General features: G+C 73.0%; 54 protein-coding genes and 1 pseudogene (1 of these 55 only partly in view). 33 read left to right on the plus strand and 22 right to left on the minus strand.

From position 1 onward, the window contains the following. From IE185_RS16970 to IE185_RS16980, 3 genes are all read right to left on the minus strand, one after another. A partial coding sequence (locus IE185_RS16970) for an alcohol dehydrogenase catalytic domain-containing protein (RefSeq protein WP_189715436.1) occupies positions 1–601 on the minus strand: 601 nt, incomplete at its 3' end. Positions 602–1,050: 449 nt separating this feature from the next. Then, entirely contained in the window at positions 1,051–1,911 is an 861-nt protein-coding gene (locus IE185_RS16975) for a TetR family transcriptional regulator (protein ID WP_189715506.1), read from the minus strand. Between the two features lie 79 nt (positions 1,912–1,990). Further along, entirely contained in the window at positions 1,991–3,772 is a 1,782-nt protein-coding gene (locus IE185_RS16980) for a 3-hydroxyacyl-CoA dehydrogenase family protein (RefSeq protein ID WP_138894872.1), read from the minus strand. A gap of 347 nt (positions 3,773–4,119) precedes the next feature. Here IE185_RS16980 and IE185_RS16985 point away from each other — a divergent pair, with 347 nt between their 5' ends. Continuing rightward, complete coding sequence (locus IE185_RS16985) at positions 4,120–4,698, plus strand: HEAT repeat domain-containing protein (RefSeq protein WP_138894873.1); 579 nt, start codon at positions 4,120–4,122, stop codon at positions 4,696–4,698. On the opposite strand, the gene IE185_RS16990 is transcribed toward IE185_RS16985, so the two are convergent. From IE185_RS16990 to IE185_RS17000, 3 genes are all read right to left on the minus strand, one after another. Continuing rightward, on the minus strand, positions 4,647–5,207 hold the full coding sequence (locus tag IE185_RS16990; protein ID WP_138894874.1) for a GNAT family N-acetyltransferase: 561 nt from the start codon (positions 5,205–5,207) through the stop codon (positions 4,647–4,649). The two genes, IE185_RS16985 and IE185_RS16990, sit on opposite strands and share 52 nt — an antisense overlap. A 140-nt stretch (positions 5,208–5,347) precedes the next feature. After that, positions 5,348–6,940: an alpha/beta hydrolase gene (locus IE185_RS16995; protein ID WP_189715438.1), complete on the minus strand. Its 1,593-nt coding sequence runs from the start codon at positions 6,938–6,940 to the stop codon at positions 5,348–5,350. Positions 6,941–7,050: 110 nt separating this feature from the next. Continuing rightward, positions 7,051–8,076, minus strand: a complete 1,026-nt coding sequence (locus IE185_RS17000) for an Rv2578c family radical SAM protein (RefSeq protein WP_138894876.1) — start codon at positions 8,074–8,076, stop codon at positions 7,051–7,053. Positions 8,077–8,229: 153 nt separating this feature from the next. Here IE185_RS17000 and IE185_RS17005 point away from each other — a divergent pair, with 153 nt between their 5' ends. The 7 genes from IE185_RS17005 (at position 8,230) to IE185_RS17035 (ending at position 17,325) form a co-directional block, all read left to right on the plus strand. Then, positions 8,230–8,673, plus strand: a complete 444-nt coding sequence (locus tag IE185_RS17005; protein ID WP_138894877.1) for an SRPBCC family protein — start codon at positions 8,230–8,232, stop codon at positions 8,671–8,673. Positions 8,674–8,808: 135 nt separating this feature from the next. Beyond that, on the plus strand, positions 8,809–11,238 hold the full coding sequence (locus IE185_RS17010; protein ID WP_138894878.1) for an MFS transporter: 2,430 nt from the start codon (positions 8,809–8,811) through the stop codon (positions 11,236–11,238). A 159-nt stretch (positions 11,239–11,397) separates the two neighbouring features. Then, positions 11,398–12,090, plus strand: coding sequence for a class I SAM-dependent methyltransferase (locus IE185_RS17015; protein WP_138894879.1), 693 nt, complete (start codon positions 11,398–11,400; stop codon positions 12,088–12,090). A 92-nt stretch (positions 12,091–12,182) separates the two neighbouring features. Beyond that, entirely contained in the window at positions 12,183–13,016 is an 834-nt protein-coding gene (locus tag IE185_RS17020; protein WP_138894880.1) for a M55 family metallopeptidase, read from the plus strand. Next, entirely contained in the window at positions 13,009–14,373 is a 1,365-nt protein-coding gene (locus IE185_RS17025; RefSeq protein WP_138894881.1) for a M20/M25/M40 family metallo-hydrolase, read from the plus strand. The genes IE185_RS17020 and IE185_RS17025 overlap by 8 nt, the downstream gene beginning before the upstream one ends. Positions 14,374–14,401: 28 nt before the next feature. Next, on the plus strand, positions 14,402–16,393 hold the full coding sequence (locus tag IE185_RS17030) for a dipeptidyl-peptidase 5 (RefSeq protein ID WP_138894882.1): 1,992 nt from the start codon (positions 14,402–14,404) through the stop codon (positions 16,391–16,393). Next, positions 16,390–17,325, plus strand: coding sequence for a S66 peptidase family protein (locus IE185_RS17035; RefSeq protein ID WP_138894883.1), 936 nt, complete (start codon positions 16,390–16,392; stop codon positions 17,323–17,325). The genes IE185_RS17030 and IE185_RS17035 overlap by 4 nt, the downstream gene beginning before the upstream one ends. 22 nt (positions 17,326–17,347) lie before the next feature. Here the strand turns inward: IE185_RS17035 and IE185_RS17040 are convergent, their stop codons facing one another. Then, positions 17,348–17,848: a DinB family protein gene (locus IE185_RS17040; protein WP_138894884.1), complete on the minus strand. Its 501-nt coding sequence runs from the start codon at positions 17,846–17,848 to the stop codon at positions 17,348–17,350. Positions 17,849–18,037: 189 nt separating this feature from the next. On the opposite strand from IE185_RS17040, the gene IE185_RS17045 reads away from it, so the two are divergent. Continuing rightward, entirely contained in the window at positions 18,038–19,846 is a 1,809-nt protein-coding gene (locus tag IE185_RS17045) for a CocE/NonD family hydrolase (protein WP_138894885.1), read from the plus strand. A gap of 81 nt (positions 19,847–19,927) precedes the next feature. Beyond that, the gene (locus IE185_RS17050) at positions 19,928–20,470 is read left to right on the plus strand and encodes a GNAT family N-acetyltransferase (RefSeq protein WP_138894886.1); all 543 of its coding nucleotides are present in this window, start codon (positions 19,928–19,930) and stop codon (positions 20,468–20,470) included. Between the two features lie 39 nt (positions 20,471–20,509). On the opposite strand, the gene IE185_RS17055 is transcribed toward IE185_RS17050, so the two are convergent. Further along, a complete protein-coding gene (locus tag IE185_RS17055; RefSeq protein ID WP_138894887.1) occupies positions 20,510–20,845 on the minus strand; it encodes a DUF6204 family protein in 336 nt (111 codons plus the stop codon). A gap of 137 nt (positions 20,846–20,982) precedes the next feature. Between IE185_RS17055 and IE185_RS17060 the strand changes: the two genes are divergently transcribed. Continuing rightward, positions 20,983–22,956, plus strand: a complete 1,974-nt coding sequence (locus IE185_RS17060; RefSeq protein WP_189715440.1) for a DUF5107 domain-containing protein — start codon at positions 20,983–20,985, stop codon at positions 22,954–22,956. 7 nt (positions 22,957–22,963) lie between these two features. Here the strand turns inward: IE185_RS17060 and IE185_RS17065 are convergent, their stop codons facing one another. Beyond that, complete coding sequence (locus IE185_RS17065) at positions 22,964–23,317, minus strand: VOC family protein (RefSeq protein ID WP_138894834.1); 354 nt, start codon at positions 23,315–23,317, stop codon at positions 22,964–22,966. Between the two features lie 49 nt (positions 23,318–23,366). Continuing rightward, positions 23,367–24,176, minus strand: a complete 810-nt coding sequence (locus IE185_RS17070) for a class I SAM-dependent methyltransferase (protein ID WP_138894833.1) — start codon at positions 24,174–24,176, stop codon at positions 23,367–23,369. Between the two features lie 241 nt (positions 24,177–24,417). Between IE185_RS17070 and IE185_RS17075 the strand changes: the two genes are divergently transcribed. The 3 genes and pseudogenes from IE185_RS17075 to ligD all read left to right on the plus strand — a co-directional run. Next, positions 24,418–25,770, plus strand: a complete 1,353-nt coding sequence (locus IE185_RS17075; protein WP_229843557.1) for an NAD(P)/FAD-dependent oxidoreductase — start codon at positions 24,418–24,420, stop codon at positions 25,768–25,770. Positions 25,771–25,798: 28 nt separating this feature from the next. Beyond that, positions 25,799–27,664 carry a transketolase gene (locus IE185_RS17080; RefSeq protein ID WP_138894831.1) on the plus strand — a complete coding sequence of 622 codons (1,866 nt, stop codon included), beginning with the start codon at positions 25,799–25,801 and terminating at the stop codon, positions 27,662–27,664. A gap of 137 nt (positions 27,665–27,801) precedes the next feature. Next, positions 27,802–28,569: pseudogene (gene ligD / locus IE185_RS17085) on the plus strand (non-homologous end-joining DNA ligase); the annotation flags it as partial. On the opposite strand, the gene IE185_RS17090 reads toward ligD, so the two are convergent. Continuing rightward, on the minus strand, positions 28,485–29,462 hold the full coding sequence (locus IE185_RS17090; protein ID WP_229843558.1) for an MFS transporter: 978 nt from the start codon (positions 29,460–29,462) through the stop codon (positions 28,485–28,487). The pseudogene ligD and the gene IE185_RS17090 sit on opposite strands and share 85 nt — an antisense overlap. 91 nt (positions 29,463–29,553) lie before the next feature. Between IE185_RS17090 and IE185_RS17095 the strand changes: the two genes are divergently transcribed. Genes IE185_RS17095 through IE185_RS17130 form a run of 8 tightly spaced genes read left to right on the plus strand, consistent with a single transcriptional unit; the run spans position 29,554 to position 33,044 of the window. Then, on the plus strand, positions 29,554–29,925 hold the full coding sequence (locus IE185_RS17095) for a gas vesicle protein GvpO (RefSeq protein ID WP_167518855.1): 372 nt from the start codon (positions 29,554–29,556) through the stop codon (positions 29,923–29,925). Between the two features lie 29 nt (positions 29,926–29,954). Beyond that, on the plus strand, positions 29,955–30,386 hold the full coding sequence (locus IE185_RS17100) for a gas vesicle structural protein GvpA (protein ID WP_138894828.1): 432 nt from the start codon (positions 29,955–29,957) through the stop codon (positions 30,384–30,386). Further along, positions 30,383–31,099: a GvpL/GvpF family gas vesicle protein gene (locus tag IE185_RS17105; protein ID WP_138894827.1), complete on the plus strand. Its 717-nt coding sequence runs from the start codon at positions 30,383–30,385 to the stop codon at positions 31,097–31,099. Before IE185_RS17100 ends, IE185_RS17105 begins: the two co-directional genes overlap by 4 nt. A 6-nt stretch (positions 31,100–31,105) precedes the next feature. Further along, complete coding sequence (locus tag IE185_RS17110) at positions 31,106–31,342, plus strand: gas vesicle protein GvpG (protein ID WP_138894826.1); 237 nt, start codon at positions 31,106–31,108, stop codon at positions 31,340–31,342. Between the two features lie 40 nt (positions 31,343–31,382). Beyond that, positions 31,383–31,724: a gas vesicle protein gene (locus IE185_RS17115; RefSeq protein WP_138894825.1), complete on the plus strand. Its 342-nt coding sequence runs from the start codon at positions 31,383–31,385 to the stop codon at positions 31,722–31,724. Next, entirely contained in the window at positions 31,721–32,536 is an 816-nt protein-coding gene (locus IE185_RS17120) for a GvpL/GvpF family gas vesicle protein (protein ID WP_138894824.1), read from the plus strand. Before IE185_RS17115 ends, IE185_RS17120 begins: the two co-directional genes overlap by 4 nt. Beyond that, positions 32,533–32,748: a gas vesicle protein gene (locus IE185_RS17125; RefSeq protein WP_138894823.1), complete on the plus strand. Its 216-nt coding sequence runs from the start codon at positions 32,533–32,535 to the stop codon at positions 32,746–32,748. The genes IE185_RS17120 and IE185_RS17125 overlap by 4 nt, the downstream gene beginning before the upstream one ends. Then, the gene (locus tag IE185_RS17130; RefSeq protein WP_138894822.1) at positions 32,745–33,044 is read left to right on the plus strand and encodes a gas vesicle protein K; all 300 of its coding nucleotides are present in this window, start codon (positions 32,745–32,747) and stop codon (positions 33,042–33,044) included. Before IE185_RS17125 ends, IE185_RS17130 begins: the two co-directional genes overlap by 4 nt. A gap of 74 nt (positions 33,045–33,118) precedes the next feature. On the opposite strand, the gene IE185_RS17135 is transcribed toward IE185_RS17130, so the two are convergent. After that, a complete protein-coding gene (locus IE185_RS17135; protein ID WP_138894821.1) occupies positions 33,119–33,289 on the minus strand; it encodes a hydrophobic protein in 171 nt (56 codons plus the stop codon). A gap of 69 nt (positions 33,290–33,358) precedes the next feature. On the opposite strand from IE185_RS17135, the gene IE185_RS17140 reads away from it, so the two are divergent. Continuing rightward, entirely contained in the window at positions 33,359–34,339 is a 981-nt protein-coding gene (locus tag IE185_RS17140; protein WP_138894820.1) for a cation diffusion facilitator family transporter, read from the plus strand. On the opposite strand, the gene IE185_RS17145 is transcribed toward IE185_RS17140, so the two are convergent. Further along, positions 34,311–35,831 (minus strand): bifunctional phosphatase PAP2/diacylglycerol kinase family protein, encoded by a 1,521-nt coding sequence (locus tag IE185_RS17145; RefSeq protein ID WP_138894819.1) that lies wholly within the window; start codon positions 35,829–35,831, stop codon positions 34,311–34,313. The two genes, IE185_RS17140 and IE185_RS17145, sit on opposite strands and share 29 nt — an antisense overlap. A 216-nt stretch (positions 35,832–36,047) precedes the next feature. On the opposite strand from IE185_RS17145, the gene IE185_RS17150 reads away from it, so the two are divergent. Then, positions 36,048–36,647, plus strand: a complete 600-nt coding sequence (locus tag IE185_RS17150; RefSeq protein WP_138894818.1) for a TIGR03086 family metal-binding protein — start codon at positions 36,048–36,050, stop codon at positions 36,645–36,647. 63 nt (positions 36,648–36,710) lie between these two features. Here the strand turns inward: IE185_RS17150 and IE185_RS17155 are convergent, their stop codons facing one another. Both IE185_RS17155 and IE185_RS17160 read right to left on the minus strand, forming a co-directional pair. Continuing rightward, positions 36,711–37,256, minus strand: a complete 546-nt coding sequence (locus IE185_RS17155) for a type 1 glutamine amidotransferase domain-containing protein (protein WP_138894835.1) — start codon at positions 37,254–37,256, stop codon at positions 36,711–36,713. A gap of 58 nt (positions 37,257–37,314) precedes the next feature. After that, positions 37,315–37,752, minus strand: a complete 438-nt coding sequence (locus tag IE185_RS17160) for a CBS domain-containing protein (RefSeq protein WP_138894817.1) — start codon at positions 37,750–37,752, stop codon at positions 37,315–37,317. A 362-nt stretch (positions 37,753–38,114) separates the two neighbouring features. On the opposite strand from IE185_RS17160, the gene IE185_RS17165 reads away from it, so the two are divergent. Then, on the plus strand, positions 38,115–38,276 hold the full coding sequence (locus IE185_RS17165) for a hypothetical protein (protein ID WP_167518854.1): 162 nt from the start codon (positions 38,115–38,117) through the stop codon (positions 38,274–38,276). Positions 38,277–38,315: 39 nt separating this feature from the next. Here the strand turns inward: IE185_RS17165 and IE185_RS17170 are convergent, their stop codons facing one another. After that, entirely contained in the window at positions 38,316–40,121 is a 1,806-nt protein-coding gene (locus IE185_RS17170; protein WP_138894816.1) for a thiamine pyrophosphate-requiring protein, read from the minus strand. A 265-nt stretch (positions 40,122–40,386) separates the two neighbouring features. Here IE185_RS17170 and IE185_RS17175 point away from each other — a divergent pair, with 265 nt between their 5' ends. Then, positions 40,387–41,181: an RNA polymerase sigma factor SigF gene (locus tag IE185_RS17175; protein ID WP_138894815.1), complete on the plus strand. Its 795-nt coding sequence runs from the start codon at positions 40,387–40,389 to the stop codon at positions 41,179–41,181. Here IE185_RS17175 and IE185_RS17180 read toward each other — a convergent pair. Continuing rightward, positions 41,129–42,358, minus strand: coding sequence for a PAS domain-containing protein (locus IE185_RS17180; RefSeq protein ID WP_138894814.1), 1,230 nt, complete (start codon positions 42,356–42,358; stop codon positions 41,129–41,131). The genes IE185_RS17175 and IE185_RS17180 overlap by 53 nt on opposite strands. Positions 42,359–42,433: 75 nt before the next feature. Between IE185_RS17180 and IE185_RS17185 the strand changes: the two genes are divergently transcribed. The 4 genes from IE185_RS17185 (at position 42,434) to IE185_RS17200 (ending at position 46,994) form a co-directional block, all read left to right on the plus strand. Beyond that, a complete protein-coding gene (locus IE185_RS17185; protein WP_138894813.1) occupies positions 42,434–43,150 on the plus strand; it encodes an ANTAR domain-containing response regulator in 717 nt (238 codons plus the stop codon). 42 nt (positions 43,151–43,192) lie between these two features. Beyond that, on the plus strand, positions 43,193–44,431 hold the full coding sequence (locus tag IE185_RS17190; RefSeq protein ID WP_189715442.1) for a sulfite oxidase: 1,239 nt from the start codon (positions 43,193–43,195) through the stop codon (positions 44,429–44,431). Positions 44,432–44,692: 261 nt separating this feature from the next. After that, positions 44,693–45,910, plus strand: a complete 1,218-nt coding sequence (locus tag IE185_RS17195) for an aminotransferase class I/II-fold pyridoxal phosphate-dependent enzyme (RefSeq protein WP_189715444.1) — start codon at positions 44,693–44,695, stop codon at positions 45,908–45,910. A gap of 37 nt (positions 45,911–45,947) precedes the next feature. Then, the gene (locus IE185_RS17200) at positions 45,948–46,994 is read left to right on the plus strand and encodes an MBL fold metallo-hydrolase (protein WP_138899265.1); all 1,047 of its coding nucleotides are present in this window, start codon (positions 45,948–45,950) and stop codon (positions 46,992–46,994) included. Positions 46,995–47,015: 21 nt separating this feature from the next. On the opposite strand, the gene IE185_RS17205 is transcribed toward IE185_RS17200, so the two are convergent. Together IE185_RS17205 and IE185_RS17210 are read right to left on the minus strand one after the other, a co-directional pair. After that, positions 47,016–47,651: a DedA family protein gene (locus IE185_RS17205; RefSeq protein ID WP_229843559.1), complete on the minus strand. Its 636-nt coding sequence runs from the start codon at positions 47,649–47,651 to the stop codon at positions 47,016–47,018. Between the two features lie 11 nt (positions 47,652–47,662). Beyond that, entirely contained in the window at positions 47,663–48,442 is a 780-nt protein-coding gene (locus tag IE185_RS17210; protein ID WP_189715446.1) for an MBL fold metallo-hydrolase, read from the minus strand. Between the two features lie 283 nt (positions 48,443–48,725). On the opposite strand from IE185_RS17210, the gene IE185_RS17215 reads away from it, so the two are divergent. The 3 genes from IE185_RS17215 (at position 48,726) to IE185_RS17225 (ending at position 52,923) form a co-directional block, all read left to right on the plus strand. After that, a complete protein-coding gene (locus IE185_RS17215) occupies positions 48,726–50,858 on the plus strand; it encodes a phage holin family protein (RefSeq protein ID WP_189715448.1) in 2,133 nt (710 codons plus the stop codon). 75 nt (positions 50,859–50,933) lie between these two features. Then, positions 50,934–52,346 carry an amino acid permease gene (locus tag IE185_RS17220; protein ID WP_189715450.1) on the plus strand — a complete coding sequence of 471 codons (1,413 nt, stop codon included), beginning with the start codon at positions 50,934–50,936 and terminating at the stop codon, positions 52,344–52,346. Positions 52,347–52,449: 103 nt separating this feature from the next. Next, the gene (locus IE185_RS17225) at positions 52,450–52,923 is read left to right on the plus strand and encodes a nucleotide triphosphate diphosphatase NUDT15 (protein WP_138894234.1); all 474 of its coding nucleotides are present in this window, start codon (positions 52,450–52,452) and stop codon (positions 52,921–52,923) included. Positions 52,924–52,945: 22 nt separating this feature from the next. On the opposite strand, the gene IE185_RS17230 is transcribed toward IE185_RS17225, so the two are convergent. The 3 genes in view from IE185_RS17230 to IE185_RS17240 are tightly spaced (at most 10 nt apart) and all read right to left on the minus strand, a layout consistent with a single transcriptional unit that may run on beyond the window. Beyond that, positions 52,946–53,734: an amino acid ABC transporter ATP-binding protein gene (locus tag IE185_RS17230; RefSeq protein WP_138894233.1), complete on the minus strand. Its 789-nt coding sequence runs from the start codon at positions 53,732–53,734 to the stop codon at positions 52,946–52,948. 10 nt (positions 53,735–53,744) lie between these two features. Next, on the minus strand, positions 53,745–54,575 hold the full coding sequence (locus IE185_RS17235; protein WP_189715452.1) for an amino acid ABC transporter permease: 831 nt from the start codon (positions 54,573–54,575) through the stop codon (positions 53,745–53,747). Next, positions 54,542–55,254, minus strand: the 3' portion of a protein-coding gene (locus IE185_RS17240) for an ABC transporter substrate-binding protein (protein WP_170198256.1). Its footprint extends 130 nt past the window's final position; the window shows 713 of its 843 coding nt (coding positions 131–843); its start codon lies beyond the right edge, outside the window — the gene reads right to left on this strand; it ends in the stop codon at positions 54,542–54,544. The genes IE185_RS17235 and IE185_RS17240 overlap by 34 nt, the downstream gene beginning before the upstream one ends.

A 55,254-nucleotide genomic window follows, 5' to 3' on the forward strand; every position in this document is an offset into this window, starting at 1 on the left:
CCGCCTCCTCCCAGCTGAGGTGGTCGGGCTTGGGCATCAGCTGGTTGGACTTCACCAGTGCGATCTCCGCCAGACCGCCGAAGTTCGTCTCGAAGCCCCAGATGCGCTGCTCGGGGTCGAGCATCGTGTCGTTGTGGCCGTCGGACGACTCCAGCTCGACGGACAGGCAGTGCGCGACGACCTCGTCACCGGGCTTCCAGGCGTTCACGCCGGGGCCGGTGCGCAGGACGACGCCCGCGAGGTCGGAGCCGATGACGTGGTACGGGAGGTCGTGGCGCTTGCTGAGGTCGCTGAGCTTGCCGTACCGCTCCAGGAAGCCGAACGTCGAGACCGGCTCGAAGATCGAGGTCCAGACGGAGTTGTAGTTGACCGAGCTGGCCATGACCGCGACCAGGGCCTCGCCCGGCCCGAGCTCGGGCACCGGCACGTCCTCGACGTGCAGCGACTTGCGGGGGTCCTTGTCCCGGCTGGCGACGCCGGCGAACATCTCGGCCTCGTCCTTGTGCACGGTCACCGCGCGGTACGACTCGGGGATGGACAGGGCCGCGATGTCTGCGGCCGTGCTGTCCTGCGACTGGATCGCGTCCAGGATTTCCTTCACGGGGTGCCTCCGGCGAATGGGGTCTCCCCTGCTCGAGCGCAGTCGAGAGCTTGGGGATGCGTTGTCTGACTACAACGCTTTGAGGGGAACGTCGGGGTGCTGCTGTGGAGGTGTGCCGTCGGTTCGGCGGTGGTGCGGGTGTTCGGCAGCGCGGGTAGCGCGGGAGGTTGCCTGTGACGCAGGCGTCCGGGCGCGCAAACCGTGGTTTGCGGGGACAGCCGGCGTACGAGAGGTCTCTGCACGCCGGCCGCCCGGACAACGACAAGGTATGACACCCCGTGCCACGTGACAAGACACTGAGTGCCAACAATTTCTCTCACTTGTCACCTCGCCGTCACATGTGAGCGATGATCGATCGATTTGGATTCATCAGAGCACGCGAAGACGCCGCCCGCCTCCCGGAAATCCGGGGGCGGACGGCGTCTGCGGGGCCGGCGCGAACGCGGCCGTCAGGTCTGCTTGAGCGCCCGTTCGATGGTGCGCATGACCTCGTCCAGCGGGGCGTCCGTACGCGCCACGGCCACCAGTACGTCACCGTTCACCGAGGCGGAAGCCGGCGCCGAGGACTGCTCGTCCGGCTTCCGGCGGTCCTGGGCGGTTGAGCGGCCCGCCCCTATCCCCGTGCCGAAGGTGTCGCGGACGATCGAGAAGGCGTGGTCCAGCTGCGCCTCCACGTCACCCTGACCGCCCGCCCGCAGCCAGCGCCGCAGGACGTGGTTGTGCGCCGTGACGACGGCCGACGCCGCCACCTCCGCGAGCAGCGGGTCGTCGTTGTCGTCGTGGTGGTCGTGCTCGTCGAAGTGGCCCAGCAGGTAGCGCGTGAACAGCCGCTCGTAGCGGGCCACCGAGGCGATCTCGGCCTCGCGGAGCGTCGGGACCTCGCGGGTGAGCTTGTAGCGGGCCACGGAGACCGCCGGGGACGCCGCGTACATCCGCATGACTTCCTTGATGCCCCGGCAGACCGTGTCCAGCGGGTGCTCGTGCGGGGGCGCGGCGTTCAGGACCGCCTCCGCGCGTACGAGCGTGTCGTCGTGGTCCGGGAAGATCGCCTCTTCCTTGGAACGGAAGTGCCGGAAGAAGGTCCGCCGGGCGACCCCGCCCGCGGCGGCGATCTCGTCGACCGTCGTCGCCTCGTACCCCTTCGTCGCGAACAGCTCCATCGCCGCGGCCGAGAGCTCGCGGCGCATCTTGAGCCGCTGGGCGGCGGCCCGGCTGCCCGCGGCGGTCTCGGGGGTCTCGGAGGGGGAGCTCGTACGGGACGGTCGTCGGGGGGAGTCAGCGGGCTGGGACATGCCCCGAACGTACTGCATCCGCGCAGGAGAGCGCGCCTGTGGGTGCGGGCTGCCGTCCGGCTCCAGCAGCCCGCCCCATCCGGTCACACCCTCCTGCTCAGCGCCCGGCATACTCCCGGAAGCCGCGCCCCGTCTTACGGCCGAGGCAGCCCGCCGCCACCAGGTGTTCGAGCAGCGGCGCGGGGGCCAGGCCCGGGTCGCGGAACTCGCCGTGCAGAACCTTCTGGATGGCGAGGGAGACGTCCAGGCCGACCACGTCGAGGAGCTCGAAGGGCCCCATCGGGTAGCCGCCGCCCAGCTTCATCGCGGCGTCGATGTCGTCCAGCGTCGCGTAGTGCTGCTCGACCATCTTGACCGCGTTGTTCAGGTACGGGAAGAGCAGCGCGTTCACGATGAACCCGGCGCGGTCGCCGCAGTCCACCGGGTGCTTGCGGATCTTCACGCACACCTCGCGGACGGTCGAGTGGACCGCGTCCGAGGTGAGGACCGTACGGACGACCTCGACCAGCTTCATCGCGGGCGCCGGGTTGAAGAAGTGCATCCCGATCACGTCCTGCGGGCGCGAGGTCGCGCGGGCGCAGGCCACGACGGGCAGCGAGGACGTGGTCGTGGCGAGCACCGCGCCCGGCTTGCAGACCTTGTCGAGCGTCGCGAAGAGCTCCTGCTTGACCGCCAGGTCCTCGGCGACCGCCTCCACCGCCAGGTCGACGTCGGAGAACGCGTCGAGCGAGCCCGCAGGTGTGACCCGGCCCAGCGTCTCCTCGCGCGCCTCGGACGTCATCCGCCCCTTGTCCACGGAGCGGGCGAGCGACTTGGCGATACGGGCCTTCGCCCTGTCCGCCTTCTCCTGGCTCCGGGCCGCGAGCACCACGTCGTACCCGGCCTTCGCGAACACCTCCGCGATGCCGGACGCCATCGTCCCGGACCCGGCGACGCCGACCGACCGCACCGGCCGGCCCGGGGTGGCCGTCGCCGACTCCAGCGGGGTGAGGGCGTCGCGCGCCACCGTCTGGCTGCCGGGCGCCTCGTAGGTGTAGAAGCCCCGGCCCGACTTGCGGCCGCTCAGCCCCGCCTCGCTCAGCTGCTTGAGGATGGGCGCGGGGGCGTGCAGCCGATCGTGCGACTCGGCGTACATCGCGTCCAGGACGGTGCGGGCGGTGTCGATGCCGATCAGGTCCAGCAGGGCCAGCGGGCCCATCGGCAGGCCGCAGCCCAGCCGCATCGCGGCGTCGATGTCCTCGCGGGAGGCGTACTTCGCCTCGTACATCGAGGCGGCCTGGTTGAGGTAGCCGAAGAGCAGGCCGTCGGCGACGAAACCGGGCCGGTCGCCGACCGCGACGGGCTCCTTGCCCAGCTCGCGGGCGAGCGCGGTGACGGCGTCGACGGCCTGCGGCGCGGTGAGCACCGAGGACACGATCTCGACCAGCTTCATCGCGGGCGCCGGGTTGAAGAAGTGCATGCCCAGCACCCGCTCGGGGTGCGCGGAGTCGGCGGCGAGGCGGGTCACGGACAGCGCGTTCGTGCCCGTCGCCAGGACCGTGGTGGGGCGCACGATGGCGTCGAGGGCGTGGATGACCTGCTGCTTGGCCTCGTACGACTCGTGCACGACCTCGATCACGAGATCGGCGTCCGAGGCCGCCTGGAGGTCGGAGAAGGTACGGAACCGGGCGAGGGCGTCACGGCGCTCCTCGTCGGTGATCCGCCCGCGCTCCACCGCACGGGCGGTGGAGGCCTCCAGCGACGAGACGGCCAGCCGGGCGGCCTCCTCGCTGATGTCGATGCCGATGACTTCGCGGCCGGCGCGGGCCAGGACCTCGGCGATGCCGGTGCCCATGGTGCCGAGACCGACGACGGCGACGGTACTGAGAGGGGTGTCCATCACGGGACTCCAGAGAATGAGTGACGGCTGAGGGGCACACGCACCGCGCCGGAGGTACGCCAAGGGGCGCACGGCGAAAGGAGGTTGCGTGCGGAAGGGCTGCTCTGTGGAGACTGCGCGGTGCGCAGGGCGGGTCGAGCTGCGGGGCCGACGGACTCTGTCCCGGAGTCACGTCGCGGAAGAACACCGAACCGACAGAACACTCGGGCGGCTGCGTCACCAGGCCGCCATGAGGTGTTGTTCAGCGGGGGGTGGCCCGCTCACTTGAGAGTAACCGGCGAGTAACGAGCGCGCCAGACCTGGCGGGATGTGATCTGGGACGCCTGTGCGCTGCATAGGCTTGCGCCATGGACGAGGAGCTGCGGTCGCTCGCCGACCGGGTACGGGGTGAGGCGCGGTCCGGGCCGGGTGGTTCCGCGGCGTACGAGCGGCTGCTCGCCACCGAGGACCCGGACGAACTGGCGGGAGTGCTCACCGAGACGCAGCGCCCCCTGTGGGCCCGCGAGATAGCCGCCTTCCGCCTCGGTTGCCGCGGCGACCGGCGGGCCTTCGAGACCCTCGTGCTGCTCCTGAACCACCGCGACCCCGACCGGTGCGTCACCGCCGCGTACGCGCTGGCGCGCCTGGGCGACCCGCGTACCGCGCGCGCGGCGGCCGCGCTCGCCACGAACTCGCTGCGCACCGCCTACGCGCTGACGCCGGTGCGGCTGCTCACCGACCTCCGGGCGCCCGAGACCGTACCGGCGCTGATCACCACGCTGCGGGGGCTGCTCGCCCCGGCGAACCCCCACTGGCGGGTGGCACTGGCCTGCGTCGAGGGCCTGGGGCAACTGCGCGACGCACGGGCGCGGCCGGTGCTGGAGGCGGCGCAGGGTCACCCGAAACTGGGCGCCGCCGCGTCCGCCGCGCTCAGCCGCCTCGCGTAACGCGTCTCGGGGACGGCGACGCCGAGCACGTCGAACGGGGCCTCGACGCCGTCCGGGGCGAAGCCGGCCCTCGCGTAGAAGCGGCGGGCGCGGGCGTTCTCGGTGAGGACCCACAGCAGCATGCGCCGGTGGCCGCCGGCGGCGGCGCGGGCCAGCAGCCCGGCGGTCAGGGCGCGGCCGGCGCCGGTGCGGTGGTGTTCGGGCAGCACGTACAGGGCGTACAGCTCGGCGTCCCCGGTCCGCTCGCCCGCCTCGTCGCGGTACGGGCCGCAGCAGCCCCAGCCGACGATCTCGCCGGCGCGCTCGGCGACCAGGTCGCTCGTCGTGCCGTCGCGCCCGGCGAGGTGCGCGCGGCGCCGGGCGGCGTCCTTCTGGACGCTCATCGCGTCGAGGTACGCCTGCGGCATCATCCCGGCGTACGTCGTGTGCCACCCCCGCACCCGCACCCGGGCGACGGCCTCGCAGTCGTCGAGGCCCATGTCCCGTATCCGCAGCTCGCCGGCGCTCATGGGCCGCACTCTAGCCAGGCGTGAGGCGGCGGAGCAGCCGCACGTACGGCCTCCGGCGGGCCGGGCGGATCGCCGCCCTCGCGGGCCGAGCTGGGCGCCTGCCACCCCGCGCGGACCGAGCGCTCGCACGCCCCGACGCCTCAGCCCCGGTAGCCCAGCAGCCCGTGCAGGGCGCTGCCCCGCGACGGGGCCGCCGTCCGCTCCGGCGGCAGCGGCTTCGGATCGGGCAGCGCGTCGCAGACCGCGTCCGCTTCGCCGAGACCGGAGCCGCGCGGCACCTCGCCGGTCGCGAGATAGTCCGCCAGGTGTCGGTCCAGGCAAGCGTTTCCGCTCAGGGTGATGCCGTGGTTGCCGCCGCCGCTCTCGACCACCAGCGCCGAGCCGGACAGCATCCGGTGCAGCGCGGCCCCGCCGCCGTACGGCGTGGCGGCGTCCTCCGTCGCCTGGAGCAGCAGCGCCGGCGGCAGTTCGTCGTTCGTGACGTCCGGCGGGTCGAGCCGTCCGGTGGGCCAGAAGGCGCACGGCGCGTTGTACCAGGCGTTGTTCCAGGTGGAGAAGGGCGCCTTCTCGTGCACGTCCCAGTTGTCCTCGTGCCAGGTGCCCCAGTCGCGGGGCCACGACGCGTCCCGGCACTGCACCGCCGTGTAGACGCTGTAACTGTTGTCGTCGGAGGCGTCGTTCGCGCCGAAGTTCTTGTACGCCGCCACCAGCGGGGCCGGGTCCTTGTCGTTCACGTACGACGCGAACGCCTCGGCGAGGTGCGGCCAGTAGCCGTTGAAGTACCCCCCGGGCAGGTACGTGTCCTCCAGCTCGGCCGGGCCCACTTTCCCGCCCGCCGGGCTCCGGCGCAGCGCCTCGCGCATCCGGTACCACGCGGCCTCGACCCGCGCCGGGTCGCCGCCGAGCCCGTAGACCGCGTCGTGCCGGGCCACCCACGCGGCGAAGGCCTTGTGGCGGGCGTCGAACGCGTGGTTCTGCGCGATGTTGTTGTCGTACCAGACGCCCGTCGGGTCGACGACGCTGTCGAGCGCCAGGCGCCGCACCCGCTGTGGGAAGAGCCGGGCGTACACCGCGCCGAGGTACGTGCCGTACGAGTAGCCGAAGTAGCTGATCCGCTGCGCGCCGAGCGCCCGGCGGACGACGTCCAGGTCCCTGGCGGCGCTCACGGTGTCGATGTACGGCAGCACATCGCCGTACTTCTCGCCGCACGCCTGGGCGAACGCCCGCGCCCGCCCGACGCCGTCCCGCTCCTCCCGCGCGCCGCCCGGCACCGCATCGGGCCGCACGGCCGAGAAGTGTCCGGGCCGGCAGTTGAGGGCCGGTTCGCTCGCGCCCACACCGCGCGGGTCGAAGCCGACGACGTCGTACCGCGCCGCCACCTTCTCCGGCAGCGAACCGGCGACGAAGCCCGCCAGCGACAGGCCGCTGCCGCCGGGGCCGCCCGGGTTCACGAGCAGGGGCCCCTGGAAGTTCCGCGCGGTGTGCCGCACGCGTGACAGGGCCAGGGTGATCTGCCGCCCCTGTGGATCGGCGTGGTTCAGGGGAACCTGGACCGAAGCGCACTGGAGCTTCGGATAGCTCTTGGTGCCGCACGCGGTCCAGGTGAGCGTGGTGCGCGTCGCGGCGCGGGCGGCTGCGGACGCCGTGTCCGCCGAGACCGCCGGCGGTACGGCCGTGACCAGCCCGGCCACCGTCGCCCCGACGGCGAACAGCACTCCTGCGCGTTTCTTCACTGAGCCTCCCGTGCTGGGGGAACGCGGCTGTGAGGGACACAGCCCTCGCCGCATCGTGCCGGAAAGTCATGTGAAGTATGGGCTTATTACCACTTTTGTCTGTCGTGGCGTCAGAGCAGAGTGAGCTGAGTGGGGCCAGGAGGCTCGGGTTCGGCGGGCACCGGAACGCGCCGGCGTGCGCCGGGCCCGGACGGGCCTATCCCGAACTCGGTGGCGAGCTCGTGCACCTGACGGGTGATCCGCCGCTGGTACCACTTGGGCGCGTACGCCCCTTCGGCGTACAGCCGCTCGTACCGCCGCACGAGGTGGGGGTGGTGCTTCGCGAGCCACGCCATGAACCACTCCCGCGCGCCCGGCCGCAGATGCAGGACGAGCGGGGTGACCGAGGTCGCGCCCGAGGCGGCGATCGCCCGGACCGTGGCGCGCAACTGGTCGGGCGAGTCCCCGAGGAAGGGGACGACCGGGGCCATCAGGACGCCGCAGCCGATGCCGTGGTCCGTGAGTGTGCGGACGACGTCGAGGCGGCGCTCGGGGGAGGGAGTGCCGGGCTCGACCGTGCGCCACAGCTCCTGGTCGGTGAAGCCGACGGAGACGGAGATGCCGACATCGGTGACCTCGGCGGCCTGCACCAGCAGGTCGAGGTCGCGCAGGATCAGCGTTCCCTTGGTCAGGATCGAGAAGGGGTTCGCGCGGTCGCGCAGGGCGGCGATGATGCCGGGCATCAGGCGGTAGCGGCCCTCGGCCCGCTGGTAGCAGTCGACGTTCGTGCCCATGGCGATGTGCGCGCCCTGCCAGCGGGCCGAGGCGAGCTGGCCGCGCAGCAGCTCGGGCGCGTTGATCTTGACGACGATCTGGGAGTCGAAGTCCAGGCCGGTGTCGAGGTCCAGATAGGTGTGGGTCTTGCGGGCGAAGCAGTAGACGCACGCGTGCGTGCAGCCCCGGTAGGGATTGACCGTCCACTCGAACGGCATGCGGGAGGCACCCGGCACCCGGTTCAGGATCGAGCGGGCGCGCACCTCGTGGAAGGTGATCCCCCGGAACTCGGGGGTGTCGAAGGTGCGAGTGGTCACCGCGTCCGTTCCGAAGAGCGCGGCCTCCCCGGTGGTGGGGTTTTCGGCCAGATTGTTCCAGCGCATGTGCGCCTCCTCGGTAGCACTGACCACAGAATAGAACACGCGTTCCCTTTATTGTCGCAGCCCCTTCTGTCGCGCAACCCGATTTTGGGCGGCCGCGTGCGAGGTGGTTGGGTAAGCCGCACCCTTGAAAACCCAAGTGCTGGAGGAACAGGCATGGCGCAGGTCGAGGCCACCACGGAGCGGATCATCGCGGCGGATGCGGAGACGGTGTTCGACACGCTGGCCGACTACAGCGGCGCGCGCGAGAAGCTCCTGCCCGAGCACTTCTCCGCGTACGAGGTGCGTGAGGGCGGCGACGGCGAGGGCACCCTCGTCCACTGGAAGCTCCAGGCCACCAGCAAGCGCATCCGCGACTGCCTCCTGGAGGTGACCGAGCCGACCGACGGGCAGCTCGTCGAGAAGGACCGCAACTCGTCCATGGTCACCACCTGGACCGTCACCCCGGCCGGCGAGGGCAGGTCCAGGGCCGTCGTCACCACCGTGTGGAACGGCGCGGGCGGCATCGGCGGCTTCTTCGAGAAGACCTTCGCGCCCAAGGGCCTCGGCCGGATCTACGACGCCCTGCTCGCCAACCTCGCCGCTCACGTGGAGAAGTAGCCCGTCACCGGTTCGAGTGGTCTTCCCGGCGCGCCGGTGGTGCGCCGCAGGCGCTCCCACCGGCGGTGAAGCCGCCCGCGTACGCCTCCCATCCCGATCGCCCCGCTTGCTCCCCGTTGTCGCGCAATGCGAGAAATGGGCGGCGCGGTGCGACGAGGGGAGCAGTACGTGGGCGGGACCACTCTGGCGAAGAGGGGCGCGGCGGACGGCTGTGCCGAGCCGCCGCGGCCACCGGCCCGGCTCCCCGCCGCCGAACGGGCGACCGCCGACCGGCCCCTCACTCCGGGGCGGGTGCGGCTGGTGTTCTGCGGGCTGATGCTCGCGCTGCTCCTCGCGGCGCTGGAGCAGATGATCGTCGCCACCGCCCTGCCGAAGATCGTCGGTGAGCTCCAGGGCCTGGACCGGATGTCGTGGGCGATCACCGCCTACCTGCTCACCGCCACGATCGGTCTCCCGGTCTACGGCAAACTCGGCGACCTCTTCGGCCGCAAGGGCCTCTTCCAGTTCGCGATCGCCGTCTTCGTCATCGGTTCCGCGCTGGCCGGCTGGTCCCGCACCATGGACCAGCTCATCGCCTTCCGCGCCCTCCAGGGCGTCGGCGCCGGCGGCCTCGTGATCGGCGTCCAGGCGATCATCGCCGACATCGTGCCGCCCCGGGACCGAGGCCGCTTCATGGGTCTCGTGGGCGCCGCGTTCGGTCTCGCGTCGGTGGCCGGACCACTGCTCGGCGGCTTCTTCACCGACCACGCGTCCTGGCGCTGGTGCTTCTACATCAACGTCCCGTTCGGCCTGGTCACCATGGCCGTCATCGCCGTCGTACTGAAGCTCCCGAAGCCCGACGTACGGCCGCGGCTCGACGTACTGGGCGCGCTGCTGCTCGCGGCCGCCACCACCTGCCTGGTGCTGCTGACCAGCTGGGGCGGTACGGAGTACCCCTGGGGCTCGCGCGTCATCCTCGGCCTCGCCGCCGGGGCGGCCGGAACGGCTCTGCTGTTCGTCGTCGTCGAGCACTGCGTGCCGCAACCGCTCATGCCGATGCGGCTGTTCCGCGACTCGGTCTTCACCCTCACCAGCCTCGTCGGCGCGGTCGTCGGCATCGCGCTCTTCGGCGCCGCCAGTTGTCTGCCGACGTTCCTCCAGATGGTCGGCGGCGCCGGCGCGACCGAGTCCGGACTGCTGATGCTGCCGATGATGGGCGGTGTGGTCGTCGCCTCGATCGTCTCGGGGCAGCTCATCAGCCGCACCGGCCGCTACCGCGTCTACCCGGTCGTCGGCAGCGCGTGCTCGGTGGCCGGCATGTGGCTGCTGTCCCGGCTGGAGGCCGACACCTCACAGCTGCACTACAGCATCTGGATGGCCGTCCTCGGCGTCGGTATCGGACTCGTCATGCCGGTCCTCGTCCTCGCCGTCCAGAACTCCGTGCCCCCCGCCGACCTCGGCGTCGCCACCAGCGCCGGCAACTACTTCCGGCAGATCGGCGGCAGCGTCGGCGCAGCCGTCTTCGGCACCCTCTTCGCGAACCGCCTCGACGAGGCGCTGGCCGAGCGCCTGCCCGGGGGCGCCGGCCTGCCCGATCCCGCCGCCATCACCCCGCAACTCGTGCACGCCCTGCCGCCCGCCCCGCGCGACGCCTACATCGCGGCGTACGCCGAGGCCATGCCGCGGATCTTCCTCTACCTCGTGCCGGTGCTCGTACTCGGCCTGCTCATCGCCTGCTTCCTCAAGGAGAAACCGCTGGTGTCCCACAACGCCCCCGCAGTCGACCCCTCCGCGATCCCCGCGGCCCGCGCCGGCACGGCGCACCTGTCGGGGGTGCCCGTCTGCGGCACCGTCCGGCACCACGACGGCAGTGTCGTGCCGCGCGCCGCCCTCACCCTCATCGACGTGTCGGGGCGGCAGGTCGGGCGCGGAGCGAGCGGCGACGACGGGCGGTACGCGCTGAGCGTGGCCACAACCGGTTCGTACGTGATGATCGCGGCGGCAGGCGGGCACCAGCCGCAGGCGGTCACCGTCACCGTCGGCGAGCGCCCCGTCGAACTCGACGTGGTGCTCGGCGGGGCCGGCCGCCTCGCCGGGACCGTACGCACCGCGGACGGCACGCCGGTGCGCGACGCCGCCGTGACGCTGACCGACGTACGGGGAGAGGTCGTCGCCTCCACCCGCAGCGGCCGCGAGGGCGGGTACGTCATCACGGAGCTGGTCGCGGGGGAGTACACCCTGGCCGGCAGCGCGCCCGCGTTCCGGCCCGCCGCCCTCCCGGTGAGCGTGCAGGCCGCCCGGGAGACCCGGCAGGACATCGAGCTGGCGGGCGGCGCGGTGCTGCGCGGCACCGTACGGGCGACCGGCGGCCGGACCGTCGAGGACGCCCGGGTGACGCTGCTCGACGCCGGGGGGAACGTGGTGGACACGCTCACCACCGGGCCGGACGGCACGTTCCGCTTCGTCGACCTGTCATCGGGGGAGTACACGGTGATCGCGGCCGGATATCCGCCGGTCGCCACCGTGCTCCAGGTCGCGGGCGGCGGGCGCACCGAACGCGATCTTCAACTCGGCCACGAGGACTGACCCTTCGGAACCCCGGCGGCGTGGCGGGCGTGGGCCGTTCGGAGTGCCGCCGGAGGTTCCCGGGCCGTACGGGCGCGCTGAGCGGGGCGGCGGCCGGTGCCGGGTCCTACGCTGGGCCCGGCCCCGGTGCGGGGCGCCGGTGGACCCCAGGGAGCGACGATGCCGGAGCAGGGCCCGGAGGTGGCCGACGCGCAGCGCGAGCACTGGCGGCGGACGTACGCCGAGCACCCGGGGATGTACGGCGAGGCTCCCTCGGCCGCCGCCGTCCACGCCGCCGCCGTGTTCTGCGTGGCGGGCGCCGGGGACGTACTGGAACTGGGGGCGGGGCACGGGCGCGACGCCCTGTACTTCGCCGGCTGCGGCTTCACCGTGCGCGCGACGGACTTCAGCCCGGCCGGCCTCGGCCAACTGGTCGCACACGCGGCGGAGTTGGGGCTCGGCTCCTCGGTGAGTGTCCTGGTCCACGACGTGCGCCGCCCGCTGCCGCTTCCCGACGGCTCCGTGGACGCGGTCTTCGCCCACATGCTGATGTGTATGGCGCTGTCCACGCCCGAGATCCGTCAACTGGCGGACGAGGTACGGCGGGTACTGCGCCCCGGCGGCACGTTCGTCTACACGGTCCGGCACACCGGCGACGCCCACTACGGCGCGGGCACGGCCCACGGGGACGACATCTTCGAGCACGGCGGGTTCGCGGTGCACTTCTTCGACCGCGCGCTGGTCGACGCGCTGGCCGAGGGGTGGGAGCTGCGTGAGGTCCACGCCTTCGAGGAGGGCGACCTGCCGCGCCGCCTGTGGCGGATCACCCAGACACTGCCGGGCGGCGCCGCCCCGGACGCGGGAGGAGAGTGAGCGGTGGAGCGCGCGGGAGCCGCGGGGGCCGGGCCTCGCGTGGCGCCGGCAGACCTGGCCGGGGCGTACGGCGGCGCGTAACGTGATGCCGCATGAAGATCCTGATCAGCGCGGACATGGAGGGCGCGACCGGCGTCACCTGGCCGGCCGACGTACTGCCGGGGACTCCGCAGTGGGAGCGCTGCCGGTCCCTGTTCACGTCGGACGTCAACGCGGCCGTCCTCGGTTTCTTCGACGGGGGCGCCGACGAGGTGCTCATCAACGAGGCGCACTGGACCATGCGCAATCTGTTCCTGGAGCAGCTCGACGAGCGCGCCCAGATGCTCACAGGCCGGCACAAATCCCTCAGCATGGTCGAAGGCGTGCAGCACGGGGACGTGGACGGCATCGCGTTCGTCGGCTACCACACCGGCGCCGGCACCGAGGGCGTCCTGGCGCACACGTACCTGGCCAACTCCATCACCGGGGTGTGGGTGAACGGCGAGCGGGCCAGTGAGGGGCTGCTCAACTCCCACGTCGTCGCGGAGTACGGCGTGCCCGTGGTCCTTGTCACCGGCGACGACCTGACCTGCGAGGACGCGAAGGGGTACGCTCCCGGGGCGCGTAAGGTCGCGGTCAAGGACTACGTCTCGCGGTATGCCGCGGTGTGCCGTACCCCGGCCCGTACCGCGGCGGACATCAGGGCCGCCGCCAAGGAGGCGACGGCTCTGGCCGTGCGCCACGAGCCGGTGCGCGGCGGCTCGTTCACCGTGGAGCTGGAATTCGACGCGGAGCACCTTTCGGGTGTCGCCACCGTGGTACCGGGGGTGGAGGCGACCGGAGAACGGCGTGTCGCGTACACCAGCGCGACGATGTATGAGGGCATTCGTACTTTCAAGGCCGTTACGACGATCGTCTCGGCCGCGGTGGAGGAGCAGTATGGCTGACAAGCAGCCGATCGACGGGAGACCGGCCGACGGGGCCACGATCGACGCGCTCGCGCTCGACGAGGTGGTGGCATTCACGTCCGATCTCATCAGGATCGACACCACCAACCGCGGCGGCGGCGACTGCCGCGAGCGCCCGGCCGCCGAGTACGTCGCCGAGCGGCTGGCCGACGCCGGCCTGGCGCCGCTCCTGCTCGAACGCACCCCCGGACGGACCAACGTCGTCGCCAGGATCGCCGGCACCGACCCGTCCGCCGACGCGCTGCTGGTCCACGGTCACCTGGACGTCGTACCCGCCGAGCCCGCCGACTGGAGCGTGCACCCCTTCTCCGGCGAGGTCCGCGACGGCGTGGTCTGGGGCCGGGGCGCGATCGACATGAAGAACATGGACGCGATGGTCCTCGCCGTCGTACGGGCGTGGGCCCGCACCGGCACCCGGCCGCGCCGCGACATCGTGCTCGCCTTCACCGCCGACGAGGAGGCCAGCGCCGTCGACGGCTCGGGCTTCCTCGCCGCCGAACACGCCGAGCTCTTCGAAGGCTGTACGGAGGGCATCAGCGAATCCGGGGCCTACACCTTCCACGCCGGTCCCGGCATGGAGATCTACCCGATCGCGGCCGGCGAGCGGGGCACCGGCTGGCTCAAGCTGACCGGGGTCGGCACGGCCGGCCACGGCTCCAAGGTCAACCGGGACAACGCGGTCAGCAGGCTGGCCGCCGCCATCGCCCGGATCGGCGCGTACGAGTGGCCGGTGCGGCTCACGCCGACCGTCCGGGCCAGCCTCACCGAACTCGCCGCCCTGCACAAGCTCGACGCACCGGACTTCGAGTCGCCCGACTTCGACGTGGACGCGCTGCTCAACAAGCTGGGGCCCGCCGCCGCGCTGGTCGAGGCGACGGTACGGGGCAGCGCCAACCCGACGATGCTGGACGCCGGTTACAAGGTCAACGTCATCCCGGGGCGGGCGACCGCCTACGTCGACGGACGGTTCCTGCCCGGCGGCGAGGACGAGTTCCGCCGGACCCTGGACCGGCTCACCGGGGACGGCGTGGACTGGGAGTTCCACCACCGGGAGACCGCCCTGGAGGCGCCGACCGACTCGCCGACGTACGCGAAACTGCGTGCGGCGGTGGAGCACTTCGCACCGGGCGGGCACGTCGTGCCGTACTGCATGTCGGGCGGTACGGACGCCAAGCAGTTCTCGCGGCTGGGTATCACGGGCTACGGCTTCTCGCCGCTGAAGCTGCCGCCCGACTTCGACTACCAGGCGCTGTTCCACGGCGTGGACGAACGTGTACCGGTCGAGGCCCTCCACTTCGGCGTCCGCGTGCTCGATCATTACCTGAAGACCGCCTAGCAGCGACGAGCAGGGGGAGTTGGACGGCATGGTGCCCACAGGGACGTACGGAAGCTGGCCGTCGCCGATCGGCGCCGGGCTCGCCGCCTCGCACGACGGGCACCCCGAGTACGTCGGCGTGATCGGCGACGAGGTGTGGTGGACGGCGCCGCGCCCCACCGAGGGCGGACGGCGCGCGCTGATGCGTCGGCGGGCCGACGGCGGCGAGGAATCGGTGCTGCCCGCGCCCTGGAACGTGCGCAGCAGGGTCATCGAGTACGGCGGCCGCCCCTGGGCGGGTGCGCGGCGCCCGGAGGGCGGGCCGCTCGTCGTCTTCGTCCACTTCCCCGACCAGCGGCTCTACGCGTACGAACCGGACGTGCCCGGCGCCGGACCCCGCCCGCTCACCCCCCTGTCGGGGGTCGGCGCCGGGCTGCGCTGGGTCGACCCGCAGCTGTGGCCGGAGCGGGGCGCGGCGGGCGAGGTGTGGTGCGTGCTGGAGGAGTTCACCGGCGACGCGCCCACCGACGTACGGCGCGTCCTCGTCGCCGTACCGCTGGACGGATCGGCCGCCGACGACCGGACCGCCGTACGGGAGCTGTCCGACGGCGCGCACCGCTTCGTCACCGGGCCGCGGGTCTCGCCGGACGGCCGCCGGGCCGCCTGGATCGCCTGGGACCACCCCCGGATGCCCTGGGACGGCACCGAGGTGATCCTCGCGGACATCGCCGGGGACGGCGTGTTCCGGGAGCCGCGGTCGCTGCTGGGCGGGCCCGAGGAGGCGGTCGCCCAGATCGACTGGACCGCCGACGGACAGCTGCTGTTCTCCAGCGACCGCAGCGGGTGGTGGAACCTGTACCGCGCGGACCCGCACGGGGGGACGGTGGCGCTGTGCTCCCGGGACGAGGAGTTCGGCGGGCCGCTCTGGAAGATCGGCCTGCGCTGGTTCCACCCGCTGGACAACGGCCTGGTCGCCGTCATCCACGGCAGCGGGGCCACCGCTCTGGGGATACTCGACCCGGAGAGCTGCGAGGTCGTCGACGCGGCGGGCCCCTGGACCGAGTGGGCCCCCACGCTCGCCGTGCACGGCAGCCGGGTCGTCGGCGTGGCCGCCAGCCCGCGCAGCGCGTACGAGGTCATGGAACTCGACACCCGCACCGGGCGCACCCGCGTCATCGGCTCCGCGCACGACGACCCGGTCGACCCGTCCTTCTACCCCGAGCCGCAGATCCGCGTCTTCACCGGACCCGACGGCCGTGAGACGCACGCCCACATCTACCCGCCGCACAACCCCGGCCGCGTCGCGCCCGCCGACGAGCTGCCGCCGTACGTCGTGTGGGCGCACGGGGGGCCGACCGGGCGCGCCCCGCTCGTACTCGACCTGGAGATCGCCTACTTCACCTCGCGCGGCATCGGAGTCGCCGAGGTCAACTACGGCGGATCGGCCGGGTACGGGCGCGAGTACCGCAACCGGCTGCGCGAGCAGTGGGGCGTCGTGGACGTCGAGGACTGCGCCGCCGTCGCCGTCGCGCTCGCCGAGGAGGGCACCGCCGATCCGCGCCGGCTCGCGATCCGCGGCGGCAGCGCGGGCGGCTGGACCGCCGCCGCCTCGCTGGCCGCCACCGACGTGTACGCGTGCGGCACCGTCATGTACCCGATCCTCGACCTCACGGCCTGGGGGACGGGCGAGACCCACGACTTCGAGTCGCGGTACCTGGAGAGCCTCGTCGGGCCGCTCGCGGCCTGCGCCGACCGGTACCGCGACCGGTCGCCCGTGCGGCACGCCGACCGGATCACCGCGCCCTTCCTGCTGCTCCAGGGGCTCGACGACGTGATCTGTCCGCCCGCGCAGTGCGAACGGTTCCTGGAGCGCATGGCGGGGCGCGGCGTTCCGCACGCGTACCTCACCTTCGAGGGGGAGGGGCACGGCTTCCGCAGGGCGGAGACCCTGACCCGGGTGCTGGAGGCGGAACTCTCCCTGTACGCGCAGACGTTCGGCATCGAGCGCGGCGACGTACCGCGGCTGGAGCTGGCCACGTGAGTGTCGCGCCCCTGACCCGGCCCGCGCGGCTGCGGGCGGGGGCCCGGGTCGCCGTCGTGGCCCCCAGCGGGCCGGTCCCCGGGGAACGGCTGCAGGAGGGTCTGGGCATCCTGCGGGGCTGGGGGCTCGACCCGGTCGTGGGGCGCCATGTGCTGGACGTCCACCCGGAGTTCGGCTACCTCGCCGGTGCGGACGAGGCGCGGGCCCGGGACCTGGAGGAGGCCTGGTGCGACCCGTCGGTGGACGCGGTGATCTGCGCGCGCGGCGGGTACGGCGCCCAGCGCATGGTGGACCTGGTCGACTGGGCGGCGATGCGGGCCGCCGGGCCCAAGGTCTTCGTCGGGTACAGCGACATCACGGCGCTGCACGAGGCGTTCGCCGTACGGCTGGGCCTGGCCACCCTGCACGGGCCGATGGCCGCCGCTGTCTCCTTCCTCACGGACGCCCGCACCCAGGAGTCGCTGCGGGCCACGCTCTTCGAGCCCGAGTCCGCCATGACGCTGACCACGCGGACCGCGCGCGTACTGGTCCCCGGCCGGGCGCGCGGGGTGACGCTCGGCGGCTGCGTCAGCCTGCTCGCGGCCGGTCTCGGCACCCCGCACGCACGGGCCGGCGCGCGCGGCGGTCTGCTCCTCGTCGAGGACATCGGCGAGGAGGCGTACCGCCTGGACCGCATCCTCACCCAACTGCTGCGCTCCGGGTGGCTGGACGGCGTGGCGGGCGTCGCGCTCGGCTCGTGGGAGGACTGCGGCCCGTACGAGCAGGAGGTGCGGACGCTGCTGCGCGACCGCCTGGCCCCGCTGGGGGTGCCGGTCGTGGAGGAGCTGGGCTTCGGGCACTGCGCGGGTGCCCTGACCGTGCCGCTGGGCGTTCCCGCCGTACTGGACGCGGACGCCCGCGCCCTCACCCTCGACGTGCCCGCGCTGCGCTGAGACCGGCAGACCGGGCGGCCGGTCAGGCCGGCGGGTGGTCGCCGGTCGCGCCGTCGATGAGCTCGCGCAGGATGTCCATGTGGCCCGCGTGCCGCACGGTGTCCTCCAGCATGTGGATGAGCACCCAGCGCATCGACACCGTGTTCCCCGACCACGAGGTGCCCAGGGTGTCGAGGTCCAGTTCCGCGACGGCCCGGTCGGCGGCGGCCCGCGCGCGGCCGTAGAACGCCACGATGTCCGCGGTGGACTCGCCCTCGGCCACCACGATGTCCTCGCCCTTGAACGGGTCGAACCACAGCGGCTCGCTCTCGCGCCCGAACGTGGTGCAGAACCATCCGTACTCGACGCTCGCCAGGTGCTTCACCAGTCCGAGCAGGCTGGTCCCCGACGGGGTCATGGGGCGGCGCACCTGCGCGTCGTCGAGGCCGTCGAGCTTCCACAGCACGGCGTCACGGTGCCGGTCCAGGCTGACCTGGAGACTTTCCTTCTCGCCGCCGGTGAACGGCACACGCTTCGTCGTCATGTGCGGAACCTAACAGGGGGGTCTGACAACGCCCTTGCTCTCCGCCGCCCGCCCGGGGTCGTCCTTCGCACGGCTGACTGACCGTCAATCCGGGTCCGGGAACGGGTTGACAGTGGTATGACACGTGTCACAGCATGATCGGCGCCGCTGCTTACTCGTCGGTAAGGCGCCCTCAGTGTGGAGGTCCTCATGCCCCGTCGCCGTCGCCGCCTTCCCGGCCGCCGCCCCGCCTCCGCACCGCGCGGACCCCTCGTGTTCGCCCTCGGCGCCGCCCTCGCGGCGCCCCTCGCCCTCGCCGCCCCCGCGACCGCCGGGGAACCGGCGGGCTTCACCGTCACCCCGCTGAAGTTCACGGTCCGGGCGGGCGACCGGCACTGCGCCGTGGACGCCGACCTGTACCGCCCCGCCGGGGTCGACAAGGACCGCCCCGCGCCCGCGGTCCTCACCACGAACGGCTTCGGCGGCAGCAAGGCCGACGGCTCCACCGACGCCGTCGCCAAGGCCTTCGCGGCCCGTGGCTACGTCGCCCTCGCCTACTCCGGCCTCGGCTTCGGCGGGTCCGGCTGCCCCATCTCGCTCAACGACCCCGAGATCGACGGCAGGGCCGCGTCGGGCCTGATCGACTTCCTCGGCGGCACCCGCGCCGCCGACGACGGCACCCGCGCCGACTACGTCGCCAAGGACGGTCCCGGAGATCCGCGCGTCGGCATGATCGGCGGCTCCTACGGCGGCACGATCCAGCTCGCCACCGCCGCGAACGACCCCCGCCCGGACGCCCTGGTGCCCCTGATCACCTGGAACGACCTCGCCTACTCGCTCGACCCGAACAACGCGAACGACCCGGCCACCCCCGGCGCGTACAAGTACCAGTGGACGTCCGGCTTCTTCCTCATGGGCGAGGCACAGGGGCTGCTGAACCCCGGTCTCGACCTGTCCCGGATCGGTGGCGGCGGCTGCCTCCACTTCGTCGCCCGGGCCTGCGAGACCACCCGGCTCCTCGCCACCGGCAGCTATCCGGCCGAACGCACCGCCCGGATGCTGGCGTACGCGCGCGGCGTCTCCCCGGCCACCTACCTCCACAGGGTCAAGGCGCCCACCCTGATCGTCCAGGGCCAGGCCGACACGCTGTTCAACCTCAACGAGGCCGAGGCGACGTACAAGGCGCTCAAGGCGCAGGGCACCGAGACCCGCATGATCTGGCAGTCCTGGGGCCACAGCGGCGGCATGTCCGCCCCGGCGCCCGGCGAGCTCGACCTCGGGCGGGGCAATCTGGAGACGAGTTACGTCGGCCGGCGCGTCCTCGCCTGGTTCGACCGCCACCTGCACGGCAGGAAGGGCACGGACACCGGCCCCGCCTTCGCGTACTACCGCGACTGGCGCAGCGGCTACGGCACGGCCGCCGCGCCGCCCGCCCTCTCCCGGAAGCTCTACCTCTCCGGCGACGGCAAGCTCGTCGACAACCGCTCCAAGGTCGTGCGCGGCGCCCGCGAGTACCGCAACCGCCTGCTGGCCACCAGCCACTCCGAGAACTCGCTGGCCGGCCTCACCGGCCTGCCGGAGCGCGCGCCGAGCGACACCCCGGGCACCTACCTGGGCTGGTCGACCGGGCCGCTCAAGGCCCCCGTGGAGGTCGTCGGCGCGCCGAGGGCGACGCTCAGGGTCGTCTCCCCGGCGACCGAACGCGTGCAGGACTCCGGCGACGCCGCCGACCGGCTCGTCCTCTTCGCCAAGCTGTACGACGTCGCTCCCGACGGCACGAAGACGCTGGTGCACCGGCTGGTCGCGCCGGTCCGGGTGCCCGACGTGCGGCGCCCGTTCACGGTGTCGCTGCCCGGCATCGTGCACCGGTACGCGCAGGGGCACCGGCTGGAGTTCGTCGTCGCGGCGAGCGACGACGCGTACTACGGCAACCGCGGGATCAAGCCGGTGACCGTCACGAGCGCCCCCGGGGACACCGGCGTACTGGAGCTCCCCGTGGTCAGGGGCTCGCTCGGCTGAGGGCCCGCCGTGAGGCGCGCCCCGGGGCCGGTCGCCGCGTGCGGTGGCGCCGGCGGCCGGCTGCCGACGTAGCCTGGCCGCATGTCCGAGAGTGCCGTCCAGGGAGCCGAGGGGCCCCGCGTGGTCCTGCGCCGTTTCAGCCAGGCCGACGCCGAGGAGTTCACCGCGCGGGCGCGCGAGAGCAGGAGCCTGCACCACCCGTGGCTCTTCCCGCCGGAGCGGCCCGCGGCGTACGCTGCCTACGCTGCGCCGCTCATCGACAACCCGGCCCGGGTGGGCTACCTGGTGTGCGAGCGCTCCGACGGCGCCATCGCCGGCTTCATCAACATCAACAACATCGTCGGGGGCGGCTTCCTGTGCGGCGTCCTGGGCTACGGCGCGTTCGCGCACGCGGCCGGCCGGGGCCTGATGAGCGAGGGCCTCGATCTGGTCATGGAGCAGGCGTTCGGCCCCCTCGGCCTGCACCGGCTGGAGGCCAACATCCAGCCCGCGAACGAGGCGTCCCTCGCGCTCGTCCGCAGGGCCGGCTTCCGGCTGGAGGGCTACTCGCCCGACTTCGTGTACGTCGACGGCGCCTGGCGCGACCACGAGCGGTGGGCGGTCACCACGGAGATGCGGCCCTGATGGGAACCCGCCCGGCGTTCAGTCCCGTGGCCCGGCCGCTCAGCGGCCCTTGCGGTTGATCTTCATGGTGTCCTGGTCGGTCGCCGTGGACCGCAGGTCGCGGTAGCCGTGCCCCAGATCGTCCAGGGCCGTCCGCGCCATGTCCTCCGCGATCGCGGCCGCCATCTCCTCGCCGTCCGCCGCGTCGGACACCACCTCGAAGCGGTACGTGAAGTGCCGCAGTGCCGCGTCGTACGCCAGCGACCCCTCCGGGGTGAACTTCATCCGCGCCAGGCCGTGGTCGTCCGCGCCGGCGGCCAGCCGCGCCCTCGACTCGTCCGTCAGACCGTCCCAAGTCCCGCGCACGATCACCCGGTACGTGTGCTCCGTGGTCATGAGGTCCCTCCGCGCTCTGCTCTGTGTGCGACGTGGAGGTCCAGCGTAGGACCCCCTGGTCAGGGAGGCGCCCGGCATGTTCGGATGGTCGTCCGGGCGCCGGTGGACGGCGGTCCGTGTGAGGGAGTGAGGCTGCCTTGGCCACGACCGTGCGACGTGCCGTACTGACCCTGCCCGCCGCCCCTTTGGGGCCGGAGAATCCGCTGCCCGGACTCCGGCCGCTCGACGAGCAGCACGTCGTCGACGAGCGCACGCGCGCCGCGCTTCCGCGCGACATGGCCCGCCAGGTCGGCCACGCGCCGCTGCGCACGCTGCTGCCGGTGCGGGTCCTGGACGGATACGGGCGCGAGCGGGCGCCGGCGGACCTGGACACGATCGTCATCGAGAACGACCGGCTGCGGGCGACCGTGCTGCCGGGACTCGGGGGGCGCGTGCACTCGCTGTTCCACAAGCCGACCGGACGCGAACTCCTCTACCGCAACCCGGTCCTCCAGCCCGCCGACTTCGCCCTGAACGGCGCCTGGTTCTCCGGCGGCCTGGAGTGGAACATCGGCGCCACCGGACACACGACGCTGTCCTGCGCCCCGCTGCACGCCGCGATCGTGCCCGCCCCCGACGGCGGGGACATGGTCCGCCTCTGGGAGTGGGAGCGGCTGCGCGACCTGCCGTTCCAGGTGGACCTGTGGCTGCCGGCCGACTCCGACTTCCTGTACGTCGGCGTCCGCATACGCAATCCGCACGAACGGACCGTCCCCACCTACTGGTGGTCCAACATCGCGGTCCCCGAGGACGAACGGACCAGGGTGCTCGCCCCGGCGGACGAGGCGTGGCACTTCGGGTACGAACGCAGCCTGCGGCGCGTACCCGTGCCGGTCTCCGGCGGGGTGGACCGTACGTACCCGCTGCGCGGCGAGTACCCGGCCGACTACTTCTACGAAGTGGCCGAGGAGTCCCGCAAGTGGATCGCCTCGCTCGACGCCGAGGGCCGGGGCCTCGTCCAGACCTCCACCGACACGCTCAGCGGGCGCAAGCTCTTCCTGTGGGGCTCCGGGCGGGGCGGGCGGCGCTGGCAGCAGTGGCTGACCGAGCCCGGCACTCCGGGGTACGCCGAGATCCAGGCCGGTCTCGCCCGTACGCAGCTGGAGCACGTGCCGCTGGAGGCCGGGGCCGAGTTCAGCTGGCTGGAGGCGTACGGCCCGCTGGCCGCCGGCCCCGCGGCGGTGCACGGCGAGGACTGGACGGCGGCGCGCGCGGAGGCGGAGGCCCGGCTGGAGGAGGCGCTGCCCCGGGCGCGGGTGGACGCCGCGTACGAGGCGTGGCGGCCGTACGCCGACCACGAGCCGGGCGACCCGCTCGCCACCGGCTCCGGGTGGGGCGCGCTGGAGGTCCTGCGCGCCGGCTTCAAGCTTCCGGGCACGCCCTTCGGTGAGGAGACACTGGGCGAACAGCAGGAGCCGTGGCGGGAGTTGCTGCGCAGCGGCACGTTCCCGTCACCCGACGGGGCGGCCTCCCCGCCCGGTCCCTCCCTCGTCGCGCAGCACTGGCGGGACATGCTGGAGACGGCGCCGGCCGACCCCCTCACCGAGTACCACCTCGGGGTCGCCCAGTGGCACGCGGGTGACGTGGCGCAGGCGGTGCGCAGCTGGGAGCGCGGGCTGCAGGCGGCGTCCTCCCGGTGGCCGCTGCTGCGCTGCCTCGCGGTCGCCGACCTCGACGCGGGCAACGCGGGACGCGCCGCCGACCACTACGCCGAGGCGTTCGACGACCTGTGCCGGGAGCGGGGCGACGGCGAGGCGTGGAGTGCGGCGACAGCCGCGCTGGGGCGCGAGGCGATCGCCGCGCTGCTCGGGGCGGGGCGCGCCGGGGCGGCGCGCGCGGTCTGGGCGGAGCTGCCCGACGACCTGCGGGGGAGCGGGCGCTTCCGGCTCGTCGAGGCGCAACTCCTGGTCGCCGAGGGCGACAGGGCGGGCGCCCGCGCCCTCTTCGACGCCGGCTTCGAGGTGCCGGACCTGCGGGAGGGCGCGCAGGTGCTCGGCGAGGTGTGGGCGCGGGCCGGCGACGATCCGCTGCCCGACGCGTACGACTACCGGATGCGGCCCGCGGCGGAGTAGGGCGGGCTCAGGCGACCGGGCGCCGGTCGACGTACTCGAAGACCGAGCCGTCCGGGTGCGCGGCGATCAGGTTGCGGCCGACCGGGGTGGGGACGGGGCCCGCGACGATGCGGGCGCCGGCCCCGGCCAGGGCGGCGCCGGCCTCGTCCACGTCGTCGACGGCGATGGTCGCCGACACCTTGCGCAGGACTTCGAGTTCGGACTCGGGGCCGCTCATCAGGAGGAAGCAGCCGACCGCCGCCACGGACACCCCGCCGCGCTCGAAGCGCAGCGCGCGGCTTCCGGTGAGGCGTTCGTAGAAGCCCACCGTGGGCTCCAGGTCGTCGACGCAGATGCGCAGCGTGGTTCCGAGGATCTCCATACGTGCCAGCGTAGTTGCTCACGCCCACACCCGGCGGGGGTACGCCGGCTCACGCCCGGCACAGCACCTCACCGTGCGGCACCATGAACCACGCGTCCTCCCGCTCGCCCCACTCCCGCCACGCCCGCGCGATCGCCGTCAGGTCCTGGCGGGTCGCGTGGCCGCCGGTCACGGCCAGTTCGGCGTACCCGGACGCCGTCGTGCGCTCCGCCCACAGGCCGCTCCACCACGCCCGCTCCCGCGGTGTCGCGAAGCACCACACCCCCGCCGACGGCCGTACGTCGGTGAAGCCGGCCCGGCGCGTCCACGACAGGAGCCTGCGGCTGGCGTCCGGTTCGCCGCCGTTCGCCCGGGCCACCCGGCCGTACAGCCGCTGCCAGTCGTCCATCAGCGGCACCTGCGGGAACCACGTCATCGCGGCGTAGTCGCTGTCGCGCGCCGCGACGACGCCACCCGGGCGGCACACCCGGCGCATCTCGCGCAGCGCCCGCACCGGATCGCCGACGTGCTGGAGCACCTGGTGCGCGTGGACGACGTCGAAGGAGTCGTCGGGGAAGTCCAGCGCGTGGACGTCGGCCACCGCGAACTCCACGTTCTCCAGACCGCGTTCGGCCGCCGCTTCGCGGGCCCGCCCGAGCACCTCCCCGGCCGCGTCGACCGCCGTCACCCGGCCGGGGGCGACCAGCGCGGCAAGGTCCGCCGTGATGGTGCCGGGGCCGCAGCCCACGTCCAGGACGTCCAGTCCCGGCCGCAGATCGCCCAGGAGGTACGCCGCGGAGTTCGCGGCCGTGCGCCAACTGTGCGAGCGCAGCACCGACTCGTGGTGTCCGTGGGTGTAGACGGCGGTCTCCTCCGGCATGGGCGTACTCCTCCTCCGGGCGGCGTCCGGTACGGACGCGGTATGCCGTACGGTACGCCGTCGCGCCGCTATGTGAGACACGAATCTTGAGATATGAGACACGCGTGGGGTGCCGGGCGGGTACGCGAACGGCCAGGGGACACGCGTCCGCGGGAAACACGGGCCGCCTGGTGTTTGCCCCTGGGTGGCGGGGGCACCGGGAAGGTCCACCGCACCCGCCCCGCCCCACGAGGTGAACGCAGTGATCCGAAACCGTCCCCGCATCGTCGTCGTCGGAGCGGGATTCGCCGGCCACCAGGCCGCGAAGACCCTCTCCCGGCAGCTCAGGGACAACGCCGAGATCGTCCTGCTCAACCCCACCGACTACTTCCTCTACCTCCCGCTCCTGCCACAGGTCGCCGCCGGCATCCTCGAACCGCGCCGGGTGACGGTCTCGCTGCCGGGGACGCTTCCGCGCGTACGGCTGGTCCTCGGCGAGGCGGACCGTGTCGACCTCGCGGCCCGCCGCGTGCACTACACCGGGCCCGAGGACGACAAGGGAGAGCTGGAGTACGACCGGCTCGTACTGGCCGTCGGCAGCGTCAACAAGCTGCTGCCCGTCCCCGGCGTCGCCGAGCACGCCCACGGCTTCCGCGGCCTGCCCGAAGCCCTCTACCTGCGCGATCACGTGACCCGGCAGATCGAACTGGCCGCCGCCACCGGCGACCCGGACGAGCGCGCCGCGCGCTGCACCTTCGTCGTCGTCGGCGCCGGATACACCGGCACCGAGGTCGCCGCCCAGGGCCAGATGTTCACCGACGCCCTCGTGCGCAAGCAACGTGCCTGGCGGCACGCCGGGCACAAGCCGCGCTGGCTGCTGCTGGACATCGCGCCGAGGGTCCTGCCCGAACTCGACCGGCGGCTGTCCCGGACGGCCGACACGGTACTGCGCGGGCGCGGAGTCGACGTACGGACCGGGACGTCCGTCAAGGAGGCCACCCACGAAGGGGTCCTGCTGGACGACGGGGAGTTCGTCGACACCAGGACCGTCGTCTGGTGTGTCGGCGTACGGCCCGATCCGCTCGTCTCGGAGGTCGGTCTGCCCGTCGAGCGCGGGCGGCTGCTCGTCGAGCCGACCCTCAACGTGCCCGGCCACCCGGAGGTCTTCGCCTGCGGCGACGCGGCGGCTGTGCCCGACCTCACCCGGCCGGGGGAGTTCACCCCGATGACCGCTCAGCACGCCGCCCGGCAGGGAAAGCTGGCCGGCCGCAACGTCGCCGCCTCCCTCGGGTACGGGGAGCAGCAGCGGTACAAGCACAACGACCTCGGGTTCGTCGTGGACCTCGGCGGGGTCAAGGCCGCGGCCAACCCGCTCGGTGTGCCCCTGTCCGGCCCGGTCGCGGGCGCGGTCACCCGCGGATACCACCTCGCCGCCATGCCGGGGAACCGGATCCGCGTCGCCGCCGACTGGCTGCTCGACGCCGTCCTGCCGCGCCAGGCCGTGCAGCTGGGCCTGGTCCGGTCCTGGTCGGTGCCCCTCGACACGGCGTCACCGGAACTGGCCAGGGTCCCCGGCGGGCGCGGCCGGGCGGAGCAGAGTGAACCCGGCGGGTGACCGCCAGGGAGCGACCACAGGGAGCGACATGGACAGGGAACAGCTCAGTGAGCTCGGGCAGCAGCTCAGGGTGGACGCGGTACGGGCCGCCGACGCCGCGCAGTCGGGCCATCCGACGTCGTCGATGTCGGCGGCCGACCTCGCGGCGGTGCTCCTCGGCGGCCACCTGCGCTACGACTTCGACCAGCCCGGCCATCCGGGCAACGACCGGCTGATCCTCTCGAAGGGCCACGCCTCCCCGCTGCTGTACGCGATGTACCGGGCGGCCGGCGTCATCGACGACGAGGAACTCCTGACCTACCGGCGGCGCGGCAGCCGCCTCGAAGGACACCCGACGCCCAGGCTCCCGTGGGTGGACGTGGCGACGGGGTCGCTCGGGCAGGGCCTGCCGGTCGGGGTCGGTGTGGCGCTGGCGGGCAAGCGGCTGGACCGGGCTCCGTACCGCGTCTGGGTGCTCAGCGGCGACAGCGAGATGGCCGAGGGGTCGGTGTGGGAGGCCGCCGAGCACGCCGCACACGAACACCTCGACAACCTCACCCTGGTCATCGACGTCAACCGGCTCGGCCAGCGCGGTCCCACCCGCCACGAGTGGGACCTGGGAGCGTACAGCCGCCGGCTGCACGCGTTCGGCTGGCACACCATCGAGGTCGACGGCCACGACGTCGAGGCCGTCAACACCGCCTTCGACGAGGCGCGGTCGACGACCGGCCGGCCCACCGCCGTCATCGCCCGCACCCGCAAGGGGCGCGGCGTGGCGGCGGTGGAGGACAAGGAAGGCATGCACGGCAAGCCGCTGAAGGACGCCGAAAGCGCGATCCAGGAGCTCGGCGGGCCGCGGTTCGTCCAGGTGGAGGTGGCGAAGCCGGCCGCCGTGCGGGCGTCCGACCTGCTGACCGCACGCCCCGGCGAACTGAGGCTGCCGCGTTACGAGAAGGGCGGCGACGAGGTCGCCACACGCAACGCCTACGGCGAGGCGCTCGCCGCGCTCGGGTCCGCGCGCGGCGACGTCGTGGCCCTCGACGGCGAGGTGAGCGACTCGACCCGGTCGCAGTTCTTCGCCAAGGAGCACCCCGACCGGTTCTTCGAGTGCTACATCGCGGAACAGCAACTGGTCGCGGCGGCCGTCGGGATGCAGACCCGCGGGTACGTCCCGTACGCCTCGTCCTTCGCGGCGTTCCTCTCCCGCGCGCACGACTTCGTGCGCATGGCGGCGGTCAGCCGGGCGGGCATCAACCTGGCGGGCTCGCACGCCGGAGTCGCCATCGGTGAGGACGGCCCGTCCCAGATGGGCCTCGAAGACCTCGCGCTGTTCCGCGCCGTGCACGGCAGCACCGTCCTGTACCCCTGCGACGCCAACCAGACCGCCAGGCTCGTCGCCGCGATGGCGGAGGGTGACGCGCGCAGCCGGGGCGTGCGCTACCTGCGCACCAGCCGCAGTGCCATGCCGGTCATCTACGGACCCGACGAGGAGTTCCCCGTCGGCGGCAGCAAGCTGCTGCGCTCCGGCGACGACGACGTGCTGACGCTGATCGCCGCCGGGGTGACGGTCCATGAGGCCCTGCGCGCCGCCGACCTCCTCGCGCGGGACGGCGTGCCGGTCCGGGTCGTCGACCTGTACTCGGTCAAGCCCGTCGACGAGCCGGCGGTTCAGGAGGCGGCCGAACGCACCGGCTGCCTGGTGACGGTGGAGGACCACCACCCCGAGGGCGGCCTGGGCGACGCGGTCGCCGAGGTGTTCTCCGACGGCCGCCCGGCGCCGAGGCTGGTGCGTCTGGCCGTGGGGAACATGCCGGGTTCGGCCACCGGGCAGGAGCAGCTCGGCGCCGCGGGGATCGACGCCGACTCGATCGTGGCCGCCGTACAGCTCCTGGCCGAGAAGGTGCTCGTACGGTGAGAGCGCGGCGGGGTGTGGGGGCCGGGGTGCCCTGAACATCCCGCCACCCTCCCCGCGCCGCGCGGGCCCGCCGGGAGCGGGCCCGCGCTCGTGCGACCGCGTGCGCACGACGCCGGAGCGAGCCCAGGAGAGGGACGATGAGCGACACCACCACCATCAGGGCCGGACGCCGCACGGTGACCGTCCACCGCCCCGGGAAGGTCCTCTTCCCCGACTGCGGCCTCACCAAGGCCGACCTCGCCGACTACTACCGGCGGGTGGCGGCGTTCATGGTGCCCCAGCTGCGCGACCGGCCCCTGATGCTGGAACGCCGGCCCGACGGCACCGGCGGACCGCGCTTCATGCAGAAGGAGACGCCGGAGCACTACCCGGACTGGGTGCGCCGGGTCCGGGTCGCCAAGGAGGGCGGCACGGTCACGCACACCGTGTGCGACAACAGCGCCACCCTCGTCTTCCTGGCCGACCAGGCGTGCCTGACCCTCCACCGGTGGCTCTCCCGGGCCGACCGCGTCGAGTGGCCCGACCGGCTGGTCTTCGACCTGGACCCGGCGGGGGACGACTTCCCGGCCGTACGGGAGGCGGCGTACCGGCTCGGTGAACTCCTCGACCAGCTGCGGCTGCCGTCCACGCTCATGACCACCGGTTCCAAGGGCCTCCACGTGATCGTGCCCCTCGACGGGAACACCACGTTCGACGACTCCCGCGCCTTCGCCAGGGACGTCGCCGAGACGCTGGCCGAGCGGCGTCCCGACGAGCTGACGACGGCCGTACGCAAGGAGGCCCGCGGCGGCCGGCTCTTCCTGGACGTCGGACGCAACGCCTACGCGCAGACCGCCGTCGCCCCCTGGTCGCTCCGCCCGGGGGACGGCGCGCCGGTCGCCGCTCCGATTTCCTGGGAGCAGCTCGACGACAAGGAACTCACCTCGCGCACCTGGGCGTTGACCGACCCCGACGGCGTACTGGAGCAGGCCCGCGCGAACCCCTGGTCGGGCGTGACGTCCAGGGGCCGCGCGCTCGGCCCGGCGCGCCGGCGGCTGCGCGCCCTGCGCTGAAGCGCGGCGGGGCAGACGCACATCGCGCGCGTCTCCAGCGGAAAGATCTCGCTCACCGTCAGGTACGCCGAACTCGCCCCGGCCGAGGCGAAGAAGAGCACCGCGCACCAGCACGCGGTGAGCGTCACGGCGGACAGCGAGCCCTGCTGGAAGAGGTACGCCGTACCGAACAGCAGCAGACCGGACACGGTGTACGTACCGGCGATCATGGGCGCGCGGCCGACACTGTCGAAGAAGTGGCCGAGGACCAGGGGGCCGAGCAGGTTGCCGACCGCGATCACCGCGAAGTAGTACGCCGTCGAGCCGACCGGCACGTCGAAGAACTCGGTCAGGATGACGGCGTAACCGAAGGTGATCGAGTTGTAGAGGAACGCCTGGCCGATGAAGAGCGACAGGCCGAGCGCCGTGGCCGCCGTCGCCGCGAGATGGACCGCCAGCGTGATCATGAACAGCTTCTTGCGGCCGTAGAGGTCGGTGAGCCGGCCGAAAAAGAGCGCACCCACGCATGCTCCGGCGACATACAGGGCAGCAGCCCACGTGGTCACCTGAGCGGTGGTGATGTCGATGCCGCTGCCTTCTTCGGCGAGGCGGCCCACGATGTTGCCGACGATGGTCACTTCGAGACCGTCGAGGACCCACACCGTGCCCAGGCCGATGACGATCCGCCAGTGCCACGGTGACCACGGGAGGCGGTCGAGCCTCGCCGGAATGCGGGTGCGAATCACCCCGGTGTCCGTTGATGTCATCACACGCGGGTACCCGGACAGAAATGAACACAGCTCGGACGCCGCGGAGTTTGGGCCCGGAGTCACGGGATACACGATGACGGAGGCTGCAATGGCAAATACATCCGGTACTTCCGGACAGTCTGATACGTCCAATGCATCCGACAACGAAGAGAACACCAAAGAGAGTTCACAGAGCACGTCACCCAACAAGACGGAACGCCTGCCGGGCCCGATGGAGGTGCTGCGCGGAGCGCGGGCACAACTGGCGGAGCTCACCGGCATGGAGGCCGAGTCGGTCTCGTCCTTCGAACGCACGGAGGACGACGGCTGGGTGTTGCGGGTCGAGGTCCTCGAACTGGCCAGGGTCCCCGACACCATGAGCCTCCTCGCGTCGTACGAAGTCACGCTCGACGCGCACGGAGCGCTCACCGGCTACCGGCGCGTCAGCCGCTACGAGCGCGGCAGGGCGGACCGTTCATAGACACCCGACATTAAGGAGGGCTGGTCGGCATGACCGTAGTACCGGCACAGCAAGGTGGAGGCGGCGGCGGTACCAGCGGCCTCTACGACGTCCTGGAGCTCGTCCTCGACCGGGGACTCGTGATCGACGCGTTCGTCCGTGTCTCCCTGGTCGGCATCGAGATCCTCAAGATCGACATCCGCGTCGTGGTGGCCAGCGTCGACACGTACCTGCGCTTCGCCGAAGCCTGCAACCGCCTCGATCTGGAAACCGGCGCCAACAAGAGCCCCGGTCTCCCGGAGATCGTGGGCGACGTCACCGAGTCCGGCGCGAGGGGCAAGTCCAAGGGGGCGCTGTCCGGCGCCGCCGAGACCCTCTCGGGCGCCTTCCAGCAGGTGCGCGGCGGTGACGACGAGAAGGCCGAGTCGAAGACGAGCAGCCGGCGCAGCAGCACGTCCCGCCGGAAGGAGGAGCAGGAGTGAGTACGTACGTCTACGGGATCGCCCGCGGAAACCACCCCGAACTGCCCGAGCCGACCAACGGGGTCGGCGAGCCGCCGATGCCCGTACGGGCCCTGCGGACCGGCGAACTGACCGCCCTGGTCAGTGACGCGCCCGAGGACCTCAGGCCCAAGCGCCGCGACCTGCTGGCGCACCAGACCGTGCTGGCGGAGGCCGGCGCGGTGGGCTCGGTGCTGCCGATGCGCTTCGGCAGCCTGTCGACCGACGACGAGTCGGTGCGCACGGTGCTCGCCGAGCGCGAGAAGCACTACCTGGAGCGGCTCGACGCGCTCGACCACAAGGTCGAGTACAACGTGAAGGCCTCGCACGACGAGGAGGCCGTCCTGCACCAGGTACTGGCCGACGACCCCGAACTGCGTGCCCTCAACGAGGCCAACCGCGCCGCCGGCGGCGGCACGTACGAGCAGAAGCTGCGGCTCGGCGAGCGCGTCGTGCAGGCGGTGCAGCAGCGCGAGAAGCGCGACGGCGAACTGGTGCGCCAGGCCCTGGAGGGGGCGGCGGGAGACACCAGCCCCGGCCCCGACAGCAGCGGCTGGCTGGCGAACATCTCGTTCCTCGTCGACCGCGACAGCACGGCGGACTTCGTCGAGGCCGTGGACGCCCTGCGCAAGGAACACCCCCACCTCGTGCTCCAGGTGAACGGCCCGCTGCCTCCTTACAGCTTCGTGGAGTGACGCCGCATGGGCCTCCTGGGAGAGCTGCTCCTGCTGCCCCTGGCCCCTGTCCGCGGCACCTCCTGGGTGCTGCGGCAGGTGGTCACGGAGGCGGAGCGCCAGTACTACGATCCGTCGGCCATCCAGCGTGAACTCTCCGCCCTGGAGCGGCAGCTCGATGCCGGAGAGATCGACGAGGCCGAATTCGACCGCCGTGAGGACGAACTCCTCGACCGGCTGGAGAAGAGGAACCCGGCACCATGACATACCGTGAGCGCGCGGCCGGCGAAGGCCGGGTCCGCCGATGACGACGCCCAACAGACTTCCCGACCCGTACGGCTCCCAGGGCGGCGGCGCGAATCTCGCCGACATTCTGGAGCGCGTGCTGGACAAGGGCGTCGTCATCGCGGGAGACATCAAGATCAATCTCCTGGACATCGAACTCCTCACCATCAAACTGCGTCTCATCGTCGCCTCCGTCGACAAGGCGAAGGAAATGGGCATCGACTGGTGGGAGGACGACCCGTCGCTCTCCTCTGGCGCCCGGCGACGTGAACTCGCCGAGGAGAACGAGCGGTTGCAGCGCCGCATCGCCGACCTGGAGGCGGCGCCGGCCCGCGTGGAACGCAAGGACGACGAGGCATGAACGAACTGCGGTACGTGTACGCGGTGACCCGCCCCTTCGACGGCGTACTCCCCGAGGGCGTGCGCGGCCTCGGCGGTGAGCCGCCCCGGCTGCTGGACCACGGCGACCTGGTCGCCGTGGTCGGCGCGGTGCCGGCCGAGGACTTCGCCGAGGCGCCGCTCAAGAAGCGCCTGGAGGACCTCGACTGGCTCACCGCCACCGCCCGCGCCCACGAGGCGGTCATCGGTGCCATGACCACCGTGACCTGCACGGTGCCACTGCGCCTCGCCACCGTGTGCGTCGACGACAGCGGCGTACGCAGGCTGCTCGACGCGGGCCACGACCGCTTCGTGACGACGCTGGAGCGGCTGGAGGGGCGCGTCGAGTGGGGCGTCAAGGTGTACGCCGACCCCCAGCCGGACCCGGCGGAGTCGCGCCCCGGGCCGGCCGCGCCCGCCGAGCCCTCCGCCGCGCCCGCCTCCGGCCGCGACTACCTGCGCCGGCGCCTCAGCAGCCGCCAGGCCCGCGAAGGGGTGTGGGAGCGCGCCGAGGCCCTGTCGCGCACGCTCCACGCGGAACTCTCGCAGCGCGCCCAGGCCGCCGCCCTGCACCGCCCGCAGGACTCCCGGCTCTCCGAGGCGCGCGGGCAGAACGTACTCAACGCGGCCTACCTGGTGCCGCGCGAGAGCAGCCAGGAGTTCGTCGCGGAGGTCGGCCGGCTGACGCCGCAGGACCGGGGCGTACGGGTGGAACTGACGGGCCCCTGGGCCCCGTACTCCTTCGCGGGACAGGCCGGACAGGCCGGGCCGGACGAGGCGGGGGCGAGCCGATGACGGCGCAGCCCACCGACGCCGGCCCCCTCGCCCAGCGCCAGCTCGCCCTTGTCGACCTCCTGGACCGGCTGCTCGCCGGCGGGGTCGTGATCACGGGCGACCTCACCCTGCGCATCGCCGACGTCGACCTCGTACGGGTCGACCTCAACGCCCTCATCAGCTCCGTCAATGTCGACGTGCCGTCCCCGTTCGAGGAGGAGGAGTCCCTGTGACCGCCGAGACCACCGAAGGGCGCCGCCGTGTCGAGCTGGACGCCGACACCGTCGAACGCGACCTCGTCAAGCTCGTCCTGACCGTCGTGGAGCTGCTGCGCCAGCTGATGGAACGCCAGGCGCTGCGCCGGGTGGAGATCGGCGACCTCAGCGAGGAGCAGGAGGAGCGGATCGGCATGACGCTGATGCTCCTGGAGGACCGCATGGACGTCCTGCGCACCCGGTTCGGGCTCGAACCCGAGGACCTCAACATCGACCTGGGACCTCTGGGACCGCTGCTGCCCAGGGGCGAATAGGAACGCCGGAGAAACACCACGGAACGGAAAGGGGCGGCGGCCCGAAGGCCGCCGCCCCGATCATCTCGATTTCCCTACCAGCGGTACCAACGCGACCTGCCTCCCGAGGGCGACGTGCTGCGGACCAGGAATCCGAGAAGCCAGATGACCAGGACCGCGAGGGCGATGTACCAGAGCACCTTCACCGCGAAACCGGCACCGAAGAGAATCAGTGCGAGAAGAAGAACCAGAAGAACCGGAACCATTTCTGTGCACCTCCTGAGCTCCGAGTGCCCTTGTCTCCTCCTCATACACCGCGCACACGGAGAGCCCACGTGACCGAGAAGTCCGACCGCAAGACCCGCAACACCGTCCTGGTGGCTCTCGCCGCCAACCTCGTCATCGCCGTCGCGAAAACAGTCGGCGGGCTGGTGTCCGGTTCGCCCGCGCTGCTCTCCGAGGCCGCGCACTCCGTGGCGGACAGCGTCAACGAGGTCTTCCTGCTCGCCGCCCTGCGCCGCAGCCGCCGCCCGGCCGACCGGAAACACCCCTTCGGATACGGCAAGGAGCGCTACTTCTGGTCCCTGCTCGCCGCCGTCGGCATCTTCGTCATGGGCGGCTGCTTCTCCGTCTTCCAGGGCTTCGAGGCGTTGGGCGCGGCGAGCGGCCAGGAGTCGCACACCGGTTACGTCGCCGGGCTCGCCGTCCTCGGTGTCGCCCTGCTCGCCGAGGGCACGTCCCTCGCCCGCGCCCTCTACCAGGCCCACCGTCAGCCGGGCGCCGGCATCGGCGACGACCCGGCGCTGCGCACGGTCGTCGCCGAGGACGGCACGGCCGTGGTAGGTGTGCTCCTCGCCGCCGCCGGCATGGCACTTCACCTGGTGACCGGGGACGCGGTCTACGAGGCCGTCGCGTCCTTCTCCATCGGCCTGCTGCTCGGGTACGTCGCCTTCCGGCTCGGCCGGGAAGCCCGGGCCCAGCTCATCGGCGAGGCCGCTGCCCCCGAACTGCGGGACGACATCCGCCGGCTCGTCGAGGCGCAGCCCGAGATCGACAACGTCGCCGAACTGCTGACCATGCAGATGGGGCTCGACTCGCTCCTGGTGGCCGCCCGCGTCGACCTGGTGCCGGGACTGGACAGCGAGGAGGTGGAGCTCGCCTGCGTACGCATCAAGAAGTCCGTGAAAAAGACCTGGCCGCAGGCCGACCAGGTCTTCCTCGACGTGACCGAGGCTCCCTCCGACGCCGAGGACTCGGGTGGAGCCCCGGCCGGAGCCGCGGCGGCCGCTACTGCGGAAGCGGACGGTAGACGGTGAGGGCCTCGTGCGCCTTGTCGATGACGAACTCCTCGGGCGCCGGGGCTACTTCACCGTCGTACGCGAGCAGGGTGCCCGGCGCCAGGCCCGAGATCCACACCCGGCGCAGCCGCTGCGCGGCGTGCACGGGGGAGCGGCTCAGCGGCCCGGCCAGGGCCGCCGCCAGCAGCCGCAGGCCCGGCAGCCGCCCGCCGTGCACCACGCGCACGTCGAGCAGCCCGTCGGCCAGGTCCAGGCGGCGGCCGGGGGTCGGGCCGAGGCGCTGATACATGCCGTTCCCGGCGAACAGCATCCACAGTGCGCGCCGGCGCCCCTTGTGCTCCCCGATGGTGGCCTCCAGAGGCCGCTCGCCGCGCAGCACCTCCGCCGCCGCCAGGATGCCGGCGGGCCAGCCGCCGATGCGCGGCCCCCAGTGCTCCCTGATCCGGACCAGCTCGGGATAGACGCCCAGGCTGAAGGTGTTGAGGAAGTGCCCCGGTTCGCCGTCGGGGCCGGGCCCCGGTGTGAACCGGCCCAGGTCGACCTTGACCGCGTCGCCGGACTCCAGGGCCCGGCAGGTGTCCTGGACCTCCTCGATGCCCAGGTCGTACGCGAAGTGGTTCAGCGTGCCGCCGGGGAAAACGGCGAGCGGCACCCCGCGGCCGGCGGCGACGACCGCGGCCCGGTTCACCGTGCCGTCCCCACCGCAGACCCCGATCGCCCGGCCCTGCTGCGCCGCCTTCTCCAGTTCGGCCGACAGGGCGTCGGGTTCGCACTCGACGACCTCGGCGCGCGGCAGCGCGTCGCGCACCAGCGCCGCCTTCGCGGCGGCCGAGCCCGACCGCTTGTTGACGACGACGATCAGGTCCTGGCCGCCGGGGAGCGCCGGCGCTTCGGTGTACGGCCGGCCGGGCGCCGGGATCTGCGCCCGCGTCGGTACGAGCCCGCGCACCGCGAACGCCGCCCCGACGCCCAGGGCCGCGCCCACCAGTACGTCGCTGGGGTAGTGCGCGCCCGTGTAGATGCGGGAGAAGGCCACCGACGCCGCCACCGGCGCGACGACCGCCCCCCACCCCTTGGACTCCAGCGCGACGCCCGTCGCGAAGGCCGCGGCGGAGGCGGAGTGCCCGGACGGGAAGGAGGTGGTGATGGGCTGGCGCTTGAGCCGGCGGATCAGCGGCACGGAGTCCAGGACGGGCCTGACCCGGCGCACCGAGCGCTTCCCCACGGTGTTGACCGCGAGGGAGGCCAGCGCGAGGGAGGCGAGACCGCGCACGGCGGCCCGGCGGGCGCGGGTGCTGCCGCCGACGGCCGCTATCCCGGCGGCCGTGCCGAACCACAGCACGCCGTGGTTCGCCCCGTGGCTGAGGCGGGGCAGGACGCGGTCCGCGCCCGGCCAGTGATGGGTCGCCACGCCGTGAAACAGCGCCCGGTCCCGGGCGCTCAGCCAGGAGGCGATCCGTCCCGACGGCCGGGGCGGGATGTGCGCGTGTGCGGAATACGCAGAAGACATGGCACGCGAGTACCCGGCCCGCGCCCTTCCGAATCAACGCCCCCCCGGGCATCCGTCCACGCCGCCGCCCCGGACCCGTGTGCACGACCGGGGCGGCGGCGTGGACGGATGCCCGGGGGGCCGGGGCGTTCGTACAGTGGGGTGAGGAATGGAAGGTCCGTTTCCCCCTCCGGGATGTCTGACGGGACGTGCACGGCGAGTACCCGAAGGTGAACCATGAACACCACCGATTCGAACCCGCTCCTCAGCCGCCACAGCGACGCCCTCGCCCTCTTCGGCGGCCATGTGCACGCCGTGCGCGAGGACCAGTGGCAGGCGTCGACCCCCTGCACCGACTGGTCGGTGCGCGATCTCGTCAACCATCTGACCGTGGAACAGCTGTGGGTGCCCCCGCTGGTCACCGAGCGACGCGCCATCGACGAGGGCGCCGACGGCGGCTTCGGCTTCGACCCCGAGGGCGACGTGCTGGGAGACGACCCGGTGGCGGCCTGGGACCGGGCGGCGACCGCCGCCCGCGAGGCGTTCGCGGCGCCGGGGGCGCTGGACCGGACGGTGCACCTGTCGTACGGCGAGACCCCGTGCGCGGCCTACTGCGCCCAGATGGTGGTCGACCTGGTCGTGCACGCGTGGGACCTGGCGCGGGGCATCGGCGCCGACGAGCGGCTGCCGGCCGACCTGGTGGACTTCGCGGTGCGCGAAGTGGGCCCCTACTCCGCCGAACTGGAGAAGAGCGGCCTGTTCGCCGCGCCGGTGGAACCGTCCCCGGGCGCCGACGTGCAGACCAAGCTGCTTGCTCTGCTGGGCCGCCGCGTCTGACGGCGGGCCGGATCGCCCCCGGCCCCGGCCCCCCACGGGCCCGGGCCGAGGGCGAAGGCTCGGTCAGGCCTTGGCGGCCCGTGCGAACTCCTCGGTGAAGGCGGTGCAGAACGCCTTCAGGTCGTCCGGCCTGCGACTGGTGATCAGCGTGGCGGGCGTCGCCTCGCACACCTTGACCTGCTCGTCGACCCAGGTGCCGCCCGCGTTGCGGATGTCCGTACGCAGACTCGGCCACGAGGTCAGCGTCCTGCCGCGCAGCACGTCCGCCTCGACGAGCGTCCAGGGACCGTGACAGATGGACGCGACCGGCTTGCCCGCGTCGAAGAAGGCGCGCACGAACGCCACGGCCTTCTCGTCCATCCGCAGGAAGTCCGGGTTGGCGACACCGCCCGGCAGCACCAGGCCGCCGTACTCCTCCACCGAGGCGTCGCCGACCACCTGGTCGACGGGAAAGGTGTCCGCCTTGTCGAGGTGGTGGAACGCCTGGACGCTGCCCGGCTTCGTGGAGACCAGCCGGGGCGTGTCGCCCGTATCGGTCACCGCCTGCCAGGGGTCGGTGAGTTCGACCTGCTCGACACCCTCGGGCGCCACGAGAAACGCGATCCGCATCATGCTCCCTTCCTGGAACGTGTGGTTCTGCCGGTGTGTCCGCTCCCCGCCGGGCGGCTCAGAAGCCGGTCTCGGGACCGGGGGTGGGCGCGGACCTGCTGATGTCGGCGAGCGCCGACCGCGGGTCCTGGAACTCCGCGAGGTCGCCGATGCTCACCACGCCGAGCGGACGGCCGTCCTCGACGACGGGTAGCCGCCTGATGGCGTGCTGCCGCATCAGGGTCACGGCCGTCGACACCTCGTCGTCCGGCCCGACGCACACCGGCGCCGGCGTGCACACGGACTGGGCGTTGACCGTGAGGGGATCGAAGCCGTCCGCGACCGCGCGCAGGGCGATGTCCCGGTCGGTGAGCACACCGATCAGCTGGTTGTCCCGCGCCACCAGCACATCACCGACGTCCTGCGCGCGCATCAGCTGCGCCGCCTCCACGAGCGAGGCGTCGGGCCGTACGGCCGCGACCCCCGCCGTCATGACTTCCCTCACGAACCGGGCCATGGCTGTCCGCCTCATCTCTTCGCTCGCTGTCGGCTACCGGCGCGGGTACCCGTGGCGCGAGCGGCAAACATCCGCCGAACCCACCGTCGGGCCCATCCGCCGATTCCCCTCCGGCCCCGCGTTTGAGCCCCGGCGCACGGGGGACCCGGTGCGCGGCCGAGCGGCCACTTGGGAAGAGGGACGGCCTCCGGGCGCGTTCCCGCACCGCTTCGAACGGCGGCGGCGCGGGACGCGCCCGGAGTTCTGCCGCGCCCCGGGGTCCGGCCCGGGTCCCGCTCACCCGGAAGTCTCACTTCCACGGGTTTGCCCGTCGCCGTCCTGGTGACCCGGCCCCCAGGCCGTCCCTCAGGAAGGACAGGGCCATGGTGGGCTTAGCCGTGCTGATCCCGGTACTCGTGCCGGTGTTCATGCTGGGCGTGATCATCGCGCTCGGCCGCTACGAGGAATTCATACTGCCCGCGCGGGCCAAGAGGGCGCGCCACCGCCGCACGGGCCCGGCGGCGAACCCGTCCGGCGGTGACTGAGCGCACCGGGCCGGGGGGCTGGCCCCGGCCCGGTGGACGTCAGTCGTCCGCGCCCGGCCGGGGGCTCCCCGGCAGGAACTCCTGGAGCTTCGACTTCAGCCCCTGCTTCATCACCGCCGCCCCGTCGGCGTCCCCCTTCAGCAGCGCCGACGCCGTCGCCTCGATCTGCTCCCACGTCGCGTGCGGCGGGATCGGCGGCACCGACGGATCGGTGACGAAGTCCAGCACCACCGGGCCGTCCGCCTCCAGCGCGGCCCGCCACGCGCCCTCGACCTCCTCCGGCTTCTCGACCCGGATCCCGGTGAGGCCGATCGACTCGGCGAACGCCGCGTACGACACGTCGGGGAGCGACTGCGACGGCAGGAACGACGGCGCGCCGCCCATCGCCCGCAGCTCCCACGTGACCTGGTTCAGGTCCCGGTTGTTGTAGACGGCGACCACCAGCCGCGGGTCGTCCCACAGGTGCCGGTACTTCGCGACCGAGATCAGCTCCGCCATGCCGTTCATCTGCATCGCGCCGTCGCCGACGAGCGCGATCGCGGGACGGTTCGGGTGCGCGAACTTCGCCCCGATCGCGTACGGCACACCGCACCCCATCGTCGCCAGCGTCCCCGACAACGACGCCCGCATGTCGCCGCGCAGGCGCACATGGCGCGCGAACCAGTTGGTGGCCGACCCCGAGTCGGCCGTCACCATCGCGTGGTCCGGAAGCAGCGGCGACAGGGCCGCCGCCACGTGTTCCGGGTTGACCGGGTCGGCGGACAGGGCGGCCCGCCGCTCCATGATCTCCGTCCACCGCTCGACGCCCGCGCAGATCTCGTCGAACCAGTCCCGCGCCTCGTTGCGCCGCAGCAGCGGGATCAGCTCGCGCAGGGTCGCCCGCGCGTCGCCGACCAGGTTCACCTCGTACGGGTAGCGCATCCCGATCATGTGCGGATCGATGTCGATCTGCACCGCGCGGGCCTTGCCGAACTCCGGGAGGAACTGGGAGTACGGGAAGCTGGAGCCGATCGTCAGCAGCGTGTCGCAGTCCCGCATCATCTCGTACGACGGACGGGTGCCCAGCAGCCCGATGGAGCCCGTGACGTACGGCAGCTCGTCGGACAGCACGTCCTTGCCCAGCAGCGCCTTCGCGACGCCCGCGCCCAGCAGCTCCGCGACCTCCGCGACCTCGGCCCGCGCCCCAGCGGCGCCCTGACCGGCCAGGATCGCCACCTTGTCGCCGGCGTTGAGCACGTCGGCCGCCCGCCGCAGCGCGTCCGGCGACGGCATCGCGGTCCAGCTGCTGCGGTCCAGGCTGGAGGGGACCATCTTGAAGGCGTGCGGCGGCGGCGTGTACTCCAGCTCCTGCACGTCCGCCGGCACGATGACCGCCGTCGGACAGCGCCGGGCGTACGCCGTGCGGATCGCCCGGTCCAGGACGTTCGGCAGCTGCTCCGGCACGGTCACCGTCTCGACGAAGTCGGAGGCCACGTCCTTGAACAGCGTGTGCAGGTCGACCTCCTGCTGGTACGAGCCGCCCATGGCGCTGCGCGCGGTCTGCCCGACGATGGCCACCACCGGCACATGATCGAGCTTGGCGTCGTACAGGCCGTTCAGGAGATGGATCGCGCCGGGCCCCGACGTCGCGACGCACACGCCGAGCCGGTTGCCGAACTTGGCGTACCCGACCGCCTCGAACGCGGACATCTCCTCGTGGCGGGACTGGATGAAGCGGGGCTGGTCGTCGGCGCGCCCCCAGGCCGCCAGCAGGCCGTTGATGCCGTCACCCGGATAGCCGAAGACGCACTCGACTCCCCACTCGCGCAGGCGCGACAGGATCCGGTCGGCAACGTCGGTGCTCATACGAAGGGCCTCCTACGGGACGGTGCGGGTGGAAAGAGCAGCACTCTGCCGAGTACCAGGCACACGCGAAGGGAAACCGGCCCGTCGCGAAACCCGACCCGTTTGCCCTTCCGAAGCGGGGGCACGTGCTCCATGTGCTTCGGACCGGAGGCACGTCCGTGGGAGCGGCAGTCAAGCGCTCCGGGCGTGTCACGTCCGGAGGTCGAGACTCCCCCCGCGGTGACACCCGTCCGCCGTCTGCACCGTTCAGGGAGTTGCAACGAAGATGCGTACCACCTCAGCCCGCAGGACGCACCCGCACCACGATGCCCCCGACACCTCCGAGGACTTCCGCCGTCTGTGCGCCATGCCCGAGGGCGAGGAACGGGACGCCCTGCGCCAGGAGATCGTGAACGCCTGGCTGCCGATGGCCGACCGGCTCGCGAGCCGGTTCCGCAACCGCGGCGAGGCCATCGAGGACCTGCGCCAGGTGGCCGCACTCGGCCTGGTCAAGGCGGTGGACCGGTACGATCCGGACCACGGCTCGGCCTTCGAGAGCTACGCCGTGCCGACGATCACCGGCGAGATCAAGCGCCACTTCCGCGACCACATGTGGACCCTCCACGTGCCGCGCCGCGTCCAGGACCTGCGCAACCGCGTCCGCGCCGCCAGCCAGGAGCTGTCCGCGACCGTGTCGGGCCCCGCCCCCACCGTCGCGGAGATCGCCGAGAAGGCCGGCATGACCGAGGAGGAGGCCCTCACGGGTCTCGAGGCGCTCGACTCCTTCACGGCGCTGTCCCTCGACGCCCAGCTGCCCGGTACGGGCGACGGGTACTCGCTCAGCGACGCGCTGGGCGGCCCCGACGGCGCCCTCGACGTCATCGTCGACCGCGAGGCCGTCAAGCCGGCCCTGAACAGGCTCCCGGAGCGCGAGAAGAAGATCCTCTACATGCGCTTCTTCCGCGACATGACGCAGAGCAGCATCGCCGAGGACCTCGGACTCTCCCAGATGCACGTCTCCCGGCTGATCAGCCGCTGCTGCACCCGTCTGCGCGACGAGGCCCTGCGGGACGCCGCATAGCGAGCGCCGCATGGCGGGACATCAGGTCCATGACCTGGCCCTCCGCCATGGAGAACGCCCGCCTGGCACCCGTACGGAACAGGGTGAGCACCCCCTGCACGGGCCCCGTGGACCCGGCTCCGCCACCGTCGGCCCCCGGCGCCGTCAGCGGCACGCACAGCAGCGAGGTGACGTCCGCCCGTACGAGCACCGGATCGCCCGCCGGGTCGTGACCGAAGCCGTCCGTGTCCTCCGGCCGCACCTGGAGGGTCGCGGAGCCGCCCCGGGCGGCCTCCACCACCAGCGGACAGCCGGACGGCTCCTGCCCGGCCAGCACCTGCGCGAGGGCCTCGTCGCCCGGTCCGCCCGGTCCGAGCACGAGAGTGCGCTTGATCTGCCCGCCGGCCACGAGATCGGCGACCACCCAGTTGGCGAAACGTTCGTGCAGCACCCGTGCGGCACCCTCCAGGGCGGCCTCGGGGTCCCCGGGCGGGGCGGACAGCAGCTCGGTCGTCATCGCGTCGACGAGGTCCAGGCGCTCCGCGTACCGGGTCGTCTCCCGCAGATCGGGCAGCGCGGTGCGCCGACGGCCCGTCGCGACCGCCCCCGTCGACGGATACGCGCCGGCCGAGCCCCCGGAGACCCCGTTCTGGAAGACGACCAGCACCGCCGGATGCGTCTCGTCCGGCGGGCGCAGCGCGGTCAGGGTGGCCAGCAGCCGCTCGTCGGGCCGCTGCTGGAGATGGACGGCCAGACTCCGGTCGCCCTCGCCGCGCGCCACGGCGGCGGCCTGCGAACGGAACGCGGCCCGGTCCCCGGGGCTCAGCAGCGCCGCCAGCGGGCGCCCCGTCGCGTACCCGGCCCGTACGCCGGTGAGCCCTGTCGCGGCGAAGTTCATCCGCCGTACGACGGTCTCCCTGTCCACCAGCGCGACGGGTACCGGAAGCCGCTGGAACAGGGCCTTGAGCAGCTGCCGCTCCTGCCGCTCCTGCCGGTCGGGGGACGGGGCGTTCGGGGCGACGGCCTTCAGTTGCTCGTAACGGGGCCACAAGGTGTCCGCCGCGTGCCGCAGTTCGAAGAGAGCCGCGTCCAGGACGGCGAGGTGCTCGTCGGGCGGCAGGGCGCGCGCGGCCCTCAACTCTCCGACCCGTCTGACGAAATCTGCCAGCTCCGCGCCGAAGTCGTCCGTCTGCGTCATACGAGAAAGCTAACGGGTCCGGCGGTTTTGCGGACAGGGCGGTGGGAAGCCGCACAGAGAAGGGAGAACTCCACCATGCTGTCCGAGCTGTCCCAGCAGGAAGTCCAGGGGCCCGAACCCGACTCCTCGGTGCGTACGCTCTCCGAGCTGGCGGAACAGTCCGCGCGCTGCGCCCCCGCCAGCTGCGGCGCCGTGGCGACGATCGCCGACGGCGGCGCCGAACGGCGCACCACGGCGACCCACCCGGATCTGGCCACGCTCGCCTCCGTCCAGCTCGCCGTGGGGGACGGGCCGATCCCCACCGCGCTCGACCGCGGGGAGCCCGTGGACGCGCGGGACCTGCTGGTCGACGAGCGCTGGCCCGAGTACCGGGCCCTGGCGCTCGACTCCGGCGTACGGGCCAGCGTGACCCTCCCGTTCCGCCGCAACGGCATCGAGGTCACCGTCAGCCTCTACGGTTTCCGGCCCGGCTCCCTGGAGCGCGCGGCGTACGGCCCCGTCGGCGTCCTGGGCGAGCAGGTGACCGCCGGTCTCGTCCGTGACCGGCGCTACCGGGCGGCCCTCGCCGAGGTGGACCAGCTGGAGACGGCCCTGCACTCGCGCGCCGTCATCGACCAGGCCAGCGGGATCGTGATGCACGTCCTGCGGTGCGACAGCGCGCGGGCGTTCGCCGTGCTCCGGCAGATGTCCCAGCAGTCGAACCGCAAGCTGGCGGACGTCGCGGAGTCGGTCGTCGAGGGCAGGGGACATGGCCTGGAAAGCACTCTGGCCCGGCTCGCCCGGTGCCTTTAGGATCACCCCTCCTGTCCTCTCCGACGTGCGAGGAGTTCCGCGATGAGCGCTGCGACGGCGTCCGGACCCCATCCCTCCCGGCCCGGCGGGGTGGACCGCCGCGACCTGCTGAAACTGCTGGCCGTGACCCCGGTGGCTCCCGTGGCCGCGCAGTGGGCCGCCGCCGCACCGGCGGCGGCGGACCCGGCCGGGGCCCTTGCCGCGCCGGGCATCGCCAAGCCGCTGCCGCCCGAGCTGTTCACGATCCGCGGCACCAACGCCGAGACCGCCCCTGGCGCCTTCGCCGGGACCGGCGGACTCACCCCGGCCGACCGGTTCTTCGTACGCAACCACACCTCCACGCCCCGGCTCGGCGAGTCCGAGTGGCGGCTGACCGTGTGGGGCGACGGGCTGAGCGGCGGGCCGGTCCGGTTCACGTACGGACAGCTGCGCTCGATGCCCTCCGTCACCCGCACGGCCTTCCTGGAGTGCGCGGGCAACGGCCGCGACTACTACGCCACCCAGCAGGGCCAGTCCGTCACCGGCACCCCCTGGACGCTCGGCGCCATCGGCGTGGCGCGCTGGCGCGGGGTGCGGCTCGCCGACGTGCTGCGGCGCGCCGGCATCAGCGGGCAGGCGGTCGACGTGATGCCGCGCGGCCTGGACGACGCGTACGTCACCGGCGGCGTCAGCTTCGGCCGGCCGCGCAGGCCGCTGCCGGTCGCCAAGGCGATGGACGACGTCATCCTGGCGTACGAGATGAACGGCGAGCCCCTGCCGTACGACCACGGCTTCCCGGTGCGGGTCGTCGCGCCGGCCTGGGTCGGCATCGCGTCCATCAAGTGGCTCGGTGACATCGAGGTGAGCGCCACGCCGCTGTCCTCGCCGTGGACCACGCAGTCCTACCGGCTGTTCGGCGCGGCGTACCCGCCGGAGGGGAGCGCCCCGCTCACCCGCCAGACGATCAAGAGCATGTTCGAGTGCCCGCCGGGCGCGGTCTTCGCCCCGGGCAGGACCCACCACCTGACCGGCCGCTCCTGGTCGGCGGCGGCCGCCGTACGCACGGTGGAGGTCAGCACGGACGGGGGCGCGCACTGGCGGCGCGCGCGGCTGCGCGACACCCCGCACCGGGACACCTGGGTCCGCTGGTCGGCGGACTGGCGCCCGCGCCACGACGGGCCGGCCGTGCTGCTGGCCCGCGCGACGGACGCGCGGGGCAACACCCAGCCCCTGACCTCGGTGCACAACACCCAGGGCTACCTCTTCGACGCGGTCGTACGCCACCGGGTCACCGTGGGGTGAGCGCAGCCCCGGCGGCCGGCCCCCTGGCCCGGGCCTCCGCCGGAACAGGGGGCGGTCACAGGGGGCGGTGACAGGGGGGTGACGTGTGCATGCGCGTCGCTGTGCGGGGAAAGTGAGCCTTGGCCGGCGTGATCACGTCCGTCCGGGGCCGGCACCCGTCGGCCCGGCGCGGCGCCCATCGGCTCGGGTTCGCCCGCAAGCGCCGTACCGGAACCACCCGTATAACCGTATACAGGGCCAGATCGGCGTGGAGGTGACCGCATGCAGCGGACGGTCGAGGAAGGGCGCGGCCCCGTCCGGTACGGGCCGCCCGCCCCTGCTCCCGGCCTGCCCGTCCTGCCGGAGCTCTCCGCCGTCCTCGCCGCGGCTGCCGGGCGCACCCACGCCGAACCCCCCGGCGGCGGGCCCGCCCTGCGCGGGGCGGCCGCCGCCTACTGGTGGCGGCGGGGACTGCAGACCGAGGCGCGCAGCGTCGCGGCCGCATCCGGCGCGCAGCCGCTGCTGTTCGCGCTGATGGCCGCCGTCGGGGGCGACGTCCTCCTGCCGCGGCCCTGCCCCGCCTGGTGGGTTCCGCAGGCCACGATGCTCGGCCGGGCCGCGTACCACGTGCCCACGCCGGCCGAGTGCGGCGGCGTGACCGACCCGTTCGCGCTCCTTGAGACCGTACGACGGGTCCGTGACGAGGGCGGCGACCCGCGCCTGCTGCTGCTCAGCGTCCCCGACGACCCGACCGCCACCGTCGCCCCGCCCGAAGTGGTGCACGAGGTCTGCGAGGCGGCGGTCTCCGAGGGACTGCACATCATCAGCGACGAGACGTGGCTCGACACGCTCCACCGGCCGCAGGAGACGGTGTTCGTCAGCCCCGCCGAGATGTTCCCCGGCCAGGTCACCGTGCTCGCCGACCTGGCGGGCGCGTACACCCCGGCGAGCTGGCCCGCCGCCGTGGCCCGCTGCCCCCTCACCGCGTACGGCGCCGCACTGCACGCCAGGACCCTCGACCTGCTGACCGCGATCGGCGCCGTCGTCGCGGGACCCGTCGCCGAGGCGGCGACGTACGCGCTCGGTGAACCCGAGCCGGTCGCCGTCAGGCTCAGGAGCGCCGCCGCGCTGCACGCGCGCGTGGCCGCCGCGGCGCACCGCGCGGTCCTCACCTCCGGCGCGCTCGCCCGCCCGCCCCAGGCCGGCCGCCACCTGTACGCCGACCTCGGCCCCCTGCGCGCCGGTCTCGCCGCCCGCCGGGTCACCGACTCCATGGACCTGGAGGACTACCTGAGCGAACGCCTCGGCGTCCCCGCTCCCGGGGGTCACCGGTTCGGCGACGAGATGGGCGGGCTGCGCGTGCGGATCGCCACCGCTCCGCTGCTCGGGGCAACCCCACAGGAGCGTCTGGAGTCCCTCTCGTCGGGACAGCCACTGGAACTGCCGCACGTGGCCGACGCGTTGAGCACCTTCACGACGGCCTTCGACGAACTTCGCTGACCCCCATCCGGCTTACGCCACGAACGGAGCCCCCTCGATGACCCAGACGCAGGCGCAGACCGAGCAGCAGACCGAGCGGCACCCCGCGCGCACCGGAGCCGGAACCGGCACGCTCGCTCCGCCCCGCCCCCTGGGCGAGATCCGCACCTGGCCCCGGTCGTTCGCCGACCGCCTCACCACCCCGCTGCCCGGCGTCAAGGCCTTCGCCAGACTCGCCCGCGAGGGCGCGTTCCGCCCCGGCCCCGAGGGCCTGCGCGACGTCGCCCTGGTGCCGTACGAGCCGGGCCCGCTGCCCGCCGCCGACGTCTCCACCGTCGCCGTCACCTGGGCCGGTCACGCCAGTTGGGTCGTCCGCATAGGCGGGCTCACGATCCTCACCGACCCCGTCTGGTCGCAGAAGATCCTCGGTACGCCCACCCGCGTCACGCCCGTCGGCGTCCGCTGGGAGGACCTGCCGCAGATCGACGCGGTGGTCATCAGCCACAACCACTACGACCACCTGGACGCCCCCACCCTCAAGCGGCTCCCGCACGACACGCCGCTCTTCGTCCCGGCCGGACTCGCCCGCTGGTGCCGGCGCCGCGGCTTCACCCGGGTCACCGAGCTCGACTGGTGGGAGGGTGCCGAACTCGGCGGTGTCCGCTTCGACTTCGTCCCCGCCCACCACTGGAGCAAGCGCTCCCTCACCGACACCTGCCGCTCCCTGTGGGGCGGTTGGGTGCTCAGCGAGGAGCGGGGAGAGGGCCGGCGGGTGTACTTCGCGGGCGACACCGGATACGGCCACTGGTTCAAGGAGATCGGCTCCCGCCACCCCGGCATCGACCTCGCGCTGCTGCCCGTCGGCGCGTACGACCCCCGCTGGTGGCTCAGCGACGTGCACGCCGACCCGGAAGAGGCCGTGCAGGCCTGCGAGGACCTCGGCGCGGAGCGCATGGCGCCGATGCACTGGGGGACGTTCGTCCTGTCCGCCGAGCCGGTACTGGAACCGCTGACCCGGGTGCGCGCGGCCTGGGAGGGGGCGGGCCGCGCCCGCGACGGGCTGTGGGACCTGCCGATCGGCGGCTCGCGCGTACTGGAGCCGTAACCCCCGCGCCGGGGCGGCCCGTTACGGCCGGCTGCCCCGCAGCCTGCGCCACAGCCCCGGCGCCGCGCCGATCACCAGCGTCAGCGCCACCGCCGCGACCACGCCCTGCCACGGCTCGGGGAAGAGCGAGCCGCCGAGGATCCCGATCAGCTGGTACGCCGCCGCCCAGGCGAAGCAGGCCGGTACGTCGCCCCGGGCGAACCGGCGCATCGGCATCCGCGACAGCAGGCACGCCACCATCACCGGAATGCGCCCGGCCGGAACCAGCCGGGACAGCACCAGGACCTGCGCCCCGTGCGTGTGCAGCTTGCTCCGCGCCTGATCGAGCCGGTCGGAGTCCGCCCGGGCGCGCAGCGCCTCCAGCCGGCGTGAGCCGTTCTTCGAACGGACCCCGCGCAGGCCGAGCCAGTACAGCCCGATGTCCCCCAGGAACGCGGCCGACGCCGCCAGCGCGAACACGACCAGCAGCGCGAACGGGTCGCTGTGGTGGAACGCCACCACGGCGGCGGTACTCACCAGCGCCCCCGTCGGCACCACCGGCACCAGCGACCCCAGCATCACCAGCAGGAAGAGCGCCGGATACCCGACCGCCTGCTGGGTCGACTCCTGCGGGAGCTCGGCCACCCGGCCCACCGCGCCCCCCACCGTTTCGACCACGCCGGGCGGTATCACCGGCGGGCCTGGGGCCGGACGCTCTCGCCGTGCCCGAGCCGGTGCACCGCGACCTCCGGCGCGAGCCGCGCCGCATGCCGTACGAACTCGTCGCCCGGTGCGTGGAACTCGTGCGGCCTGATCCCGTCCATCCCGATCGGCCAGTACGTCCCGTAGTGCACCGGCACGGCCGCGCCCGGCGCGATCCGGGCGAGCGCCTGCGCCGCCCGCCGCGCGTCCAGGTGCCCGTGCCCGAGGAAGGGCCCCCAGCCGCCGACCGGCAGCAGCGCCACGTCCACCGCCCCCACCGCGTCGGCCATGTCGTCGAACAGCCCGGTGTCCCCGGCGAAGTACGTGCGCGCCTCACCGGTGACGACGTACCCGAGCGCGGGGGCACGGTGCGGCCCGAACGGCAGCCGCCGCCCGTCGTGCAGCGCCGGAACCGCCCGTACGACCAGGTCCTTCACCCGCACCTCGTCGCCCGCCCCCACCTCCGTGAGGCACAGCCCCTGCCCGGACAGCCGGCGCAGCGCGGGCACGGCGCGCGCGGCGCCGCGCGGCACGATCAGCCGGGTGCCGGGCGCGAGGCGGCCCAGCGACGGCAGGTGGAGGTGGTCGCTGTGCAGGTGCGAGACGAGCACCGCGTCGGCCTCGGCGGCCTCGGGCGGCGGCACCGCACCCCGCCTGCGGCGCAGATGGGCGAGACGCCGCGCGAAGAGGGGGTCGGTCAGCACCCGGACCCCCGAGTCCGCGACGGTGCAGGTGGCATGACCCCACCAGGTGATCTCCACCGTCACGTACGGCCTCCTCGCCGGTCGTCGCCAGGCACGTCTCCAGTATGGCTACTCGTCTCCCCCCTGAAGGCGCCGCGCACTCCTCGTGCCCGTCCTGCCCGACGAGCGCGTCCTGGCGCGGGCTGTGACCTCCGTGCGGCGGTTACGGGCGGAACGCGAACGCCGGTGCCGATGCCGACGGCCGGCTGCGACGCTGCCGACCGCCCCTGATCCTCCACCGCGCGTTGTGCCACGCTGGAGGGGAGGCGGGCCCCCAGGCGGGGCCCGGGACGTGAGGTGGGGACGCGTGGTCCGAGGGCGATGGCGCAGCGCGGGCAGCGCCGTGCTGCGTGTGGTCACGGTGTGGGCCGTGTCGACGCTCACGATGCTGGTGCTCGCCGGAGCCCTGCCCGACTTCCAGCTCAAGGCCGACGACGGCGACAGCATCACCCGGGTCGCGCTCACCGCCGTCTGGGGCGCGGGCGCGTTCGGGCTGCTGGGCGCCCTGGTGTGGCCCCTGGCCGTACGGGCGCTGCTGCTCGTCCCCGCCCTCGTACTCGGCCTGCTCGCCTTCTTCCTCAACGGCTCGCTGCTGCTCGTCGCCCTCAGCCTCATCCCCGACGGCCGGGGCGAGGCCGACCCCGAGACCGCCGTGGTCGTCGCCGCCGTCATGTCCGCCGTCGCGTCCGCGACCTCGGGAGCGCTCGCGGTGCGCGACGACGAGGCGTACCGGCGCAGGCTCTCGCGGCTCGCCCACCGCCGCGGCAGGCAGGGCGGCGACGACGGGCGCAACGGTCTGCCCGGCACCCTCTTCCTGCAGCTCGACGGCGTCGGCCACGACGTGCTGCTCCAGGCGGTCGCCGACGGCCTGATGCCGACCGTCGCCGGCCGGCTCGGCGGCGAGGAGCCCACCCACCGGCTGACCCCCTGGCGCACCGACTGGTCCAGCCAGACCGGCGCCAGCCAGCTCGGCATACTGCACGGCTCCAACCACGACGTGCCCGCCTTCCGCTGGTACGAGAAGGAGAGCGGCGAGGTCGTCGTCTCCAGCCGCCCGGCCAGCGCGGCCCTGATGCAGCGCCGCGCGATCTCCCGCACCGCCGACGGGGGACTGCTCACCTTCGACGGCGCGAGCCGCGGCAACCTCTTCAGCGGCGGCGCCGACCAGCTCGCCCTGGTCCTGTCGATCGCCGCCCGGCGCGGCAGGTCCAACCGGTCCCGGGCCGGCTACTTCGCCTACTTCTCCGACCCGGCCAACGCCGTGCGCACCGCCCTGTCGTTCGTCGCCGAAGTCGTCCGGGAGATCGCCCAGTCCACCCGCGCGCGGCTGCGCGGCGACAGCCCGCGCGTCAAGCGCGGCGGCCTGTACCCCTTCATCCGGGCCTTCGCGACGGTCGTCCAGCGGGACATCGTGGTCGCCGCGGTGCTCGGCGACATGCTCGCCGGCCGCACCGCCGTCTACGCCGACCTGGTCGCGTACGACGAGGTGGCGCACCACTCCGGACCGCACAGCAGGGACGCGCTGAAGGTCCTGGAGCGGCTCGACCGGTCGCTGGAGCTGATCGTGAAGGTGGCCGAGCACGCCCCGCGCGCGTACCGGATCGTGCTGCTCTCCGACCACGGGCAGAGCCCGGGGGAGACGTTCCAGTCGGCGTACGGCCTCACCCTCGCGAACCTCGTGCGGGCGGGCTGCGGGCTGCCCGTCCCGCGCCGCGCGGCGCGCACCACCAGCGCGTCGGAGGCGCGCGACGCCGTACGGACCGCGCTGCACCGGCCGGTGCCCGACGACGAGGAGGAGCCGGAGCACCCGGAGCCCGGCACGGACCCGGTCGTGCTGGCCTCGGGCAATCTGGGGCTGATCTCCTTCCCGGACGCGGCGGGAAGGGCCACGCGCGAGCGGATAGACCGCCACCATCCCGCGCTGCTGTCCACGCTCGCGAACCACCCCGGGATCGGGTTCCTGCTCGTCCGCAGCGAGGAGCACGGCGCGCTGGTGCTCGGCACCGGCGGGGCGGAACTGCGGCTGGACGCCGACGACGCCGACGATACGGCCGGTGCGGGGCCGCTCGCGGTGTTCGGCGCCGGGGCCGCCGACGCCGTCCGCAGGACCTCCTCCTTCCCGCACGTCGCGGACATCATGGTCAACTCCTGGCACGACCCCGACACCGGCCGCGTGCACGCCTTCGAGGAGCAGATCGGCTCGCACGGGGGCCTCGGCGGGGAGCAGGCGCGGCCCTTCCTGATGTCGCCGTACACCCTGTCCGCCCCCGTCGCCGACGGCGGGGAGCTGGTGGGCGCGGAGCAGGTCCACCGGGTGCTGCGGCGGTGGCTGCGGGAGTGCCAGGGGCCGCAGGTGCCGCTGACGCGAGAGGAAGATTCCCAGCCGGAAGGCGAAACGGAAGGACAAATTCCGGTCGGCGAGAGCGCCGGACAGGAATAATCGCCCTGATTTGGCGGGCCGTTCCCCGTATCCGAACATGGTCAGGTTTTGGTACGGAGAGAGGCCCAGCACCCCATGACCACCCTGACCACCCCACGCCCCGAGCCCGCCCCCCGGGCGGGTGAGGCCCACAGCGACGCCGGTACGCCGGGCGACGGCGGTACGCCGAGCAAGCACGCCCGGCGCTTCGGCCTGCCCGTGGCGACCGCCCTGGTCATGGGCAACATCATCGGCGGCGGCATCTTCCTGCTGCCCGCCTCCGTCGCCCCCTTCGGCACCATCAGCCTCGTCGCCTTCGGCGTCCTGACCCTCGGCGCGATCGCGCTGGCGCTCGTCTTCGGCCGCCTCGCCGAGCGGCTCCCGAGGACCGGCGGCCCGTACGTGTACGCCCGTGAGGCGTTCGGCGACTTCGCCGGCTTCCTCGCCGCCTGGAGCTACTGGATCACCGCCTGGGTCTCCAACGCGGCGCTCGCCGTGGCCGCCGTCGGCTACCTCGACGTCCTCGTGCCCGTGAACGGATCGCTCGCCGCCACGCTCACGGCCGCGCTGGTCATCCAGTGGCTGCCCGCCCTCGCCAACCTGGCCGGCACCCGGTACGTGGGCGCGGTCCAGCTCGTCGCGACGGTGCTGAAGTTCGCGCCGCTGCTGCTGGTCGCCGTCGGCGGGCTCTTCTTCTTCGACGCGTCCAACCTCGGGCCGTTCCAGGCGGGCGACCAGGGCGCGCTCGGCGCGCTCTCCGCCTCCGCGGCCATCCTGCTCTTCAGCTACCTGGGCGTGGAGTCCGCCGCCGTCAGCGCGGGAGAGGTCCGCGACCCGCGGCGCAACGTCGGCCGCGCCACGATCCTCGGCACCCTCGGCGCCGCCTTCGTCTACCTCCTGGGCACGCTCGCCGTCTTCGGCACCGTCGCCCACGACGACCTGGTCGGTTCGACCGCGCCCTTCTCCGACGCCGTGAACGCGATGTTCGGCGGCTCGTGGGGCGGCGCCGCCGTCGCCTGCGCCGCCCTGGTCTCCATGACCGGCGCGCTGAACGGCTGGACGCTGCTGAGCGCGCAGACGCCGTACGCGGCCGCCAAGGACGGCCTGTTCCCCGCCGTCTTCGCCACCAGGCGGCGCGGCGTCCCGACCGTGGGCGTCCTCGTCACGGCGGTCCTCGCCTCGCTCCTGACGGTCTACAACTACACGGCGGGCTCCGAGGGCGTCTTCGAGACCCTGGTCCTGATCACGACGTTCACGGCGACCGTCCCCTACCTGCTGGCGACCGCAGCCCAGATCTACTTCCTCGCGTCGGGCCGGTCCGACCGCGTCGACCGCCCCCGCCTGATCCGCGACGCGGTTCTCGCCGCCCTGGCCTGCGGCTTCTCGATGTGGCTGGTGGCGGGCTCGGGCTACGCGGCGGTGTACCAGGGCGTGCTGTTCCTGTTCGCCGGCGTGCTCGTGTACGCGTGGATCGCGGCCCGCAGGGCCCGCGCAGCATCGGCGGCCTGACGGGCGCCGTGTGCTTCCGTGCCCGCACGCGTGATCCACTCGGGGCGCGGCGGCCGTCGCCCCGCCGCCCGTTCGCACGGGTCCGAGACCAGGAGGAAGCCGCATGACCGCCACGCGCGAGCGCCCCGAACGGGCCTTTCCCACGCCGAACAGCCTGACCGGGGTGGGCGTGGTCGTCGTCGGCCCCGGCGGCCGCGTCCTGCTCGGACTCGGCCACGACGGCCGTTGGGAGCTGCCCGGCGGCAAGGTCGACGCGGGCGAGAGCTTCGAGGAGACCGCGGTGCGCGAGCTGGCGGAGGAGACGTCCCTGCGCGCCGACGCCACCGGGGTCCGGATCGTCGCCGTGCTGGTGGACGGGGCACGCGGCCTCACCCGCGTCACCGCGGCGGCGGTGCTGGACGCCGCCACGGGCACGGCGCACGTCACCGAGCCGGACAAGATCGCCCGGTGGGAGTGGTTCGGGCCGCACGACGTACCGAAGGAGCTCTTCGGACCCTCGGCGGCCGTACTGCGCGCCTGGCGCCCGGACCTGGACCTCCCGGACGCCCCCGTACACCGCTATCCGACCGCCCGCTGAGCGGCCGGGCCGTTCCCGGCGGTCAGCCCGCGGCGGGGCCGCCCGCCTCCGGGCCCGGCGCCTCGGCGGCGGACGGGTCCAGGATGCGGTCCAGGAAGTGCCGGGTCCGGGGGTGCCGGGGATCGCCCACGACCTGCGCCGCCGGGCCCTCCTCCACGATCACGCCGCCGTCCATGAACACGACGCGGTCGGCGACCTCCCGGGCGAAGCTCATCTCATGGGTGACGACCATCATCGTCATGCCCTCCGAGGCGAGCACCCGCATGACAGCGAGCACGTCACCCACCAGCTCCGGGTCCAGCGCGGACGTCGGCTCGTCGAAGAGCATCACCTCGGGCCCCATGGACAGCGCCCGCGCGATGGCCACCCGCTGCTGCTGCCCGCCGGACAGCTGCGCCGGGTAGGCGTCGGCCTTGTCGGCCAGCCCGACCCGCTCCAGGTTCTCCCGGGCCACCTTGGTGGCCTCGGCCTTGCCCCGGCGCAGTACGCGCCGCTGGGGAAGGACGAGGTTCTCGGTCACGGTGACGTGCGGGAAGAGGTTGAACTGCTGGAAGACCATGCCGATGCGGCGGCGCACCGCGTCGATGTCGACCTCGATGTCGGTGACTTCCGTACCGCCGACGAAGACCTGGCCCTCGCTGGGCTCCTCCAGCAGGTTCACGCAGCGCAGCAGCGTCGACTTGCCGGACCCCGAGGGCCCGATGACGCACACGACGTCGCCCCGGGCGACCTCCAGGTCGATGCCGCGCAGGACGTGGTTGTCCCCGAACGACTTGTGCAGACCGCGGATCTCGATCTCGGGCTGTGGCATCTGCTCGTCCTCACTTGGCCTTGTCGGCACGGGCCTCGAGGCGGCGCACCACGAAGCTCAGCGGCACCGTCACGATCAGGTAGCAGAGCCCCGCGACCAGGATCGGGGTGGAGTTGGCGGTCTGGCTCGCCAGGTCCCTGCCGAACTTGGTCAGCTCCCGCTCGTCCAGGGTCACGCCGAGGAACAGCACCAGCGACGAGTCCTTGAACAGCAGCACGAGCTCGTTGGTGAGCGGCGGGATGACGATCCGGAACGCCTGCGGAATGATCACCGACACCATCGCGCGGGCGTGCGAGAAGCCCAGCGAACGCGCGGCCTCCATCTGCCCTTTGGGCACGGCCTGGATGCCGGCCCTGATCGTCTCGGCCATGTAGGCGGCGGCGACCAGCCCCAGACCCAGGGCGACCTTCCCGTACGTACCGCCGGGAATCTCCGTCCCCGGGAACGCCAGCGGCACCGCCACACCCACGAAGATGAAGATCAGCAGGGCGGGCAGGCCCCGGAAGAACTCGATGTAGACGCTCGCGACCCACCGGTACGGCGCCACCGACGACAGCCGCATGAGCGCGATCAGCAGCCCGAGGACGAGCCCGAACACGAAGCCGGAGAGCGTGTAGACCACCGTGTTGCGCAGAGCGGTGGTGATGATCTCCGGGAACAGTTCCGCTACGAGGTCCTTCTGCGCGAACTGGTTCTGCAGCCGGTCCCAGTCGGCCAGCACGCCGACCAGGACCAGGGCGGCCACGAAGAGGGCGTACTGGATGCCCTGGGAAATCCGGCGCCGCTGCCGCCTGGAGAGGCGAGAGGTCACGACTGTGCCTTGGGCATCGGGCCGATCCACTTCTCGTAGAGCTTCTTGTACGTGCCGTCGGCCTTGGCGTCGGTGATGGCCTTGTCGATGGCGGCCTTCAGCTTGGTGTTGCCCTTCTTCACCGAGAACCCGTACTCCTCACCGGTCTCGATGTTCTCGCCGAGCACGAACTCGTCGGCGTTCGCCTTGTCCTTCAGCCAGCCCTGAACGACGGGGTAGTCGATGACGACGGCGTCGACCTGCCCGGTGCGCAGCCCGTTCAGCACGGCGTCGGAGCTCTCGAACGCCACCGGGTCGAAGCCCTTGCTCGTGGCGTAGCTCTCGCCGGTCGTCTCCGCCTGCGCGCCGAGCTTCTTCTTCTGCGACGTGACCTCGTCCAGCGTCGTCACGCCACTCTTCTGCGTCGCGAGCAGCGCCTGCGTGGCGTCGAAGTACGGGACGGAGAAGTCGACGTTCTTCTTGCGCTCGTCGGTGATGGTCATGCCGGCGGCGGCGAGGTCGCACTCGCCGGAGTTCAGGAACGCGCCGGTCTTGAAGTTCTCGAACGGCGTGTCGAGGATCTTCTGCTCGACCTCGAGGTTCTTGGCCACCAGGTCGATGAGCGCCACGTCGAACCCGACGACCTTGCCGCCCTGCTCCGACTGGAACGGCGGGTAGGGCAGGTGCGTGCAGGTGGTGAGCTTGCCCTTCTCGACCACGGGTACGCCGC

The sequence above is a fragment of the Streptomyces chryseus genome (assembly GCF_014650755.1).
Taxonomy (GTDB): domain Bacteria; phylum Actinomycetota; class Actinomycetes; order Streptomycetales; family Streptomycetaceae; genus Streptomyces; species Streptomyces chryseus.

Bases quoted from the DNA above. Each gene is read 5' to 3' on its own strand.
- IE185_RS17090 (WP_229843558.1), bottom strand. From the start codon at position 29,462: ATGACATCAACGGACACCGGGGTGATTCGCACCCGCATTCCGGCGAGG.
- IE185_RS17160 (WP_138894817.1), bottom strand. From the start codon at position 37,752: ATGGCCCGGTTCGTGAGGGAAGTCATGACGGCGGGGGTCGCGGCCGTA.
- IE185_RS17015 (WP_138894879.1), top strand. From the start codon at position 11,398: ATGCCGGAGCAGGGCCCGGAGGTGGCCGACGCGCAGCGCGAGCACTGG.
- IE185_RS17055 (WP_138894887.1), bottom strand. From the start codon at position 20,845: ATGACCACGGAGCACACGTACCGGGTGATCGTGCGCGGGACTTGGGAC.
- IE185_RS16990 (WP_138894874.1), bottom strand. From the start codon at position 5,207: ATGAGCGCCGGCGAGCTGCGGATACGGGACATGGGCCTCGACGACTGC.
- IE185_RS17070 (WP_138894833.1), bottom strand. From the start codon at position 24,176: ATGCCGGAGGAGACCGCCGTCTACACCCACGGACACCACGAGTCGGTG.
- IE185_RS17180 (WP_138894814.1), bottom strand. From the start codon at position 42,358: ATGACGCAGACGGACGACTTCGGCGCGGAGCTGGCAGATTTCGTCAGA.
- IE185_RS17065 (WP_138894834.1), bottom strand. From the start codon at position 23,317: ATGGAGATCCTCGGAACCACGCTGCGCATCTGCGTCGACGACCTGGAG.
- IE185_RS17045 (WP_138894885.1), top strand. From the start codon at position 18,038: ATGCCCCGTCGCCGTCGCCGCCTTCCCGGCCGCCGCCCCGCCTCCGCA.
- IE185_RS17195 (WP_189715444.1), top strand. From the start codon at position 44,693: ATGCAGCGGACGGTCGAGGAAGGGCGCGGCCCCGTCCGGTACGGGCCG.
- IE185_RS17175 (WP_138894815.1), top strand. From the start codon at position 40,387: ATGCGTACCACCTCAGCCCGCAGGACGCACCCGCACCACGATGCCCCC.
- IE185_RS17150 (WP_138894818.1), top strand. From the start codon at position 36,048: ATGAACACCACCGATTCGAACCCGCTCCTCAGCCGCCACAGCGACGCC.
- IE185_RS17120 (WP_138894824.1), top strand. From the start codon at position 31,721: ATGAACGAACTGCGGTACGTGTACGCGGTGACCCGCCCCTTCGACGGC.
- IE185_RS17170 (WP_138894816.1), bottom strand. From the start codon at position 40,121: ATGAGCACCGACGTTGCCGACCGGATCCTGTCGCGCCTGCGCGAGTGG.
- IE185_RS17185 (WP_138894813.1), top strand. From the start codon at position 42,434: ATGCTGTCCGAGCTGTCCCAGCAGGAAGTCCAGGGGCCCGAACCCGAC.
- IE185_RS17135 (WP_138894821.1), bottom strand. From the start codon at position 33,289: ATGGTTCCGGTTCTTCTGGTTCTTCTTCTCGCACTGATTCTCTTCGGT.
- IE185_RS17225 (WP_138894234.1), top strand. From the start codon at position 52,450: ATGACCGCCACGCGCGAGCGCCCCGAACGGGCCTTTCCCACGCCGAAC.
- IE185_RS17100 (WP_138894828.1), top strand. From the start codon at position 29,955: ATGACCGTAGTACCGGCACAGCAAGGTGGAGGCGGCGGCGGTACCAGC.
- IE185_RS17040 (WP_138894884.1), bottom strand. From the start codon at position 17,848: ATGACGACGAAGCGTGTGCCGTTCACCGGCGGCGAGAAGGAAAGTCTC.
- IE185_RS17165 (WP_167518854.1), top strand. From the start codon at position 38,115: ATGGTGGGCTTAGCCGTGCTGATCCCGGTACTCGTGCCGGTGTTCATG.
- IE185_RS16975 (WP_189715506.1), bottom strand. From the start codon at position 1,911: ATGCAGTACGTTCGGGGCATGTCCCAGCCCGCTGACTCCCCCCGACGA.
- IE185_RS17020 (WP_138894880.1), top strand. From the start codon at position 12,183: ATGAAGATCCTGATCAGCGCGGACATGGAGGGCGCGACCGGCGTCACC.
- IE185_RS17010 (WP_138894878.1), top strand. From the start codon at position 8,809: ATGGGCGGCGCGGTGCGACGAGGGGAGCAGTACGTGGGCGGGACCACT.
- IE185_RS17025 (WP_138894881.1), top strand. From the start codon at position 13,009: ATGGCTGACAAGCAGCCGATCGACGGGAGACCGGCCGACGGGGCCACG.
- IE185_RS17220 (WP_189715450.1), top strand. From the start codon at position 50,934: ATGACCACCCTGACCACCCCACGCCCCGAGCCCGCCCCCCGGGCGGGT.
- IE185_RS17005 (WP_138894877.1), top strand. From the start codon at position 8,230: ATGGCGCAGGTCGAGGCCACCACGGAGCGGATCATCGCGGCGGATGCG.
- IE185_RS17095 (WP_167518855.1), top strand. From the start codon at position 29,554: ATGGCAAATACATCCGGTACTTCCGGACAGTCTGATACGTCCAATGCA.
- IE185_RS17000 (WP_138894876.1), bottom strand. From the start codon at position 8,076: ATGCGCTGGAACAATCTGGCCGAAAACCCCACCACCGGGGAGGCCGCG.
- IE185_RS17110 (WP_138894826.1), top strand. From the start codon at position 31,106: ATGGGCCTCCTGGGAGAGCTGCTCCTGCTGCCCCTGGCCCCTGTCCGC.
- IE185_RS17230 (WP_138894233.1), bottom strand. From the start codon at position 53,734: ATGCCACAGCCCGAGATCGAGATCCGCGGTCTGCACAAGTCGTTCGGG.
- IE185_RS17190 (WP_189715442.1), top strand. From the start codon at position 43,193: ATGAGCGCTGCGACGGCGTCCGGACCCCATCCCTCCCGGCCCGGCGGG.
- IE185_RS17155 (WP_138894835.1), bottom strand. From the start codon at position 37,256: ATGCGGATCGCGTTTCTCGTGGCGCCCGAGGGTGTCGAGCAGGTCGAA.
- IE185_RS16985 (WP_138894873.1), top strand. From the start codon at position 4,120: ATGGACGAGGAGCTGCGGTCGCTCGCCGACCGGGTACGGGGTGAGGCG.
- IE185_RS16980 (WP_138894872.1), bottom strand. From the start codon at position 3,772: ATGGACACCCCTCTCAGTACCGTCGCCGTCGTCGGTCTCGGCACCATG.
- IE185_RS17050 (WP_138894886.1), top strand. From the start codon at position 19,928: ATGTCCGAGAGTGCCGTCCAGGGAGCCGAGGGGCCCCGCGTGGTCCTG.
- IE185_RS17125 (WP_138894823.1), top strand. From the start codon at position 32,533: ATGACGGCGCAGCCCACCGACGCCGGCCCCCTCGCCCAGCGCCAGCTC.
- IE185_RS17080 (WP_138894831.1), top strand. From the start codon at position 25,799: ATGGACAGGGAACAGCTCAGTGAGCTCGGGCAGCAGCTCAGGGTGGAC.
- IE185_RS17200 (WP_138899265.1), top strand. From the start codon at position 45,948: ATGACCCAGACGCAGGCGCAGACCGAGCAGCAGACCGAGCGGCACCCC.
- IE185_RS17145 (WP_138894819.1), bottom strand. From the start codon at position 35,831: ATGTCTTCTGCGTATTCCGCACACGCGCACATCCCGCCCCGGCCGTCG.
- IE185_RS17030 (WP_138894882.1), top strand. From the start codon at position 14,402: ATGGTGCCCACAGGGACGTACGGAAGCTGGCCGTCGCCGATCGGCGCC.
- IE185_RS17115 (WP_138894825.1), top strand. From the start codon at position 31,383: ATGACGACGCCCAACAGACTTCCCGACCCGTACGGCTCCCAGGGCGGC.